The organism is Allobosea sp. TAF32, from assembly GCF_052113585.1.
GTDB lineage: Bacteria > Pseudomonadota > Alphaproteobacteria > Rhizobiales > Beijerinckiaceae > Allobosea.
The window spans coordinates 57,672-113,360 of record NZ_JBFRDM010000012.1 but is presented as its reverse complement, the minus strand read 5'-3'; the positions used below and the strand labels follow the sequence as shown (position 1 = coordinate 113,360).

Below are 55,689 nucleotides of genomic sequence, written 5' to 3'. Positions count from 1 at the left end.
GCGGGGCGCCCAGGCCGGGCGCCAGCTCCTGCGCGAGGCAGGCCAGGACCGGGTCGTAGATCCCCATCTTGCGCAGATGCTCATGCGTACGCAGCACATAGTCCGGGTTCTCGCCGGACTGGCCCTTTCCCTCCCGAACGAGCTTGAGCAACTGGGCGGGCGGCAGCTTGCCGGCATATTGCAGATGCTTGCGATCGGCCACATAGACCAGCCCGCGCGCCTGGCGGCCATCCTCCAGCCTGAGCGGAACATGGCGCTCGAGATAGACGGCCGTCGCCTGCTCGCGCGCCCTCAGATAGTCCACGGTCTCCTTCGCCTGCGCCGCAGCGACCCGGAAGGCGAGCCCCCGGCAGACACCGCCGCGATCGAGCCCCAGCACCAGGCCCGGCCGCTCGGGCGTGCCACGATGGACATGCGAGAAGACGCAGAGCGAACGGTGATAGCCGTGCAGCCGCGCCTGTACGCTTTCTTCGAAGGGAAAGCCCGGCCGCCAGATCAGCGAGCCGTAGCCGAAGACCCAGAGATCGGTCGCGCCGAATTCGGTCGTCATCGCCATCCCATAATTTAGCCGCGCCAGCCTGCTTGCTGGGCCCCGCAGTCCAGCAAGGCCCTCGCCGCTCTGGCGCCGGTTCCTGCGGCGAGCTAAGGCATCGGACAGAAAAGTGAAACTCGGTTTTCGGGCGAAAACGATGCCACATTGAAGAGCGATATCGCCAGGGCCGTCTTCGCCCTGGCGATATCGCGCGCCGCCCGCCTCCGCGCAAGGAACGCCTGCCGCATGACCGATCCCCTTCCGACGCGCCGTCACAGCCGCTTCTGGCTCTACGGTCCCACGCTTCTGCTCGTCATCCTGGCCGCCGCCTGGTCCGCCTTCTGGTTCTACGCGCGGGGCCGCGCCACGGCCGAGATCGATGCCGCCCTGGCGCGCGAGGCCGAGCGCGGCCGCACCTGGACCTGCACCGACCGCACGATCGGCGGCTATCCATTCAGAATCGAGCTGCGCTGCAATGCGCTCGCGCTGACCTCGACGCGCTGGGGAGACGCTGTCCGCGTCGAGACCGGTCCCGCCGTCGCCGTCGGCCAGATCTACTCGCCCAGCCTCGTGATTTTCGAGTTCACCAGCCCCGCCAAGGTCACCCTGCCGGAAGGCCGCTCGCTCGCGCTCACCTGGAGCAATCTCGATGCCAGCCTCGCCTGGCGCAATCCCGAGCGCTTCGCTCTCGTCGCCAGCGACCTGACGGCCGTTCAGACGGCGCCCGGCCTGAATCCGGAGACCTGGAGCAGCAAATCCCTGGAGACCCATCTGCGCCGCAATCCATCTCGGCCAGCTACCGACCAGGCCGTCGACATCGCCCTCACGGCCAAGGGGACGGTTCTGCCGCCGATCGACGCGCTGCTCGGCAACACCGATACGGGCGAGATCGCGCTGGATGCGACGCTGACCCAGGCCGAGGCCTTCCGCAAAGGCTTCAACCCCGATGCGCTGGAAAGCTGGCGCGGCGCCAACGGGGCCTTCGAGCTGACCCGCCTCGTCTCGACCAAGGGCAAGGCCCGCGTCGACGGCAGCGGCGTGTTGCAGCTCGACCCGATGCGTCGCGTCTCCGGCGACCTCCGGCTGGCCGCAGCAGGCATTGAGCAGATCGGCGGGATGCGCATCGGCAACCTGCTCGGAGGGCTCGGCGGCCTTCTCGGCGGCCGGGGCGCGGAGAAGTCGGCGGCACCCGGCCTCACCCCGCTGCCGCCGGTGTCGCTGCGCGAGGGCCGAGTCTTCATCGGGCCCTTCCGGCTGCCGCTCCAACCGCTGCCGCCGCTCTACTGAGCACAAAAAAAGGGGCGCCGCGGCGCCCCTTGCTCGTTCTGTGATGCGGCGCCGGCTCAGGCGGCCGGCAGGGCCGCGCGCGGCGCCTCGATGCGGGTGATGGCCTTCTTGACCGCCTCCTGCACCTTCTCGAAGGCGCGCACTTCGATCTGGCGGACGCGCTCGCGCGAAACGCCGAACTCCTCGGAGAGCTGCTCCAGCGTGATCGGATCCTCGGCGAGACGACGCGCCTCGAAGATCCGGCGCTCGCGCGGGTTCAGCACCGCGAGCGCCTCGTGCAGAGCCGTATGACGGTTGCTGCTCTCCTGCGAATCGGCGAGGCGGCGCTCCTGGCTCTCGGAATCATCGACCAGCCAGTCCTGCCATTCGCCCTCGCCATCCTCGCGCAATGGTGTGTTGAGCGAAGCGTCGCCGCCGAGGCGGCGGTTCATCTCGACCACATCCTGCTCGTTGACGCCGAGCTTGGTCGCGATCTGCTTGACCTGATCGGGGCGCAGATCGCCCTCGCCCAGCGCCGAGATCTTGCTCTTGGCCTTGCGCAGGTTGAAGAACAGCTTCTTCTGGTTGGCCGTGGTGCCCATCTTCACCAGCGACCAGGAGCGCAGGATGTACTCTTGAATCGAGGCTTTGATCCACCACATCGCATAGGTGGCGAGGCGGAACCCCTTATCAGGCTCGAAGCGCTTGACCGCCTGCATCAGGCCGACATTGCCTTCGGATACGACTTCGCCGATCGGCAGGCCGTAGCCGCGGTAGCCCATGGCGATCTTGGCGACGAGGCGAAGATGCGAGGTAACGAGCTTGTGCGCCGCGTCGCGGTCGCCATGCTCGCGCCAGCGCTTGGCCAGCATGTACTCCTCGCTCGGTTCCAGCATCGGGAACTTGCGGATTTCGTCGAGATAACGTGACAGCCCGCCTTCGGCGGACAGGACAGGCAGCGAAGCACTCGCCATGCGCGTGTCTCCTCATCAAGGCTCCCGCTGTGCGGCAGGCCCACCGCGCGATCAACCTTCGCGCAGGTTTCGGATGATGCGAGTAGATCCAACGCAGCAACTGCTGTGGAGTTCGGCTGGACTGATCGCGTGCGGCGCCCCCTTGGCCATCCGCATCCGACAACCCCAGTATATGCGAACTCAGTCTGGCGGAAAGGTGGCAGAGAAGCCAGATTGACTCACAGCGTCGCGAGCGCGGTTTGCAGATTCGCAAAATCCCTGGGCGGCTCGGACTCGAACAGCATTTCCTCGCCCGTGGCGGGATGCGCAAAGCCCAGGATGGCGGCATGCAGTGCCTGACGCCCCAGCGCGGCGAGCGCCGCCTGCGCGTCCGCGGGCAATCGCACCGCCTTGGTGACGAATCCCGAGCCGTAGAGCTGGTCGCCGAGCAGCGGGTGGCCGATATGGCTCATATGCACGCGGATCTGATGCGTGCGCCCGGTCTCCAGCCGGCACTCGATCAGGCTCGCCAGCGGCTCGGTCTCGTCGAGCCCCTTGAGCAGGGGCGGGTAGCGCTCAATCAATTCTATGTGCGTGATCGCCTCGCGGCCACGCCCCTCCTTGACCACCATCATCTTCTCGCGATTGCGGTTCGATCGCTCGATCGGCGCATTGATCGTGCCCTGGTGCAGCCGCGGCACGCCCCAGACGATGGCGAGATAGGCCCTCTGCAGAGGGCCGGTGCGGCCGTGATCGGCGAACTGCTTGGCGAGCTTCTGATGCGCCTGATCGTTCTTGGCGACGACGAGCAGTCCGCTGGTATCCTTGTCGAGCCGGTGCACGATGCCCGGCCGCCTGACGCCGCCGATGCCGGAGAGGCTCTCGCCGCAATGCGCGATCAGCGCGTTGACGAGCGTACCATCCTCATGGCCCCCCGCCGGATGGACGACCAGCCCCGCCGGCTTGTCGATGACGATGAGATGTTCGTCCTCATAGACGACATCGAGCGGGATATCCTGCCCGATGGGCTCGGCCGGCTTGGCCTCGGGCATGACGAGGGCGAGTTCGTCGCCTTCGACAACCTTGCGGCTCCCGTCGCTGACGACGGCGCCGTTGAGGCGGACGCCGCCCTCCTTGATGACGTGCTGCAGCCGCGCACGTGAAATCTCGCCCGCGAGCAGCGCGAGTGCCTTGTCGAGGCGTTGGCCGGCCTGTTCGGGGCCGACCTGCAGGGTCACGCTGGCATTCGGATCGAGAACGGATGTCATCGCGCCGCTATACGTTGCATGCGGCGGTACCGCACGCCTTTTCCGCGTCCGTGACAAAACCTCCGCAGTCATCCTGGGTCGACCTGGGGGCAACCGGGATGCTTGCGGAGGGTAGCGATACGAACTGGCTCAGCCGAACAGGCGGAAGCCGCTCTTCTTCGGCTCCGGCGGCGGCTCGTCGTCCGGCCCCGGATCATCAGGCGCATGCGAGACCGGGAAGATCACCGGCTTTGGCGGCGCGGCTTCGCGCGCAACCGCCGCAGGCTTGACGGTCTGGGCCGACGTGACTTCGGCGGCACGGGCTTCGGCTGGCTTCGCGGCCTCCACCACCACGTCGACCGGTTTCGCCGCGGCAGCCGGCTTCAGCTCCTCCTTTGGAGGGGGCTGCACCACCGCTGCGGCCGGCTCCGGCTTCGGTTCTTCCTTCGGCGCGGGCGCGGCCGGGGGAGCGACCGCCACCGGCTCGATCGTCGTCGCCGAGACCGGCTTGATCTCGATCAGCTTGGTCGAATCGTCGAGGTCGACCAGCACGTCATCGAGTGCCTGAGGCGGGCTCCCCAGCGTCGCCGGCGGCACGGTCCAGACGAAAGCGTCGAGGCGGCCGGTGATCGGTGAAACCGGCATCCAATGGTCGGAGACCAGCCCGTCCGCGACCCAGGCCGCATCATGCGGTGCCCGCGTCGCCCGCGCCAGCCATTCGCGAACCCGGCCAGCGGCGCCATGCTCGGCTTCCTCAAGCTCCGCCATCAGCAGGCAGGCGCGCACCGAGGCGCCGCCGGCTAGCAGCGGCTTCAGGGTCTCGCGCGCCTTCTGGAATTCGCGCGCCTGGATCGCGGCGCCGGCCAGCGCCAACACGCTCTCCGGATCGGCCGGCCGCAGCTTCGACAAGGTGGTCGCACGGTTGAGCCGGTCGAGCGCACTGTCACCCGGCCGCGCGTCGAGATAGGCGGCCGCGATATCGGGATGCGGAGCTTCGCGCCAGGCGGCCTCCAGCAGCCTGGACGCCTTGCGGACATCTCCGCGCTCCGACAGCATCCGTCCGGCAAGCGCGGCGGCCGGCGTCAGCGACGGCGCGAGCTTCACCGCCTCGAGAGCGGCAGCGAGCGCCTTCTCCGGCTCACGGTCCCGCTCCTGCAGAGCTTCGGCCGCGAGCAGCACGGCGCGCTGGCGTCGCGCCTCCGCCTTGTCGGCAAGCCGCAGCGCGGCGCGGCGCTCGACGGCCGTGCGCGCCGCCTGCCAGTCGCCGGCATTGGTATGAAAATCGAGCAGCGCATCATTGGCCCAGGCGAGCGAAGGAGAGCGGCGCACGGCGTCATCGGCGAAGGCGCGGGCGGCCGCCATGTCGCCGCGGCGCTTGGCCTCGACGAAAAGGCCGCGCAGGCCGAGCACGCGTGTCTCCGGCTTGTCGAGCATGGCCTTGAAGGCAGCCTCCGCCTGACCGCGATCGCCCGAGAGCTGCGCCGTCTGCGCTTCGAGCAGCAGCGTCAATGGCTCGTTCGGCACGAAGCGGCGCGCTTCGCTGGTATAGCGCCCGGCCGCGACGGGATCGCCCGCGCCGATCGCGACCATGCCGCGCGAGACGGCCTCGAAGCCGCGCGCCCGGCGCCTGGCGCGCGAGGACAGGCTGAAGGCCGAGGGCAGGCCGAAGACGAAGCGCAGCACCGCCCAGACCAGCAGCACGATGAACGCAAGCGCCACGACGCCGACCGCGGCAATCGCGACGCTGGTCTCGATCCGGTAGCCCTGCCAGAGCACCGAGACCTCGCCCGGACGATCCGCAAGCCACACCGCGCCGAAGGCAAGGCAGGCGAAGACGGCAAGATAGATGAGAACGCGAACCATGGACCCTCTATCCTCCGTCAGCCGGCGGCGCCGAGCGCCGCGACTGCATCCTGCGCGATCTTGGCGATCGCCGCATCCGCCGCAGCCCGTTTCTGTAGATCGGCGCCGAAATCCGCACTGGCACGGCGCGCCGGCTCGGGCAACTGTCCCCACAGTGCCGCAGCCTTCGGCATGTCGCCGGCCGCAATGGCAGCCTCGAGCCGGATGGGCAGCGTCGCCGGGTCTGTGGAGCCATTATCGCCGACCGGGCGGACCGTGACGATCCGGCTGGCGAGGCCGAGGAGCTTGTCCGACCAACTGCCGGATTGCGGCGTGACCTCGCGCTGGAACATCGCACCATGCTTGCGGAAGCCGCTGAGCAGCGCGTCGCGCGTCGTCGCGCCTGAAGACGCGACAGCGCCGAGAGCCGCCAGATCGGCCTGTGCGACGCCGCTCTTCGCCAGCGCCGCGACGTCGCCGACGAAAGGACGGCCGCCGGCGAGCGCACGCTGCACCCGCTCGGCCAAGACGACCCGCGCCGCGGCGGTCGCTTCGGGGCCGATCGCGGCCGCGCTCTTCGCCTGCGCCTCGACCGCGCCGACGCGACCCGTGATCTGGTCGAGTCGCTGCCCGAGCGCCGCTGTCGCCGCCTCTGCCCGCTGGGCCTGGGCCGCGAAGGCGCTCGTATCGGGCGCAGATGCGTTGCCGAGGGCCCCCAGCTTGCCGGCGAGCGCTTGCATCTCCGAGCCCGCTTTCGTCACCGCGTCCGACGCGGCGGTCGCCTTGCGGTCGGCCAGCGCGATGCTGGTCTGCACGGCATCGATCCGGTTGCGCAGCTCGGCGATCTGCTCGCCGGTCGCCGCCGGGCTGACCCGATTCAGCGCCAGGAACACGCCGCCCGCTCCGATGATTCCGCCGACAAGCCCGGCTGCGATCAAGTGCAGCCAGGGCGTTCCCGCCGGCGGCTGGCGCTCGCCGGCATCTCGCTGCGGCTCGACGGGCGGCGGCCTGAATTCCTGCGGCAGGGCCTCCGTCGGCGCAATCGCTTCCGAGGGATGGGCGTCTGCATGAGCGGTATCAGGCGCTGCTGCAGGCGCTTCCGCCTCGGCCTTGAGCTCGATGGTCGGCGGGGTGCGTTTGAGGCTGCCGCGCGGCTCCGGCCGGGCGGGGTCGGATGCGCCAGCCCGCGCGGAAACCTGTTCCAGCGCGGCCAGCATCCCCGCCTCCTCCGGGTGCTCGGCGACAAGCACCGTGCTGGCCCCCGCCGCGATCAGCGGTGCCGCGACATCAGCCGACATGACGACATGGGTGAGTTCGAGCGCCGCGTCCGAGACACCGGCGGCCTGTGCCAGTGCGATGAAGGTGCGGGCCCCGCGCGCCGAATAGTGGAGAGCCGCATCGCCCGGCTGGCCATGCCGCAGCGCGGCTTGCGTATCCTCGGGCAGGACGGTGACGGGCTCGGCCGCATAGGCGGTCCAGAGCGTCACCGCGTAGCCGGCTTCCTTGAGCCGGTCCGGCACATCCTCCTTGCGATCGCGCCCGACGATCATCAGCAGCTTCGCCGGAGCCGGAAGCGTCCGCTTGATCAATTCGATCAGGTCGTCGCGGTCGCCATCGGCACTGCGCGCATCGTCGAGTCCGGCTTCGCGGACCCTGGCCGCCGTTCGCGCACCGACGGTGAAGACCGGCAGGTCACGCCAGCCGGCCGGCCCTTCGGTGAGTGCCGGGATGGCGTTGCCGCTCGTCAGCACGATCGCGTCGAACGCAGCCTCCGGTGCTGCTCCGGGCAGCCGCACTACGTCGAAGAGCGGCGCGAGCACAGGCTCGAAACCATGATCGGCAATGGCGCGCGCGGTCCGTTCGGCATCGGGGCGGGGACGGAAGACGAAAACGCGCATTCACAGCTCCTGACAAGAAGGGCAACGACCACCGGACGATGCGCAAACGATGCAGCGAACCGCGTTCGATCCGCATTGAGGCGGAACAATGATGCCGTGCATGCCGTCTCCGTTTTTGTCTCTGCAGCAAAGGTCGTGGCCCACGCCCCTTGGCCTTGCACCGTACCGCGCACTATACGAAGGAATGGCCGGCGAGGAACTGCCGGACATGACCCCTCGTCCCGTTCTTCCGTTCCGTGAGGTTAATCGAACGATCATGCGTGTCCTTGGGATCGAGACGACCTGCGACGAAACAGCGGCCGCGATCGTCTCCGTCGAGCGCTCGGGCGAGAGCAAGATCCTGTCGAACGAGGTGCTGAGCCAGATCGCCGCCCATGCGGCCTATGGCGGCGTCGTCCCGGAGATCGCGGCGCGCGCCCATGTCGAGGCGATCGACCGCATCATCGCGCGCGCCTTCGCGACGGCAGGCATGAAACCCGGTGAGATCGACGCCGTTGCGGCGGCGGCCGGTCCCGGCCTGGTCGGCGGTGTCATGGTGGGCTTGACCGCCGGCAAGGCGATCGCGCTCGCGACCGGCAAGCCCTTCATCGCGATCAACCATCTCGAGGCGCATGCGCTGACCGCCCGCCTCACCGACAACCTCGCCTTCCCCTATCTCCTTCTGCTGGTTTCCGGCGGCCACACCCAGTTGCTGGCGGTGCGCGGCGTCGGCGACTATCTCAAGCTCGGCGGAACCATCGACGACGCGGTCGGCGAGGCTTTCGACAAGATCGCCAAGATGCTGGCCCTGCCCTACCCCGGAGGCCCCTCGGTCGAGCGCGAGGCGTTGAAAGGCGACCCCGAGCGCTTCGATTTCCCCCGCCCGATGCAAGGCCGCGCCAATCCGGATTTCTCGCTCTCCGGCCTCAAGACCGCCGTGCGCCTCGTCGCCGAGCGGATCGCACCGCTTTCCGACAATGATGTCGCGGACCTCTGCGCCTCCTTCCAGGCCGCCATCGTCGACGTCATGGTGGACCGCACCCGTGCCGGGCTGCGCGCCTGCCGCGAGGCCGGCATCACGCCCTCGACGCTCGTCGTTGCCGGCGGCGTCGCAGCCAATCAGGCGATTCGTAGCGGGCTGACGCGCCTTGCCACCGAAGCCGGCCTGCCGATGGTCGCCCCGCCGCAGGCGCTCTGCGGCGACAATGGCGCGATGATCGCATGGGCCGGGCTCGAGCGTCTCCGCCTCGGCCTCGTCGACGACATGACGGTTGCCGCCCGCCCGCGCTGGCCGCTCGACGAGCTCTCGGCCAAGCCTACGACCGCGGCATGAAACGCGCGGCGGCCTACGCGACCATCGGTGTCGTCGGCGCCGGCTCCTACGGCGCGGCGCTGGCGCTCGCCGCAGCCCGCGCCGGGCGCAAGGTCCGGCTTTGGGCGCGTGACCCGGAGACCGTCGCGGCCATCGAGCGCAGCGGCCAGGCGCCGCGCCTGCCCGATGTCGTGCTGCCCGAAACGATTCACGCCACGGCCTCTCTCGACGACCTCGCGGATTGCAGCGCGCTGATCATCGCCGTACCGACCCAGAATTTGCGTTCGGCCTGCCAGAATCTGGCTGGGCATCTGCCGGCGGGCGTACCGATCGTCTCCGCCGCCAAAGGCATCGAGCAGACGAGCGGCCTGTTTCCGACCGAGATCATCGAGAGCGTGCTACCCGGCGCCCGCACCGCGATCCTGTCCGGCCCGAGCTTTGCCGCCGATATCGGGCGCGGCCTGCCGACGGCGGTGACGCTCGCGGCGGCAGAACCGCAGCTGGCGCAGGCGCTGGCCGAGGCGCTCAGCTCGCCAGCCTTCCGCATCTACCATTCCGACGATCCGCTCGGCGTCGAGATCGGCGGCGCTGCCAAGAACGTGCTCGCCATCGCCGCCGGCATCACCATCGGCCTCGGCTACGGCGAGAGCGCACGCGCGGCGCTGGTCGCGCGCGGCTTCGCAGAACTGCGTCGCTTCGGCGAGGCCTATGGCGGCGAAGCGGAAACCCTGATGGGGCTGTCGGGCCTCGGCGACGTCGTGTTGAGCTGCGCCTCCCCGCAATCGCGCAATTTCGCCTATGGTCTGGCGCTCGGGCAGGGTCGCAGCCCGGCCGAGGCGGCAGGCGGCAAGCTCGCCGAAGGCGCCTTCACCGCCCCGGTTCTGGTCGAGATGGCGCGCTCCCGGAGCATCGAGACGCCGATCGCCGAAGCCGTGGCCGAGATCATCGCCGGACGCATCGGCGTGCGGGAGGCCGTGGCCGCCCTGCTCGCCCGCCCGATCCGGGCGGAACGATAGGGAGAGGGACATGGCAAACGACTGGTCCGACCTCACCAAGCGCGTCGCGCGCGGCATCGCCGAAGTCCGCAAGACCACGGGCTCGGAGCTCGTCGCGGAGGGACAGCCCGTGCCGCTGGCCGGGCGGATCGCCGGCCCGGTACTCCAGCATCGCCGGCGCAAGGCCGAGGGCACGCATCGCTTCGTGCTGATCCTGCCCTTGGGCGAGGGCGAGGTCCGGGTCGAGCTCGACCCCAAGGATTACGCCGCACTGACGCGCGAGATGGTGCGGTTCTGGAATGAACAGGGCGAGGCGGCGTCGCAGCCGCCGGTGCCGCTCAAGGAGGACGAGGCCTGATGGCTCACTGGCTGATCAAATCCGAACCCTCGGTCTGGTCCTGGGACGACCAGGTCAAGGCCGGCGCCAAGGGCACGCATTGGGACGGGGTGAAGAACCACACCGCCAAGCTCAACCTGATGGCGATGAAGAAGGGCGATCAGGTCTTCTTCTACCACTCCAACGAGGGGCTCGAGGTCGTCGGCATCGTCGAGGTCATCACGGAAGCCTATCCCTGGGAAGATGCCGGGCCGCCCTGGGTGCTCGTCGATTTCAAGGCGGTGAAGCCGCTGCCGAAGCCCGTTTCGCTCGCAGCGGTCAAAGCCGAGCCGAAGCTCGCCAAAATGTCGCTCGTCACCTCCTTCCGCCTCTCGGTCCAGCCCGTGACGGACGAGGAATGGGCCATCGTCTGCAAGATGGGCGGCCTCTGACCGCTCAGCCGCGATAATATCCGGCGAAGGGCGGATAGGTCGCCAGGGCCCGTGGCCTATAGGGCAGCTTCTCATCGAGGATCGGCACCGCCTGCGCCTGCAGGCGCGTCTCGACGGCCGGCGCCATCCGTGCCGGCTGCGGCTGGAACCCGTGCAGCACGAAACTCTCCCGCGTGCCCTCGCTCCAGGGCAGCCACGATGTCTTGCGCTCGTCATGCTGCAGGCCGAGCGCATCCGGTCTGAGCTCGGCGACCAACCCCGGCTCGACCATGAGCGGAGGCATGGCCGCCCGCGCTTCCGCGATCATCCAGCCGAGCGTCAGGTCCGACAGCCCCATCTGCAGGCCATAACCGCCGCCGATGTCGGTATGGACGCCGGCGAACCAGACCTGCCTGATTTGTCCCGGCGGCGCCTGCGTCTCGTCCCAGAGCTCGGGCGCGAAGACCTGCCGGTTCTCGTCGATGGCGAGCGCCTGGCGGCCATGGGCGACCTGCCGGTTGAGGATCGCGTCGTGGAATTTGTGGCGCCCCGGCAGGCTCCCGATAGCCGGCAGGCCGAGCGCGCGCACCGTATCCCAGACGCCGACGAAGAAGGGGGGCGCCGGCTGGGTGGCATGGCGTTGCCGGAACGCCGCCGCGGCCTCGATCCGCGCTGCGCGGTCGAGGATCATGTAGACATCCTTCACCGCGCTGGCCGCAAGCGCCCGCACCTCGCGCGCCTGAATCGCGTCGGTGAAGCCGTCCCAGCGCAGGACATTGAGAAAGCCACCCGGCACACCGCAGAGCGCAAGCACCCCGCCGAGGCTGCGCACCGTGTAGGCGCCGCGGCTGAAGCCGAACAGGAAGATGCGGTCGCCCGGCCTGTAGGCGCAGAGCAGCGCGGCGTAGCAGTCGATGATGTTGTCGGTGATGCCGTATCCGGTTGCCTGGGCGAGGAGGTCTTTGAAGCGCCGAAACGGCCCGCGAATCTCGCCCTCGTCGGGATTGGAGCCAAGGCCGGGGTCGTAGAAGCAGATCTGGCGGGCGGGATCGACCTCCCGCGTCGCTATGAACAGGCGATAGATGCTCGTCCAGTTGATCGGGTTCGCGCCTCCGGCCTGCCCCGTCCCATCCGAGAAGATGCAGACATTGCGCGCCATGGAGCCCCTCCTGCCCCCGCACCCTACCATGTGATGAGACGCTCCGGGGACAATTTGGGCCGGAACCATGCTTCCAGCGCCTGCCCCTGCCACGAAAGTGCGACGCACAATGGGTTGCCGCGCCGTGCTCGCATCCTATGATGCGCGGAATTCAAAGGAAGCGATGTCCCCGACAGCTCGCGAGAGCCGAGGGACCAACGCAACACAGACGGCCTAAGTCTGGGGAGACACCCGAATGTCCGAGACGATCTACGACGTGCCCGCCGGCTGGTCCGAGAAGGCCTGGGTCGACAACGCTCGCTATCAGGAGATGTATGCGGCCTCGGTCGCGGATCCCGAGAAATTCTGGGGCGAGCACGGCAAGCGGATCAACTGGTTCAAGCCCTACACCAAGGTCAAGAACACCAGCTACGAGCCGGGCAAGGTCTCGATCAAATGGTTCGAGGACGGCACCACCAATGTCGCCCATAACTGCGTCGACCGGCACCTCGCCACCCGCGCCGACCAGACCGCGATCATCTGGGAAGGCGACAACCCTGCCGAGTCGAAGACGATCACCTACGGCCAGCTCCATGCCGAGGTCTGCAAGTTCGCGAACGTGCTCAAGGCACATGGCGTCGCGAAGGGAGACCGCGTCACCATCTACCTGCCGATGATCCCCGAGGCGGCCTATGCCATGCTCGCCTGCGCGCGCATCGGCGCTGTCCATTCGGTGGTCTTCGGCGGCTTCTCGCCCGATTCGCTGGCGAGCCGCATCGAGGATTCCGATTCCAAGATCGTCATCACCGCCGATGAAGGCCTGCGCGGCGGCCGCTCGGTCCCGCTCAAGAAGAACGTGGACCTCGCCGACGACAAGGTGAAGGGCGGCATCGGGACCGTCATCGTCGTCAAGCGCACCGGCGGCAATGTCGCGATGAAGGACGGCCGCGACGTCTGGTATCACGACGAAGCCGCCAAGGTTTCCGGCGATTGCCCGGCGGCCGAGATGAATGCGGAGGACCCGCTCTTCCTGCTCTACACCTCGGGCTCGACCGGCAAGCCGAAGGGCGTTCTGCACACCACGGCCGGCTATCTGGTCTACGCCGCGATCACCCACCAATACGTCTTCGACTACCATGACGGCGACGTCTACTGGTGCACCGCCGACGTAGGCTGGGTGACCGGCCACAGCTACATCCTCTATGGCCCGCTCGCGAATGGAGCGACGACGCTGATGTTCGAGGGCATCCCGACCTATCCGTCGATCTCCCGCTTCTGGGAGGTGATCGACAAGCACAAGGTCAACACCTTCTACACCGCGCCGACCGCGATCCGCTCGCTCATGGGCGCCGGCGAGGAGCCGGTGAAGAAGACCAGCCGCGCCTCGCTGCGCCTGCTCGGCTCGGTCGGTGAGCCGATCAATCCGGAAGCCTGGGAGTGGTATCACCGTGTTGTCGGCGAGCGCCGCTGCCCGATCGTCGACACCTGGTGGCAGACCGAGACCGGCGGCATCCTGATCACGCCGCTGCCGGGCGCCACCAAGCTCAAGCCCGGCTCGGCCACCCGGCCCTTCTTCGGCGTCAAGCCCGAGATCGTCGATGCTGCCGGCCAGGTGCAGGAAGGTGCTTGCGAGGGCAACCTCGTCATCGCCGACAGTTGGCCCGGCCAGATGCGCACGGTCTATGGCGACCATCAGCGCTTCATGGATACCTATTTCGCGACCTACGCGAACAAGTATTTCACCGGCGACGGCTGCCGGCGCGACGCCGACGGCTATTACTGGATCACCGGCCGCGTCGACGACGTCATCAACGTCTCCGGCCATCGCATGGGCACGGCCGAGGTCGAATCGGCCCTAGTCGCGCATCCCTCGGTCTCGGAGGCCGCCGTCGTCGGCTATCCGCACGACATCAAGGGCCAGGGCATCTATGCCTATGTCACCCTGATGGCCGGCGAACAGCCCAGCGACACGCTGCGCAAGGAGCTCGTCGCCTATGTCCGCAACGAGATCGGCCCGATCGCCTCGCCGGACCTGATCCAGTTCGCGCCCGGCCTGCCCAAGACGCGCTCCGGCAAGATCATGCGCCGCATCCTGCGCAAGATCGCGGAGGACGAGTTCGGCGCGCTCGGCGACACCTCGACGCTGGCCGACCCGGCCGTCGTCGACGACCTCATCGAGAACCGCCAGAACAAGCGCAAAGCGGGCTGAGCCCTTGGTGGCGGCGCTCAGTGGGCAGCCGCCACCACTTCGATCTCGACCTTGAATTCCGGCCGGGTAAAGCCCGAGACGATCATCAGGGTCGAAGCCGGCGGCAGCGCGCCGACATGGGCGTCGCGGGATTCCATATAGCCATTCATGTAGGCGCGGTCGGTGACATAGGCATTGACCCGCACGATGTCGGCGAGCGTCATCCCGGCCTCGGCCAGAATCGCTGCGATATTGGCAAAGCACAGGTCGGCCTGCGCCCGGACATCCTCGGGCACGCTGCCATCGGCGGCGATCCCGAGCTGGCCGGAGCAGAAGACGAGCCGCTTGCCCACCGGCAATTCCATACCATGGCTGTAACGGGCGAAGGGCGGCGCAATCGCGGCGGGGTTGAGCGGCTTCATATCGCGAGGTCTCCGGGAATCGCCCGGACTATGCCTGCCCACATCTGTTGGAACCAGAGCATCTGTCACGGGTTCGCATTGCGCCCGGCCTGCGCTAGATCATGCTCATGCCGCGTTCATTGCGTTCCTGTGTTAATGACGCAAAGTTCGGCTGACCGAGATCGGAACCCGCGCCGCATGACGACGACGAAGATTGCCACGCCTGCCGCCTTCACCCGCGCGGCCGCCCTTCTGCCTCTGCTGGTTCTGACCGCCTGCGCAGGTTCTCAACGCTTCACCGGCCCGGTGATGAATTCGCCATCTTACGGTCAGCCGGTGCTGCCTTCCGCGCCTCCGGTCAGCTCGGCACCGATCACGTCGGAGCCGCTGCCGCCACCCCCCGGCTCTCCGATGGCCTCCGCTCCCCCGTCGGCAGGCGGTGGCCTGCCCGCGCCGCAGGACCCGTTCTTCAATCCCGGCGCCGGCGCGCCGCAGGGCCAGCCGCTGCCGCCCGGCGGCCAGCCCTTGCCGCCGACAGGCCAGCCGGAGCAGTCGCCCGGCCTGCGCGGCAGCAGCAACCAGGTCGCGGGGCTCGGCTCAAGCGCCACCGCGCCGCGCGCGGCCGGAAGCCGCGACGGCATGGTCGGCGGCTGGACGGCACGGGAGGCGACCGGCGGCTCCTGCCGGATTCAGCTGTCAAGCACGCCGACGCTCGATCTCTATCGCGCCAGCTCGTCGGGCTGCGCGAATCGGGATCTCCAGAAGATCACGGCGTGGGACTATCGCGACGGCGAGGTCTATCTCTACCAGCAGGGTGGCACCGTTGCGGCCCGTCTGCGCGGCGGCCCCAGCTCGCTCGATGGGGCAGTGACCAAGTCCGGTGCGGGGCTGTCGCTCAGCCGGTAATCGGCGGTCCGGCATCTGGATCGCAGGCGGAAGGATGCCAATCCGCCCTCGCCGCATTCGACCGACGAGGAATTAGGGTCTGAGCGCGCGTGCAAGCAGGGTCGTCGGCCAGAAATTCTTCTGGATCGACAGGGCGAGTGTCGCTAAGCCGGTCGCATTGTCGAGCGCTTCGTCGAGAATGGTGAAGGGTGTCGGCCCTCCCGTCATGATCACGCCTTCGACATCCGCGTAGCCGCCGACGAGATCCGCTTCGAACTTGGCGGCGAGCCGGCGCATCGCCGCATTCCCGGGCAGGCAGGTCATGTAGAGCGTGCGGATGCTGCGATTGCGCGCCGCGGTGATCAGTCGGTGAAAAAGATCCGAGCCGATACCGCGTCGGCGCCAGCCGCTCTCGACGCTGAAAGCCGCCTCGCCGGTCTGCGCGACGATGTCGTCGAGACCGCGCAGCTCGGCCGCACCGCGCACGATCCCGTCTTCGACATAGGCATAGACGAGTCCGCCCACGCCGAAGGTCGTCGCCGCGTAGTTCTCGAGAAAGGCATCATTGACCGCGGTGCCGAACCGCTGATGGCGCGTCACGGGATCGAGCCGTAGCAGATGCTCCCGCAACAGATCGCGTTCCGTCGGCCACAGCCGCCGGATCATGCCGGTGCCGGCCTTCACGCCGGCGAGTTTCGAACGAGCCAATTATCATCTCCTGAACAGCGCGAAGCGCGCACTGCCGACCAGGAGCGTATCTTCCCTAAAGCGTTCTCCAGATTGTGCGGGATTCGGGCGAATGCAAGGCGCCGACCTGCGGCATTTTTGCCGGGTCTGACCAAGATTTAAGCCAGAAACGCAAAACATCATGCAGAAAAGGCATGATGACAGGCTCTCCACAGCCTGGGGATGCCACGAAAAAAAGCACTACAACCGCGGATATCATCGTGCGATAATTTCGCACGTACCCCGATGACGGCGCGTCCGGCATGAGCTAAGTTGCGTGCTCCCGGTCACTCATACTTGAAGCTCCATGTTCGATCGTCGCAAGCCTCCTGCTGCCCAGCCTTTCGTCACGCACGAAAATATCGAAGCCAAGGTTAAGTGGTTCGACCCCGAGAAGGGGTTCGGTTTCGCATCGCCCTCCGATGGTTCGGGCGATGTCTTCCTGCACGTCTCGGCAATCGGCCCGCTCGATCAGCAGGACCTGCTGCCCGGCGCCACCATCGTCGCCGATCTCGGCGAGGGACGCCGCGGTCTCCAGGTCGTTGCGATCCACGAGATCGATGCCTCCACCGCGACCCAGACCGCGCCGGCTCCGCGCGCCTTCTCGCCGCGCCCGCCGCGCGATGATTTCGGTGGCGGCTACGGCGATCGGGATCGGGGCGGATTCGGCGGCGATCGTGATCGCGGCTTCGGCGGCGGCGACCGCGGTGGCTTCGGTGGCGGCGGCTTCGGCGGCGGCGATCGCGGCCCTCGCGGCGGCGGCTTCCAGGATCGCGACAGCGGCCCGGTCGAAGGCCCCTTCGACGGCGCCGTGAAGTTCTTCAACTCGGATCGCGGCTTCGGCTTCATCGCCCCCGACAAGGGCGGCCCGGACGTGTTCCTGCATGTCTCGTCGCTGAGCCGCAGCGGCCTCCAGCCGCCGGTCGACGGGCAGCGCGTGCGCTTCTCGATCCGCGCCGGCCGCAAGGGCCCGGAAGCTGCGAACGTCAGCTTCATCTGATCCGAATCAGATCGCTTCAAACGTCAAAGGCCCGCCGATGGCGGGCCTTTTCTTTTTCTCGCTTTAGCAGCAGCCAAACGGCAGCATGAAACCGGGAAACGCGCCAACGGCGCGCTCCCCGCCCCATTCTCAATGGTCGTGATCGCCTTCGAGACCGCCGATGTGCTTCTGGGTGTAGAGTTCGAGGCCGACGCGCTCAATCAGGTCGAGCTGCGTTTCGAGGAAGTCGATATGGCCCTCCTCATCCTTCATCAGCGCCTTGAACAGGTCTTCGGACGGGTAGTCGCCGACGTCACGGCAATACTTCGCCGCTTCCTGATAGAGGGCGCGCGCCTCGACCTCGGCCTTGAGATCGCACTCGATGACTTCCTTGACGTTCTCGCCGATGCGCAGCTGGTCGAGCGTCTGCAGGTTCGGGAAACCTTCGAGGAAGAGGATACGGTCGACGAAACGGTCGGCATGGACCATCTCCTCGATCGATTCCTTCTTCCAGGTCTTGGCCATCTCCTTCAGCCCCCAATTGTCGAGCATCCGGTAATGCAGCCAGTACTGGTTGATGGCTGTGAGCTCCGAGCGCAGCCCCTTGTTGAGATATTCGATGACCTTCTTATCGCCCTTCATGGCGGAGCACCTCAATGAATTACATTAGAATGATACTAATGTAGACAGGGTGGCCTCAGAAGGGAAGAGGGAAAACCGTCTTCGCTGCGCGCCCGATGCGAGCGGGCAAAACGAAAAAACCGCAGCGGCTCAGGCCGCGGCGGCATCCTCGGCGATGGCGATGCCTTCAAGCATGCGCTCGACGGTGACATGCACCGCGCATTCGATCTCGCGGCTGGCGCAGCTATGGCACTGCGTTGCGCAAGCGGCACGCGCCTCGGCCAGGAGGGTCCGCACCTCGCGGGCGCAGCGCCCGCAATCCGGGCTGCAGCCGAGGCAGTCATAGGCCTCGCCCGCCGTCCGCGGACCGCTGCCGTCAGCAGCGACGGTGCCCTTGATCTGACGGCAGGAGATAACGTTGCAGGAGCAAACAATCACGCGTGATGGCCCACCACGCGCTTGGTCTCGATCTCTTCGCCATCGGCGCGGCGCAGGCGCACGATCACCTCAACCGAGGAGATCAGCATCCCTTCCGGTGCGTCCGGCAGGCCGGCGACATGGATCGTCGAGCCCGGGATATCCGTGACCGTCTCGTCGTCCTCGTTATAGAAGTGGTGGTGCTCCGACACGTTGGTGTCGAAGAACGTCTTGGGCCCGGAGACCGAAACCTGGCGCAGCAGGCCGGCTTCCGAGAACTGGCGCAGCGTGTTGTAGACGGTCGCCAGCGACAAGGGCTCGCGGGCGCGGATCGCCTCCTCATAGAGCATCTCGGCGCTGACATGGCGGTCGCCCTTGGCGAAGAGCAGCCAGCCCAGCGCCATGCGCTGGCGCGTCGGCCGCAGGCCGGCGGAGCGCAGACGGGCCTTCACCGAGCTGATCGGGCAGGAGGCAGGGTTCTTCTGCGGCCACGGAATATGGTCGCCTGCCACCGGCTTATGATCCTGATCCTTGTTCGTCAGAACGCCCATCGATAACGCCTTCCACCACGCCGGTTGCCCGGCCGCGCAGTTTAGAAATCCTCTAAACTACTGATATTACTAACATATTTGCCAAGGTCGGCGTCGGTTGTCAATCTTCGCGGCTGCGACATCCGGCAGCGACCACAGTTTGCCGATCACGAAATCGTACGCTCGGAGACGTCTGCGAGACCTGGCGCGGGGCAGCGGGGCCCGGCCGGCGGCCGCGCTCGCAATCGGCCAGGGGGTCAGTGACCGCCGCCGCCCCCGGCAGCCGCCTTGGGCGGCTTGCGCAGGAAGAGCGACAGCACGACCAGGCTCGCGAAGATCAAGGTCAGGGCAAGGAAGACGTCGCTGAAGGCCATGACCAGCGCCTGCTTGTGGACGCGCTGGTTGATCAAGGCCAGCGCCATCTTCTGCGCTGCGTCGCCATAGTCGCCGAAGCGCTGCACCGTATTGGCGAGCGCCTCCTCCGCCACGCCGCGGCCGGCCACTACCATCTCGTGCAGCCTGGTGATGTGCAGGTCCGTGCGAGTGTTCAGCATCGTGTTGATCACCGCGAGCCCGACGGCGCCGCCGAGATTCCGGGTCAGATTGTAGAGGCCGGAAGCGTTCTTGAGCTGCTGCGGCGGCAGCGTCCCCAACGCGATATTGTTGATCGGCACCATGCACAGCATCAGCGAGCAGCCGCGCAGGATCTGCGGGACGAGAAGCTCGTAGAAGTCCCAGTCCGCGGTGATGAAGGAGGCCCACCAGGTTCCGAGCGCGAACCCTGCGAAGCCGATCATCATCATCACGCGCGGATCGAGCTTGGCCGAGAGCCGCCCCGCGATCGGCGCCGTCAGGAACATGGCAAGGCCGGTAACGAACATGGTCTCGCCGATCATCAGTGCATCGTATCCGCGGATGCGCCCGAGATAGACCGGGTAGAGATAGGTCAACCCGTACAGGCCGATGCCCATGCAGAAGGAGAACAGCGAGCCGAAGGCGAAGTTGCGGTCCTTGAAGGCGTAGAGATCGACCAGCGGGTCGTCGCGCGTTAGTGCCCGCCAGAAGAACAACACGGCGCCGAACACCATCACGACCGAGAAGAGCACGATCTCATGACTCTGGAACCAGTCGAGCCGCGTCCCTTCCTCGAGCACATATTCGAGGCTGCCGAGGAAAGCGGCCATGCCGGCCAGGCCCAGCCAGTCGAAGCGCTTGATCAGGCTGTGGTCGGGCTTGTCGAAATCGATCAGCGTCCAGGCCGCGATCGTCACGCCGATGCCCGGCACGACGTTGACGAGGAAGAGCCAGTGCCAGGAGAAGGCGTGGCTGAGATAGCCGCCGACCGTCGGGCCGATCGTCGGCGCCAGCGTCGCGACGAGGCCGATCAGCGGCGAGACCACCGGGCGCTTCGACGGCGGAAAAATGGTGAAGGCCGCGGCGAAGACGCCGGGGATCATGCCGCCGCCGATAAAGCCCTGCACGGCGCGCCACAGGATCATCTCGTTGATCGAGGAGGCCTGGGCACAGAGCACGCTGGATATGGTGAAGCCCGCTGCGGCGATCGAGAAGAAGACGCGCGTCGACAGCGCCCGGCTGAGATAGCCGGAAAGCGGGATCATGATCACTTCCGCGATCAGATAGGCCGTCTGCACCCAGGCGATCTCGTCGGCCGAGGCGGACAGGCCGGCCTGGATCTCCGCCAGCGAGGCCGAGACGATCTGGATGTCGAGGATCGCCATGAACATGCCGAAGACCATCGCCAGGAAGGCGAATATCCGGCGTAGGGGGATGGCGTCCGTTGCCGGCCGCGCTCCCGCCGGCGCATTCAGGGTCGCGGTGGCCATGGCGGCCTCCTCGATAGGGGGTCAGCGCTGGCTGGCGGGACGGGGATCGATCGAGACCACGACGGACATGCCCGGCCGCAGCACGTGCTGGCCGGCCGATTCCTTGTCCAGCGCGATGCGCACCGGAACGCGCTGCACGATCTTGGTGAAGTTGCCGGTCGCGTTGTCGGGCGGCAGCAGCGTGAACACCGAGCCCGTGCCGCCGGCGATGCCGCTGACCGTGCCATGGAAGACCTTGCCCGGCAGGGCATCGACGGTGATGCTCGCCTTGTCGCCGACCTTCAGCGGTCCGACCTGTGTCTCCTTGAAATTCGCATCGACATAGACCTGATCGAGCGGAACGATCGACATCAGGCGCTTGCCGGCGCTGACGAGATCGCCGAGCTGCAGATTGGTGTTGGCGACGACGCCGTCGATCGGCGCGGCGATCTTCGTGAAGGTGAGGTCGCGCTCGGCCTTCTGCTCGGCGACCTTGAGCTCGTCGATCTGGCGGGCGGCCTCGACGCGCTGCGCCTCCAGCACCTTGATATTGGCCTGCGCCTGCACGACGCCGGCCTTGGCACTCGCGACCGAAGCCACCGCCTGGTCGCGCGCAGCCGTCGCCGCATCGAGCGTTGCCTGCGAGCCGTAGGACTTGGCCGCGAGGCTGTTGGCGCGCTCGAAATCGGCGACCGTGCGGGTCACCGCCGCCTCGGCGGAGTTCTGCTGGGCCTGGGCCTGGGCAAGTGCGGCGCGCGCCGCCTCGACCTGGCTGTCGATGCGCGCCAGCGTGGCTCGCGCCGTGGCGGTCTTGGCCCGGGCACTGTCGAGCGCGATCCGCCAGTCGCCATCATCGAGCGCGACCAGCGGCTGGCCGGCCTTGACTTCCTGGTTCTGCGTCACCGAGACCGCTGCGATATTCGCCGCGAGCTTGGCCGAGATCGTCGCCATCTCGGCGCCGACATAGGCGTCGTCGGTCGAGACGATGAAGCGGCCATTCCGCCACCAGTCGATGCCGTACCACAGGCCGGCGCCGACGACGGCAGTCGCCGCGACCATCATGAGGCCACGCTTCAGCGGGCTCTTGCCGCCCTTGGCCTTCGCAGGCTCGGCGGCAGGCGGGGCGTCCCTGACCGGCGCTTCACGCGCCTCGCGGGCGATGGCGGGCTCGGCCGGCTGGGCGGTCTCGGCCTTGGCATCGACCAGCTTCAGCCGGTCGCGGCGGGGTTCTGATGCGGTTTCAGCAGACATCGTGCGTCCTGCATGTCAATTCGAACCATCCGGTTCGATTGCGCTTGAAATAGCGCGAGAGATATTGCATATCAAGTCAAATCGAACCGATTGGTTCGATTCTTTTTCGCAGCTGCCATGCAGAGCCCGCAGGTCGGGCCAGAGTATGATGACGGAAACCTCTGAAGTCCCGGTAAAGACGGGCCCGCGCAACCGCCGGATCGCCGGCACGGATCCGGACAAGCGCCGCCAGATCCTCGATGGCGCCTTGCAAATCTTCACCTCGCGCGGCTTCGACGCAGCCAGCATGAGCGACATCGCCGCGGCAGCGAACGTCTCGAAGGGTACGCTCTACGTCTATTTCCAGGACAAGGAGCATCTCTTCGTGGCCCTGATCCAGCGCGAGCGCGAGACGCAGAAGCGCGGCGCCATCGAGGCCCTAAACGAGGATTCCGATCCGGTACGGGCGCTGGGCAATTTCGGCCGCTGCATCGTGCGAATGATCAATGGCGATCTGGCCGTCAGCGCGCATCGCGTCGTCATCGGCGTTGCCGAGCGCATGCCGGATCTCGGCCGGGAATTCTACGAGAACGGGCCGATGCTCGGCTCACGGCTGATTGCGGGTTATCTCGACCGCATGGTCGCCGAGGGCAAGCTCGCGATCGACGATACCTATCTGGCCGCCGTCCAGTTCCTCGATCTCTGCCAGGCGACGCTGACGCGCCCACGCCTGTTCAATGCCGTGCGCATGCCGCCGAGCGACGAGGAGGTCCAGCGCGTCGTCGGCGAGGCGATCGCGATGTTCATGGCGCGCTATGGGCGCGGGACCGGCGCCGAGCCGGTCCCACGCTGATCGCGACGTCTTATTTCAGCGCCTTCAGGCTGTCGATGATCGACGCCAAATCCTTGAGGTTCTCCTTCTCGCCCTCGGGCGAGGCCCAGTAGGTCACCACGAGGCCCTTGGTGTCGGTGGCCTGCAGCAAGGTCAGGCTGACATGGGTAGGGCCGTCCTCGTCCTTGCCGGTCCACTGCACCTGGACGCCTTCCATGCCATTGTTGGAGAATGGCTTCTTCTCCTGTGTCGCGGGATCGACGACGACGCCCTTGCTCTTCAGCCAGGTGACCGCTTCGGCGATGGCCTGTGCGGCGTCCTTCAGCTCCGTCACCTCGACCGAGATGTAGACGGCCTCGTCGTCGGACGTCGATTCGACACCTTTGGCGATCTCGGTGGATTCCCAATCGTCCGGCATCGTGATCACCGCAACGGGGTTGGGATCGGGAATCGAATAGGTCTTGGCGCTTGCGAGCCCGGGCAGCAGGAAAAGGCTGGCGGCGAGAACCGCGCGTGCGAGATGGATCGGCATAGGTCGTTCCTGGGAAGAAGACGCCGGATGGCGTAACGTCATCCTATAGCAACATTGCCGCACTGCCGCGCATCCTAAGGCGAAGCTGCGTCTCTATCGCGATCCTTGGTTACCGACCGTCAGCCGGCGACCTGCCTGGCGCGGATGCGCTCGCGATGGGCCGTGTATAGTCCTGACGCCGCGATGATGCTGGCGCCGACATAGGTCCAGATATCCGGGATCGCTGCAAAAACCAGAGAGCCGAAGATCGAGGACCAGAGCAGTTGCGAATAGGCAAAGGGCGCTAGCAGCGAGGCATCCGCATACCGGAAAGCCTGGATCAGGAAGATATGCCCGATCGTCGAGATGCCGCCGATGAAGCCGCCGATCAGGATCGCCTTGAGGTCGAGCGCCTGCCAGCTGAACGGCACCGCCAACGAAAGCAGGATGAAGCCGATCGTGGCGGAATAGGCCAGCGTCACCACCGGGATCTCGGTGCGGCTCATCATCCGGGTCATGATCAGCGAAAACGCCCAGAAGAACGACGAGCCGAGAACGAAGAACGACGCGCCATGAAAGCCGGCGCCACCGGGGCGCACCACAACCATCACGCCGATCAGCCCCACGATCGTGGCCAGCCAACGCCGCCAGCCGACGACCTCGCCCAGAATGGGAATGGAGAGCGCCGTCACGAACAGCGGCGAGACGAAGGAGGTGGCGGTGGCGTCCGCCATCGGCAGGTCGTGCAGCCCCGCCACGAACAGGATCGAGGAAATCGTCACGCCCAGCGCCCGCAGCACCTGCAGGCCCGGCCGCCGCGTGCTCATCCTGCGAAAGCCGCCGGTGAAACAGACGGTGGCGAGCATGATCGCGGCAAACGTGCCGTAGCGCATCCAGGTGATCTGGAGCGCGGGCAAGGTGGTCGCGAGATATTTGGAGGCGATATCGCCGCTGCACATGAAAATCGACGAGAGCAGCAAGAGCGCGATGCCGCGCGCGGAATTGTCGATGCGAAGCGATCTGCCTTCCTGCGGAGGGGCGACCGGTTGCTCAGGAAGGGGAGCGTTGGGCAAGGGCTCGGTTCACGCGCAGGGATGCCCAAGCCTTAGCCGTTTTGCCCTGCATATTCACACGCAAAGACGGTCACCCGCCCATGCGCGTGGACATTGCCCGTGACCCTGCCCGGTTTCCGGACAGGGTGGGCTGCGCGGTCTGTTTTAGGCTGCCTGCTTGCGCGGCTGGATCAGCTTGCGGTTGACCAGCACCTCGGCGATCTGGATCGCGTTCAGCGCCGCGCCCTTGCGCAGGTTGTCGGAGACGCACCAGAAGGCCAGGCCGTTCTCGACCGTCGCATCTTCGCGGATGCGCGAGATATAGGTCGCGTCCTCGCCCGCCGCCTCATGCGGGGTGATGTAGCCGCCGGGCTCATGCTTGTCGATGACGAGGATGCCGGGCGCGGTGCGCAGCACCTCGCGCGCCTCGTCGGCGGTAACAGGCTTCTCGCACTCGATATTGACGCTCTCGGAATGGCCGATGAAGACCGGCACGCGCACGCAGGTCGCGGTCAGCTTGATGTTCCTGTCGAGGATCTTCTTGGTCTCGACCATCATCTTCCACTCTTCCTTGGTGAAGCCGTCCTCCATGAAGACGTCGATCTGCGGGATGAGGTTGAAGGAGATGCGCTTCGGAAACTTCTTGGTGGTGACCTCGCCGGCCGAGAACACGGCGCGGGTCTGGTTGAAGAGCTCGTCCATGCCTTCCTTGCCGGCGCCGGAAACCGACTGATAGGTCGAGACGACGACGCGCTTGACGCCGAACTTGTCATGCAGCGGCTTCAGCGCCACGACGAGCTGCGCTGTCGAGCAGTTCGGATTGGCGATGATGTTCATCTTGGAGAACCCGGCGGCGGCGGCGGCGTTCACCTCCGGCACGATCAGCGGCACGTCGGGATGCATGCGCCAGGCCGAGGAGTTGTCGATGACGACGGCACCCTGCGCGCCGATCTTCGGCGACCAGATCTTCGAGATCTCGCCGCCAGCCGACATCAGGCAGATGTCGGTGTCGGAGAAATCGTAATGCTCGAGCGCCTTCACCTTCAGCGTCCTGTCGCCGAAGGAAACCTCTGTGCCGACCGAGCGGGACGAGGCCAGCGCCACGACCTCACCGACGGGGAAGGCGCGCTCGGCGAGAATGTCCAGCATCTCGCGGCCTACATTGCCGGTTGCACCGACCACTGCGACCTTGAAGCTCATGATGTGATCCTTTGCGGATAGGGCGGTTCGGATCTCCCTTTGGGGGCCGCCCCGCGCCGGGCTCGGGCGGGTTCGGCGATCTGCCCCCGCCGGGGGGAGATGGACCCGGAACCGAGGCGAAGCGTCAGCGCGACGTACCGGCTTTCCCGGTCGTCGTTTTGGTCGTGAGTTTCGTCGTCGTCAGACGGACAGTCACAGAGCCAATCCCGAAGGGCTGCAAAACTTCGCAAGCAGCGCATCGCTGCACCGCGCCATGTCAGAACACCCGCGGCGCGAAAAAGTCAATTCCCCCCGACGGCCAACCTGAATCTCCGCCATTAACCCTGCTCGTTGACCGGTCGTTCACGCTGCCGAGCGATCGGCCCCAGGCGGTAACCTGCCAGCGACTCTTCGCGGCCAGCCTGCCCCGTTGAAGGTTCAGGCGCCAAGGCCAGCGGCGCGGGAGTTGCGTGTTGCGTTTGCGTTCGGTCGATGTGGTCCTGACAGTGCAGGCCGGGCTTCGACGGCTCAGGCCGTGGCTTCTGCGCGCCGTCGCCTTCTGCCGCAGCATGGCCGCGCGTCTTGCCGGCATCGACATCATCCCGGTCATCATCGCTTGCGCCGACCGCGTCGAGGCGGCCTTCCGCCGGGGCGAGCGTGTCGCTCGCCGCCTTGTGCCGCAGCGCGGGATCGGGCTGACCGGGGCGCTTGCCTGGCGCAGCGCAGCCGCGCTGAGCGGCATCGGTCTGACAGCGGCGCTGATCACCGGCCTTTCCGCCAAGGATGAAGCTCCGCCCCAACTGGCCGGCCTCGCGCCGGCTGCGGCAAGCTTATCGGCTCAGGCCGGGACATCTCCGCCTCGACCGCGCAGCCCGGTTACGGCTGAAGATTGGGTCGCGATCGCCCGCCCCGCCGCGAGGTTCAGTTTGGAGACGTCCGAGCTAGGCCGGGAAGCGCCCGCCCTGGAAGCACGGCGCAGTCAGGACGGCAGCCGTCGCGAGGATCTGTTGAGTTTCGGCAGCTTCGCCGAGCCGAAACCGCATCTCGTGCTGCGCCTGGCAACTGGAGACGGCGCAGCCCCCGGAGCCCGCTCCTTCATGGTCGCCCTGGTGCATGAGGCCGCGCAGCGCAGCCTGGCGGTGGAGCGCAGCAGCACGCCGGCCCCGACCGAGACCCGTTTCGGCCCGCTGGAGACAGCCGATGTCGTGCTCGGGGAAGGCACGCAGAGCCGCAGCTGCATCGCCTTTCGTTCGCCGCCCGGCGGGGCAACCTTCGCCATGAGCGGGTGGTGGTGCGCAGGATCGAAGCCGAGCGACCGCCGGCAGTTGGCTTGCCTGATCGACCGGCTCGATCTCGCCGGCCCGGTCGATCCGGAATTGCGTGGCATCTTCGCCCGCAGCGAGCTCAATCGCGAGCCGGCCTGCGCACCTCCGCGTCTCTCCGCGACCGGCCGCAAGGCGTCCTGGCTCGATGTCGACGGCAACCTGCCGGCCCTGCGGGTGAAGACGGCCAGCGCCGAACCGGTGCGCGCCGTTGCCGAGCCCGGCAAGCGTCGCGACAAGCCGAATCGCCGCCAGCCCTGACACTCTCCCGAAACGCCGCCGTTCTAACAAAATTGTTAACGACGGCGTGCTACTCTTTGCGTCGGATTTCTGATGCCTACATGGAGTGGGTGCATCCACTACCGGAGATTGCCGCCATGATGCCGTTCAAGCGTGTTGCCACTGTTCTCGCCATCACCCTGGCGGCGTCGACCGTCTTCGCGGCGATGGCCGAAGCGCAGAACCGCCGCGCACCGCTGCGGATCACGATCCAGAAGCGCAGCTATTTCGATGCCGGCAACGTCGTGCCGGTCGGTTCGCTGAACCGCTACGCTACCCAACAGGTTTACGCCTCGCCGGTCTATTCCAACACGGGCGAGTTCTATGGCGAAGGCGCCCTGCCCCCACGCATCGGCGCCGGCGTCAACCCCTTCGCCAATACCTTCTCAACGCCGGGCTACTGACGAGACGCGTCATGGTCGGGTCGAGCCCGACCATGACGGATCGCTTTAAGGCAAAGCCTTGAGATAGCGCACCGGACGCCCGGGCGACGCGGCATTCGCGGCATGGACGATCGCATTCGCGTCGATACCGAAATGCCGGTAGAGGTCGGCGACCGTCCCGGTCTGGCCGAAATGCTCGACGCCGAGCGCCTTCTGCTTGTGGCCATGGACGCTGCCAAGCCAGGCGAGCGTTGCCGGATGCCCGTCCAGCACTGACACGATACCGCAATTACGGGAGAGATCCCCGAGCAGCCGCTCGATATGGCTCGTCGCCGCATGGTTGCCGCGCTGGCGCGCCCGCTCGGCCGCCTGCCAGCCGGCATTGAGCCGATCAGCCGAGGTGATCGCGAGCAAACCGACATCGCGCCGGTCCTCGCCGAGCAACCCGACAGCCTCGATCGCCTCCGGCGCGACCGCGCCGGTATAGGCGATGACGACCGAGACGTTCGGCCCCGGCTTCCTGAGCCAATAGGCGCCGTCGATGATCTCGCGCTCCAGCTCCGGCGTCATGGTGCGGCTCGGCTGCTCGACCTGCCGGGTCGAGAGACGCAGATAGACCGAGCCGCCGGTCTCGTCGCGCAGCCAGGTCCGCTCGTCGGGATCGCCCTCGCCATCGCGCTGCATGTAGTCGAAGGACCAGCGCATCATCACCGCGAGCTCGTCGACGAAAGCCGGCTCGAAGGCGCAGAGCCCGTCCTGGCTCATGCCGATCAACGGCGTCGCGATCGACTGGTGCGCCCCGCCCTCCGGCGCCAGCGTCACGCCCGACGGCGTCGCCACCACCATGAAGCGCGCATCCTGGTAACAGGCATAGTTCAGCGCATCGAGCCCGCGCGAGATGAAGGGGTCGTAGAGCGTGCCGATCGGGATCAGCCGCTCGCCGAAGATCGAATGCGACAGGCCGAGCGCCGAGAGGTTGATGAACAGGTTCATCTCGGCGATGCCCAGCTCGATATGCTGGCCCTTCGGCGAGAACTCCCATTTCTGCATCGAGGGAATGCGCTCGTCCTTGAAGGTGTCGGCCATCGACGCCCTGGCGAAGAGCCCGCGCCGATTCACCCACGGACCGAGATTGGTCGAAACCGTCACGTCCGGCGCCGTGGTGACGATGCGGTCGGCGAGCGGGCCTCCCGTCTTGGCGAGATCGTCGAGCACCTTGCCGAAGCCCATTTGCGTCGACATCGAGGGCTGGATGCCGGCCTCCAGCCTGTCCGGAACTGGCAGCTTGGCGGCCGAGAAGCGCCGCCGCCCCTGCGAGAAGAACGGCACCTTGTCGAGAAAGGCCCTCATCTCGCTTTCGGGCAAGCCGAGGCCCTCGAACAGGTCCCATTCATGGCCGGGACGGACGCCGTTCGCCTTGCGGAAGCCGTCGAGCTGCTCTTTGGTCATCAGCCCGGCATGGTTGTCCTTGTGCCCGGCGATCGGCAGGCCGAAGCCCTTCACCGTATAGGCGAGGAAACAGACCGGCCGGTCATGGTCGATGCCCTCGAAGGCTTCGAGGATTGACGGCAGATCGTGGCCACCGAGATTGCACATCAACTTTGAGAGCTCGGCGTCGGAACGGCTCTCGATCAGCTTCGTCACAGGCCCCTGATCGCCGAGATCGTCCATCAGGCGCTTGCGCCAGGCCGCGCCGCCCTGGAAGGTCAGGGCCGAATAGAGCTGGTTCGGGCAGGAATCGATCCAGGCTTTCAGCCGCTCGCCGCCCTTCTCCTTGAACGCCGCCTGCTGCAGCGAGCCGTATTTCAGCGTCACGACATCCCAGCCGAAATTGCGGAACATCGTCTCGAAGCGGTCGTAGAGGCCCTCGCGGATGACGGCATCGAGCGACTGGCGGTTGTAGTCGATGATCCACCAGGTATTGCGCAGGCCGTGCTTCCAGCCCTCCATCAGGGCCTCGAAGATGTTGCCCTCGTCGAGCTCGGCGTCGCCGATCAGCGAGACCATGCGGCCTTCGGGGCGATCCTTCGCCCAGCCATGCGCCTTCACATAGTCCTGCGTCAGCGAGGAGAAGAGCGTCTGCGCGACGCCGAGTCCGACGGAGCCGGTCGAGAAATCGACGTCGTCAATGTCCTTGGTGCGCGAGGGGTAGCTCTGCGCGCCCTTGTAGCCGCGGAAATTCTCAAGCTTCTCGCGCGTCTGCAGGCCCATCAGATAGTTGATGGCATGGAAGATCGGCGAGGCATGCGGCTTCACCGCGACGCGGTCCTGCGGGCGCAGCGCGGCCATATAGAGAGCCGTCATGATGGTGGCGAGAGAGGCCGACGAGGCCTGATGCCCGCCCACCTTCATGCCGTCGTCGTTCTGGCGGATGTGATTGGCGTTATGGATCGTCCACGATGCCAGCCAGAGGATCTTCTTCTCCAGCTCGGCGAGGTACGGCAGGCGCTGATCTGTTGTCATGAATTTGGCCCGAACTCCCAGTGCTTCCGATCATGCACGGAAGCACTGGCAGAACGAGCCAAATTTCTGTGTCCAGCCGCCCGGCTTTGGCGGCTTTCGCCAATCACCAGCGAAAACCTGCAGGAAATCGCCAAACCGTCCCGCCGGGGCGTGGGTCGGATTGCCGGCTACTTGTCGATCTGCGCGATGCGGTCGAAGGCCGCGGCGAAACCGGTCAGGGATATGTTGAAGGGAACCGGCTCGTTATTCGACAGGTTGAGCGCCGCAACCGTCAACGCCTTGCCGGCCTTCATCGCATCGGTCGCGACCGTCGGGAACGAGATCGGCAGCAGGCAGCCCTGCGCCATGCAGGTCGAGAAGCGCAGCCCCTGCCCCAGATCCTTGTCGTCGAGCCGCAGCACCGCGCCGTTCTCGAGCTTCATGCCGAACGGGAAGAGGATCGTGCCCTCCGCCCGCCCGTCCTTCGGCGTGCGCAGCTCGATGGCGAAGACGCGCTGCCCGGTCTGGCTGTTGCCCTGCGACTGAAGGAGGACGCAGAGCCGCTGGCCATTGGCGATGCGGCAATCGACCGTCCAGTCGCCATAGGTCTCGTTGATCGCGCTCGCGCCGTTCGGCAGCGTCGCATTCTGAGCCGCGGGCTGGCCCACGGCCGGAGCAGCCTGGTTCTGCGCGAGTGGCTGGGCGGGCTTCGGCGCGGGACGGGCCACAGGAGCCGGTGCTCCCTGCGCCATGACCATGGGCGCGACGGCAAGAGCAGCGATCGCAAAGACGAGAGCGGCGACGGGGGCGTTGCGGAAACGATGACGGGGCATGGCGCTACAATCTAGTGACTATATCGCCAGCGATATTGCAGAAACCTGTAGCCAGAGGAAGAGCAAATCGGCCTGAAAAATCCAATAAAACGGCAAAATATCCATGCATTCAAATCGAAATCAACAATAGAATGATTTCAATCTGAAAGACTCGCACCGCATCCGCGACCGGCTGCTACGGTCGCTTCATCTCAGCTTTTGCAGAGCGCGGCATGAATTTCTTGCGGGCGGCGGCCCCGGCGGATCGCTTCGCGAACCTCCGGCCGCTGCAGGCGCCGGGCTACGCAGGCGAGCGCGTTGAGGTGCTGCCCTTGCCCGGCTTCCGGCGTCAGAATCAGGCAGAGGATGTCAACCGGCGCGCCATCGACCGCTTCGAAATCCACCGGCTTGGCCAGGTTGGCCAGCAGAACGAAGGGCGTGGCGAGGCCGGCAAGCGGCGCATGCGGCAGGGCGACGCCGCCGCCGATGCCCGTCGAGCCCAGCGCTTCCCGCCGCTTGAGGACGGTAGCGATGACATCGGCCGGTATCCCCGTGCATCCCGCCGCATGGCGGGAGAGCAGATCAAGGCACTGCTCCTTCGACGTCGGCTTGAGCCCGGTCAGCACGGAGCCGGGGTTGATCAGCTCGGAAATGTCCATTGGATCAGTCGCTTTCGCGCAGCCGGTAGCCGACGCCGGGCTCGGTCGTGATGTAGCGGGGCTGCTCGGGGATCGGCTCGATCTTCTGGCGCAGCTGCCGAATATAGACGCGCAGATACTGCACATCCTCGTTGCCGCCCCAGACTTCCTTCAGCAGATGGCGATGCGTCAGCACCTTGCCGGCATGCTGCACGAGCGCGCGCAGGATGTCGTACTCCTTCGGCGAGAGCTTCACCTCGGCGCCGCCGACCTGGACGATGCGGCGGACGAGATCGACCGAAAGCTCGCCGGTCCGGAAGATCGGCTTCTCACCCTGCTGGTGCAGCTTGTGGCGTAGCGCGACGCGCAGCCGCGCAGCCAGTTCGCGCATCCCGAACGGCTTGGTGAGGTAATCGTCCGCGCCTGCCTCCAGCGCCTGGACGATGCCGGCCTCGTCAGTGCGGCTCGACAGGATGACGATGGGCAGGGTGCGCCCCTCGCTGCGCCAGAGACGCAGCAGCTCCTGCCCGGTCATGTCGGGCAGGCCGAGATCGAGCAGCACCAAGTCGGGCTCTTCCGCGTCGATCCGTGCAATGGCGTCCTTCGCGTTGCCGGCCTCGCTGATCGTGTATCCCTCGGTGCCGAGCCCGACCCGCAGCAGCTTGCGGATCGGCGGTTCGTCGTCGACGACGAGTACCCGGACGGCCATCGTTGTCATGGCAATACCCTCATCTGCTGGGTCTCGGGCGGGATCGGCATGCGGATCGTGAACACCGCTCCCTGCCGATCGCGGCGGTTGGCGGCGGTGATCGTCCCGCCCATCGCCTCGACAAAGCCGCGGCAGATCGCAAGGCCGAGGCCGGTTCCGGCGCGGACCTGATCTCCCTTCCCCACCCGGTAGAAACTGTCGAAAATCCGTTCGAGGTCGTCCGGCGGCAGGCCCGGCCCTTCGTCGAGAATGTCCAGAACCACCGCATCACCATCGGCGCGGGCATGGACGCCGAGCGTGGTGCCCGTCGGCGCGTATTTCGCGGCGTTGTCGACGAGGTTGAACAGCACCTGATCGAACAATACGGGGTCCAGTCGCAGCATCGGCAGGCCGGCGGCCAGCGACAGATCGATCATGTGGCCGCGCGTGATGCTTTCTGCGCGTCGCAACGCTGCGCCAACAACGTCACCGACGTCGAGCAGGGCATAGTTCGGCTCCATCGCACCGGCCTCGATCCGCGTCATATCCAGCAGGTTGGCGATGAAGCGGTTGAGGCGTTCCGATTCCTCTACGACCGTCCCCAGAAGCTCGGATCGATCCGCTTCGGGGATAGCCTTCCCATAGTCGCGTAACGTGCCGGCCGCGCCCATGATGCTGGCGAGCGGCGTCTTGAGATCATGCGAGATCGAGGTCAGCAGCGCCGAGCGCAGCCGGTCCGCCTCCGCCGCGAGCTTCGCCTTGTCGACATCTGCCGCGAGCTGAACGCGCTCGATCGCGATCGCGGCCTGGTCCGCCAGCGCATCGAACAGGCGCTGCTGCTCGGGCGTCAGAAGCGCGCCCGGCCGGTCGGAATCGAGCCCGATCACGCCGATGGCGCCGCGCCCGGTCCGCAGCGGGAGATAAAGCCGCTTCGCGCCCGGCAGCGTGTCGGCGCCGCGCCCAGCCGGACGGTCATGCTCCCAGGCCCAATGCGCCGCGGCGATATCGGCATCGTCGAGCGTATCATCGGGCGGATAGCCGGCCCGGACCGCGATGCTGGTTTCCTCCGGCAGCAGGATCACAACGCGCACGCGCAACATCGCGGCAATCTGGTAGGCGCTCGCCCAAAGCACGTCGTCGAGCGTGCCCGTGCCGGCGAGCTTGCGCGAGAACAGATAGAGGTCTTCCGTCGTTCGCGCGCGCTGGCGCGCCGCCGTGGCTTGGCGCTGGACGCGGGCCGTGAGATTGCTGGCGATCAGCGCGACCAGAAGAAAGAAAAAGAAGGCGAGCACGCTTTCGGGGTCGCCGATGACCAAAGTGTAGAGCGGCGGCAGGAAAAAGAAGTTGAAGGCCAGCGCCCCGATCACGGAGGTGAACAGCGCCGGCCAGAGCCCGGCCGTCACCGCCGAGGCCAGCACCGCCATCAGGAAGACGAGCGCAATGTTGCGCACGTCGAGCACGAGATGCAGCAACATGCCGAGCCCTACGGCCACAGCCACGAAGGCCACGCCCGCCAGATAAGCGCCTGGCTCGAAACGCTGCTCGCCTGAAGAGCCGGCAGCGCGAACCTCCCCGGCGCCGGCTTCCTGCCCGGGAATCACATGGATACTGATGTCGCCGGCCTCGCGGATCAGCGTCTGCGCCACCGATCCGAAGAGCAGCTCGCGCCAGCGCGTAGCGCTCGACGAGCCGATCACGATGTGGCTGACATTCTTGGAGGCGGCATAGCGCAGCACCTCGTCCGGCACGGTCTCGCCCGGCAGGATCACCGCCTCGCCGCCGAGCTGTTCAGCGAGCCGCATCGCCGCCGAAAGCCGGTCCTTCTCTGCCTCCGACGGCCCCGCGCGGCCCGGCGCCTCGATATGCAGCGCCGTCCAGGAGGCCTTCAGCTTTTCGGCGAGGCGCCGCGCATGGCGCACCAGCGAGGCGGCGCGCGGGCTGCCGTCGATGCAGACGATCAGCCGGTCGCTGGCACCCCAGGGCCCCTGAATTGCATGAGCCTGCATATGGCTGAGCAGTTGCTCGTCGACGCGCTGCGCGGTGCGCCGCAGCGCCAGCTCGCGCAGCGCCGTCAGGTTGCCGGGCGAGAAGTAGTTGGAGACGGCGCGCTTGGCCGTCTCCGGCAGATAGACCTTGCCCTCGTTCAGCCGCTGGATCAGGTCCTCAGGCGTGAGGTCGATGATCTCGATGGCATCGGCCCGGTCGATGATGGAATCGGGCACTGTTTCGCGGACGCGGATGCGGGTGATTTGCGCGACGACGTCGTTGAGGCTCTCGATATGCTGGATGTTGAGCGTGGTGTAGACGTCGATGCCGCGCTCGATCAGCTCGAGCACGTCGAGATAGCGCTTGGGATGGCGGCTGCCGGGCGCGTTGGTGTGGGCGAGTTCGTCGACGAGGACGAGTTCCGGCCGCCGCGCCAGCACCGCGTCGAGATCCATCTCATCGACGCTCTGGCCGCGATAGGCGACATGCGCCCGCGGCACCACCTCGTAGCCCTCCATCAGTGCCTGCGTCTCGCGCCTTCCATGCGTCTCGACGACGCCGATGACCACGTCGACGCCTTCGGCACGGCGCGCCCGGCCCGCGAGCAGCATCTCATAGGTCTTGCCGACGCCGGGGGCGGCGCCGAGGAATATCTTTAGCCGGCCGCGCGTCTCGCTGCGCACCTTTTCCAGCAGCGCATCCGGCGACGGCCTTGGCGGCTCGGTACGAAGCTCGTCGGGCATGGCTGGAATTCGGTCCCCAAACGGCGCGACGGCAGGATCGCTCCAGCCGCCGCGCTCTTCTTAGCGTTATTTCGTGGTCGCCGCATCGAGAGCGAGGTTGAGTTTCAGCACGTTGACGACGGGCTCGCCGAGGATGCCGAGCTGGCGTCCCTCGACATGGCCCGCGATCAGATTGCGCAAATCGGCCTCGCTCAGGCCGCGCGCCTTAGCGATGCGCGGCACCTGGAAATAGGCCGCCTCCGGCGAGACATGCGGATCGAGCCCGCTGGCCGAGGTCGTCACCAGATCCATCGGCACGGCGGCCTGCGGGTTCTCGTGCTTCAGCGCCACGACATCGCCCTTGATGCGCTCGATCAGCTTGGGATTGGTCGGGCCGAGGTTCGACCCCCCGGAGCCGGCGGCATTGTAGGGCGCGTCAAGGGTCTTGCTGCTGTCGTTCGGGTCTGCGCCGACCGTCGCCGAGGGCCGGCCATGGAAATAGCGCTCGCCGGTGAAGGACTGGCCGATCAGCTCGGAGCCGATCACCTTGCCCTCCTTTTCGATCAGGCTGCCATTGGCCTGGCGCGGGAACACCGCCTGGGCGAGGCCGGTCATAGCCAGCGGATAGGCCAGGCCGGTGATGGCGGTGAGCGCGACGATCATCACGATCGCGGGGCGGAGTTGCTTCAGCATGGTTCAGATCCTTCAGATCAGGCCGACGGCCGTGACGGCCATGTCGATCGCCTTGATGCCGATGAACGGGACGATGATGCCCCCGACGCCGTAGACCAGCAGGTTGCGCGAGAGCAGCGCCCCTGCGCCGACCGCCCTGTACTTCACGCCGCGTAGCGCGAGCGGGATCAGCGCGACGATGATCAGCGCGTTGAAGATGATCGCGGAGAGGATCGCGCTCTGCGGCGTGGCGAGCTGCATGAAGTTCAGCGCGCCGAGCTGCGGATAGAAGGCGATGAACATCGCCGGGATGATGGCGAAGTATTTCGCGATGTCGTTGGCGATCGAGAAGGTCGTCAGCGCGCCGCGCGTCATCAGGAGCTGCTTGCCGATCTCCACGATCTCGATGAGCTTGGTCGGGTCGCTGTCGAGGTCGACCATGTTGCCGGCCTCGCGCGCCGCCACGGTGCCGGTGTTCATGGCCACGCCGACATCCGCCTGCGCCAAGGCCGGCGCATCGTTGGTGCCGTCGCCGCACATCGCGACGAGCTTGCCCTTGCCCTGCTCCTCGCGGATGAGCGCGAGCTTGTTCTCAGGGGTCGCCTGGGCGAGGAAGTCGTCGACGCCCGCTTCGGCTGCGATGGCGGCAGCGGTCATCGGGTTGTCGCCGGTGATCATCACCGTGCGGATGCCCATGCGGCGCAGCTCCGCGAAGCGCTCGCGAATGCCGCCCTTGACGATGTCCTTGAGCTGGATGACGCCGAGCAGCCTGCCGTCGCGCGCCACCGCCAGCGGGGTGCCGCCGGTCTTGGCGATCTCCTCGGCGATGGACTGAACCTCGCGCGCCGCCTCCCCGTCCCCGCCGGTCGCACGCACATGGGCGAGCACCGCATCGACCGCGCCCTTGCGGATGCTGGAGCCGTCATGGTCGACGCCGCTCATCCGGCTCTGCGCAGTGAAGGGCACGAAATGGGCGTTGAGCCCGACGAGATCGCGCGCCCGGATGCCGTGCTGCTCCTTGGCAAGCACGACGATGGAGCGACCTTCCGGCGTCTCGTCGGCGAGCGAAGCGAGCTGCGCCGCATCCGCCAGATCAAGCTCGTTCACGCCTTTGACCGGCCTGAAGGCCGTCGCCTGGCGGTTGCCGAGCGTGATCGTCCCGGTCTTGTCGAGCAGAAGCGTGTCGACGTCGCCAGCCGCCTCGACGGCGCGGCCGGACATGGCGAGAACGTTGAAGCGCACCAGCCGGTCCATGCCGGCGATGCCGATGGCCGAGAGCAGCGCGCCGATGGTGGTCGGGATCAGCGTCACGAACAGCGCGACAAGGACGATGACGGGAATGGCGCCGCCGGCATAGCCGGCGAAGCTCGGGATCGTCGCCGTCGCCAGCACGAAGATCAGCGTCATGCCGGCGAGCAGGATGTTGAGCGCGATCTCGTTGGGCGTCTTCTGCCGCTCGGCGCCTTCGACCAGCGCGATCATGCGATCGATGAAGGTCGAGCCCGCGGTCGCGGTGATGCGCACGCGGATCCAGTCCGACAGAACCTGCGTGCCGCCGGTGACGGCTGAGCGGTCACCGCCGGATTCGCGGATCACCGGCGCCGATTCGCCGGTGATCGCAGCTTCGTTGACCGAGGCGATGCCCTCGATCACCTCGCCATCGGAGGGGATGATGTCACCGGCCTCGACCAGCACGACGTCATTGAGCTTCAGGCTCGGCCCCGGCACCAGCGTGTATTTGCTGCGGTCCGCGCCGCTGAGCAGCTTGGCCTGCGTTTCCGCCCGCGTCCGGCGCAGCGAATCCGCCTGCGCCTTGCCGCGCCCTTCGGCGACGGCTTCGGCGAAATTGGCGAACAGCACCGTGAACCAGAGCCAGAGCACGATCTGGAAGGAGAAGCCGAGATGGGCAGCGCCAGCTAGCCAGTCGCGCAGCAGCAGGACCGTGGTCAGCGCCGAGACGACGGCGACGACGAACATCACCGGGTTTCTGGCAAGGCTGCGCGGATCGAGCTTGCGGAAGGCGCCGCCGAGCGCCGGGACGAGAATACGGGCATCGAGGATGCTGCCGGACCTGGGATGACTCATGACGAAAGCTCCGTCGTGGCCTGCGAGCGGGACCCTTTCGGGTCAGACCGCGGCAAGCAGGAAAGAAAGGGCCTGGAAGACGATGGCGAACAGGAGAACCGCGATAGTCGCTCCGCAGATGAGGGTGGAAGGACGAGGTCCCGTTTCGGTGCGCATGACACCTCCTCAGAAGCTCTGGCCGGCGAGCATCGCCAGATGCTCGACGATCGGGCCGAGCGCGAGCGCCGGGAAGAAGGTCAGGCCACCGACGATGACGATCACGCCAGTGAGCAGCCCGATGAAGAGCGGCCCATGGGTCGGGAAGGTGCCCGCCGATTCCGGCACGGTCTTCTTGGCCGCGACCGAGCCGGCCAGCGCCAGCGCCGGGATGATGACGAGGAAGCGCCCCATCAGCATGGCCACGCCGATCGTCAGATTGTACCAGACCGTGTTGCCGGAGAGCCCGGCGAAGGCCGAGCCGTTGTTCGCAGCCGCCGAGGTATAGGCATAGAGCACCTCGGAGAAGCCGTGCGGGCCGGCATTGGCGATCGAGCCGACCGCGTCCGGCAGCGCGATGGCGACGGCGGTGAAGCCGAGCATGGCGAGCGGCAGGCAGAGCACGGCGAGCATCGCCATCTTGACCTCCTTCGCCTCGATCTTCTTGCCGAGATATTCCGGCGTGCGCCCGACCATCAGCCCGGCGACGAAGACGGCGATGACGACGAAGAGGATAATGCCGTAGAAGCCGGCGCCGACGCCGCCCACGATGATCTCGCCGAGCATCATGTTGATCAGCGGGATCATCCCGCCGAGCGGCATCAGGCTGTCATGCATCGCATTGACCGCGCCGCAGGAGGCGGCCGTGGTGATCACCGCGAACAGCGCCGAGAGGCTGATGCCGAAGCGCGCCTCCTTGCCTTCCATATTGCCGCCGTCGAGTCCGAGCGCCTGGACGAGCGGATTGCCGGCCGCCTCCGCCCAATAGCAGACGACCACGCCCGCCACGAACAGCAGGCCCATCACCGCCAGGATCGCCCAGCCCTGCTTCTCGTTGCCGACCATGCGGCCAAAGACATTGGTCAGGGCCGCCCCGATCGCGAAGATCGCGACCATATGGATCAGGTTGGTGAAGGCTGTCGGGTTCTCGAAGGGATGCGCCGCATTGGCGTTGAAGAAGCCGCCGCCATTGGTGCCGAGATGCTTGATCATCATCTGCGAGGCGACCGGCCCCTGCGCGATGGTCTGCTGCGCGCCTTCCAGCGTCGTGGCGACCGTATAGGGGTTGAGGTTTTGCGGCACGCCCTGCCAGACGAGGGCGAGCGTTCCGATCACACAGATCGGCAGCAGGACATAGAGCGTCGCGCGCACGAGATCGGCCCAGAAATTGCCGACTGTCCGGACCGAGCGGCGCGCGAAGCCGCGGATTACGGCGACCGCGATCGCGATGCCGGTCGCGGCCGAGACGAAGTTCTGCACCGCCAGCCCCGCCATCTGGGTGAAGTAGGACATCGTGCTTTCGCCGGCATAGTTCTGCCAGTTGGTGTTGGTCACGAAGCTCGCTGCCGTGTTGAAGGCGAGATCGGCCGGCACCGCGCCCATCCCTGCCGGGTTCAAGGGCAACGCGCCCTGCAGCCGCTGCATCCCGTAGAGCACGAGGAAGCCGGCGAGGTTGAACAGCAGCATCGCCGCGACGTAAGTCGTCCAGTGCTGCTCCTCCTTCTCATGCGTGCCGGCGGCGCCGTAGAGCAGCCGCTCGACCGGGTGCAGGACAGGCGAGAGCAACGTGCGCTCGCCTGCGAAGACGCGCGCCATGTAGCCGCCGAGCGGCCTGACGAGGGCAAGGACGATCCCGCAGTAGAGCAGGATCTGGATCCATCCGTTGAGGGTCATGGATGAGGTTCCGAATCTGAGGGGCCGCCGCCGTCAGAACCGCTCGGGGCGGATCAGCGCGTAGGTGAGGTAGGCGAACAGGAACAGCGTCACCGCTCCGCCCAGGGCGTAATCCAGAAGCATCCCGGCCTCCCCTAGAGCGCGTCGCAGGCGGCGACATAGGCGAAGGAGAGCCCGAAGAAGACGAGCCCGATGGCGAGTACGATGGTGTCCATCATCGAATAACCCCGACGGTCTGGGCTGCCGGACCGACCGCCCGGCAGCAAGCACCGGTTCCATTGGGGCGGGACCGGCCGTTCGGGGCGAATATCGCGCCGAGGCCATAGCCGTTCGAGAGAAGGAGGCAGGCGCGGAAATAAAGATTTTATAGGAATTTTCCGGCGCGACGCCGCGCGAATATCAAACGCCGGAGCCGCGAAAAGCAGTCTGCCCTGCCGCGAACGCAGGGAAACCCTCTCGCCGGACCGCTTGTGAGCCACATGCAGGCCGTGCCAGAAGCTGGCGCGAATTCGGGCAGAACGGCCCGTGCAGGAGGAAGCCTTCCATGAGCAACAGCAAGGACGTTTGGCGTCTGGTCGACGACAAGGCCCCGGCCTATTTCGAGCTCTCCGACCGCATCTGGCACACGCCCGAGCTGAATTATCAGGAGGTTCGCTCGGCCGCCGAGCATCAGACCATGCTGGAGCGCGAGGGTTTCCGCGTCACCACCGGCGTCGCCGGCCTGCCCACGGCCGTGGTCGGCGAGGCTGGCGAAGACGGCCCGGTCATCGCGATCATGGGCGAGTTCGACGCGCTGCCCGGGCTGAGCCAGGAAGCCGGAATCGCCAGCGAGACACCGGTCGAGAAGGGCGGCAACGGCCATGGCTGCGGCCACAACATGCTGGGCTCGGCCTCCCTCCTCGCCGCCACGGCGGTGAAGGACTACCTCGCCGCCAACGGCATCAAGGGTCGCGTGCGCTATTATGGCTGCCCGGCGGAGGAAGGCGGCTCGGCCAAGGGCTTCATGGTGCGCGCCGGCGCCTTCGACGACGTCGATATCGCGCTGTGCTGGCACCCGGCCTCGTTCAACGGCGTCAACCGGCCCTTCTCGCTCGCCTGCGTCGAGATCGAGTTCACCTTCAGCGGCCGCGCCTCGCATGCCGCCGCGGCGCCGCATCTCGGCCGCTCGGCGCTCGACGCGGTCGAGCTGATGCATATCGGCGTCAACTACATGCGCGAACACATGCCTTCGACGGCGCGCGTCCACTACGCCATCATCAATGCTGGCGGCATCGCCCCCAACGTCGTCCAGGCCACGGCGACCACGCGCCAGTTGATCCGCGCAGCGACGCTCGCCGAGATGTGGGAGCTCGTCGCCCGCGTGAAGAAGATCGCCGAGGGCGCCGCGCTGATGAGCGAGACCACCGTGGCGATCAAGCAGCTGTCGGGCGATGCCAACCTCGTCGGCAACCGCCCGCTTGAGGAAGCGATGCAGGCCAATCTCGAGGCGCTCGGCGGTCCCGGCTTCGATGCCGCCGACCACGCCTTCGCCGCCAACTTCCAGAAGACGTTGAGCGCGCAGGACATCGCCGCCGCCTATGGCCGCTTCGACCTTGAGCCGAAGGACGGTGAGGCTCTGAGCGACGAGATCTACCCGCTCGGCGCCGGCAACGACACTTCGGTCGGCTCTACCGATGTCGGCACGGTGAGCTGGGTCGTTCCGACCGTGCAGTGCCGTACCGCCTGCTATGCGGTCGGCACGCCCGGCCATTCCTGGCAGCTCGTCGCGCAGGGCCTCGCGCCCGCCGCGCATAAGGGCCTGGCGCTCGCCGCCAAGGCCATGGCTGGCGTCGCCGCCGACGTGCTGAACGACCCCGCTTTGCTCAAGGCGGCGAAGGACGATTTCGCCGCGTTCCGCGCCAAGAACCCCTTCGCCAACCCGATCACCGACGATGTCGAGCCGCCGCTCGACATGGCGGCACATTGACGCTGTTCCCAACGGAAATGCGCGATGCATGTGAGCAAACCCGCTCGATGACTTGCGCATTCGCTCCGCCGCGGGAAACAAGCGCCTCGTCACACCGCTCGGATGGGCGGGGCTTCCTGCCCCTCCCATCCGGCGGCTTTCTTTTTGTCGAAAGCAGGGGCCGATGAACCAGCCTGGCTTCTTCGAGATCATCGGCTTCGGCGCCAATGGCTGGGGCCCCGCCCTGCTGGCCGCCACCGGCATGACGATCGCCGTCGCGATCTGCGGCTTTGCGCTCGGCGCCATCATCGGTGCGCTCGGCGCCTGGGCCAAGCTCTCCGGCGGCCCGGTCACGCGCCGCCTCGCCGACGGCTACACCACCGTGCTGCGCGGCATCCCCGACCTGCTGGTGATCTACCTGTTCTATTTCGGATCGAGCGCGGTGCTGACCCCGCTCGGCCGTCTCTTCGGCGCGACCGGCTTCATCAGCCTGCCCGGCTTCCTGGCCGGCGCACTCGCCATCGGCTTCGTCTCCGGCGCCTATCACACCGAGGCCTTCCGGGGCGCGTACCGCGCCGTCTCGCGCGGCGAGATCGAGGCCGCCATCGCCTGCGGCATGAGCCCGTTTCTGAGGCTCAGGCGCATCATCGCCCCGCTGGTGCTGCGCTATGCCCTGCCCGGCCTCGGCAATGTCTGGCAGCTCGTGCTGAAGGAAACGGCGCTGATCTCGGTCACCGGCCTGGTCGAGATCCTCCGCCAGGCCCAGATCGGCGCGGGCTCGACCCGCCAGCCCTTCACCTTCTTCTTCATCGCCGCGATCCTCTATCTCGTCATCTCCTCGGTGTCGGGCTGGGGGCTGCGCGCGGCCGAAACGCGCTTCACGCGTGGCCTCAGGAGGGCGTGATGGATTTCGCCTTCATGTATGAGACGCTGCTGACGCTGATCGGCGGCATCCCGCTGACGCTGAAGCTCGCGCTCTCCTCGGTCGCCTGCGGCTCGGTGCTCGCGCTGCTGCTCGCCCTGCTGCGAATGTCCGGCATCGCGCCATTGGAATGGTTCGCGCGCTTCTACGTCTTCATCTTCCGCTCGACGCCGCTGCTCGTGCAGATCTTCATCATCTATTACGGCCTGAGCCAGTTCCGCGAGGTGCGCGCCAGCTTCGCGTGGCCCTTGCTGCGCGATCCCTATTGGTGCGCGCTGCTGGCGCTCTCGCTCAACACCGCCGCCTATGCCAGCGAGATCTTCCGCGGCGGGCTCCAGGCGGTGCCAGCCGGGCAGATCGAGGCGGCCCGTGCCGCCGGCATGACGCGCTTCCTGATGTTCCGCCGCATCGTGCTGCCGCTCGCCATCCGCCAGGCCCTGCCGGGCTACGGCAACGAACTCATCCTGATGATCAAGGCGACCTCGCTCGCCTCGATCATCACGCTGATGGAGATCACTGGCCTTGCCGCCAAGCTGATCTCGGAAACCTACCGCGCCATCGAGGTCTTCATCGTCGCCGGCGCGATCTACCTCGTCATCAACTTCGTCGTGACGCGGCTCGTCCAATACGCCGAATACCGGCTGACGCCGCATCTGCGCCCCGCCCCCGGCGCCGCCCCGACCATCGAATCCGGAGCTTCCGCATGAGCGCCGCCTCAGAACGCCCGCTGGAACGCCCCCTGGCGGTCTCCGTCACCAATCTGCGCAAGACTTTCGGCTCGCTCGAAGTGCTGAAGGGCATCTCGCTGGAGGCGCACGAGGGCGACGTCGTCTCGATCCTCGGCTCGTCGGGCTCGGGCAAATCGACCATGCTCCGCTGCATCAACATGCTGGAGGTGCCCGATAGCGGCGACGTCACCGTCGCCGGCGAGACGATCCGCCTGCAGCAGACGGCGAACGGTACGAGACCGGCCGATCCGCGCCAGGTCGACCGAATCCGGACCGAGCTCGGCATGGTCTTCCAGAACTTCAATCTCTGGTCGCACATGACGGTACTGGAGAACGTCATCGAGGCGCCCATCCATGTGCAGGGCCGTCCGCGCACCGAATGCATCGAGGAAGCCGAGGCGCTGCTCGCCCGCGTCGGCATCGCCGACAAGCGCAACCACTATCCGGCGCATCTCTCCGGCGGCCAGCAGCAGCGCGCGGCCATCGCCCGCGCGCTCGCCCAGCGCCCGAAGGTCATGCTCTTCGACGAGCCGACTTCGGCGCTCGACCCCGAACTCGTCGGCGAAGTCCTGCGCGTGATGCGCTCGCTCGCCGAGGAAGGCCGCACTATGCTGGTCGTGACGCATGAGATGGGCTTCGCCCGCGACGTCTCCAGCAAGGTCGTGTTCCTGCACAAGGGGGTGATCGAGGAGGAAGGCCCGCCGCAGCAGGTCTTCACCGCCAGCCGTTCCGAACGCTTCCGCCAGTTCCTGGCGGGCTGAACTTCAGCCGCGCGCCGCTCGTGGCCGCATCATCAGGGAAGAGACCATGAAGACCATCGCAAAGCTGTTCGCGCTCGCCGCGCTCGGCGCCGCCGCATTCGCCGCGCCCGTCCTCGCCCAGGCGCCGCAGAAGGTGCGCATCGCCACCGAAGGCGCCTTCCGTCCGTGGAACTGGACCGAGGCCAACGGCACTCTCGCCGGCTTCGAGATCGACCTCTACAAGGACCTCTGCAAGCGCGCGAACCTCGACTGCTCGATCGAGGCCCAGGCCTTCGACGGCATGATCCCGGCCCTCAATGCCGGCAAGTTCGACGCGATCATGGCCGGCATGTCGGTCACCCCGAAGCGCGAGGAGGCAATCCTCTTCTCGACCCCCTACGGCTCGACCGGCCAGACCTTCGCCGTCATCAAGGGCAGCCCGCTCGCCGACCTGCCGGACACCGGCAAGGTCTTCCATCTGGGCAATGACGAGGCCGGCGCGCTCGCCGAGATCGAGAAGCTGAAGCCCCTGCTCAAGGGCAAGATCATCGGCGTGCAGACCTCGACGATCAACGGCGCCTTCCTCGAGAAGTACTTCAAGGGGCTCGTCGAGATCCGGGAGTACAAGACCACCGAGCAGCACGATCTCGACCTCGCCGCCGGCCGCGTCGACCTGATCATGGCCTCGATGGCCTATCTCTCCACCGTCTCGAAAAAGGCCGGCAACGAGGACATGGTCGTGGTCGGCCCGCGCTTCCAGGGCGGCATCGTCGGCAAGGGCAGCGCCATCGGCCTGCGCAAGAGCGACACCGAGCTGAAGGCCAAGTTCGACAAGGCGATCGCCGAAGCCAATGCTGACGGCACCATCAAGACGCTGGGCGAGAAGTATTTCGGCTTCGACGTCTCGGTCCGCTGAAGCGCCTTATCCTGCGCGATCGTCCGATGCGGCGATCGCGCAGTTCTTTTTGAATGAGCCTCAGCCGTCCTGCCGCCCGGCGATCTCGATGCGCATCGCCGGCTTGGTCGCCTTGAACTCGGCGACGGCTGCGGCCGAAAGATCGGAAATCGAACCAGGCCCGCGCGACATCGCCTGCAGGATGATGCGCCCGAGACGATCGCGCGCTTCCGCTTCAAGCTCCGCATCCGTGCGCGCGTCATAGTCCAGCGCGGCCCAGGCTCTGGCGAGCACGGCTTCTGCGACGAGAAGCTCCTGGGAATTCAGGACACCGGGAAAGCGGAAGTTCTGGGCGGGCATCATCGATTCGAGCATGGCGGCGCAACGGATATGGGGGCGGCGAGGTTCCCCACAAGGCGGGCGGAATTGCGGCCATGCCCTGAACACCCGCCGCAAGAACGGCATCACCCACAAAAACAACGAGCCGTGCATAGGCGAGGATATCGAACCCGGCTTCGGCGCTGCTGCGGGCCGTGGCGGTGCGGGCCGGTCGCTAACCGACGCCGCAACACGGAGTAAATAAACAGTAAGTCCAAATTGGACTGATTGTCCAAATTTGACTTGACCCCTCGACCGCCCGGCCTCACAGATCAGGCAAACGCGCTGCCCTACGATAGCGGGGCTCGGTGCGGCATTGCCGGAGGCTCCCGTGAAGTTCGACATTTTCCAGATGGAGCGGAATCAGACGCTCTTCGAGAACGACGTCGAGATCAATCTGACCGAAAGCGGCGTCCATCCCTGGGCGATCGAGGATATTCTGGGCGAACAGGCGGCGCGCGACCTGCTCAAGCAGCCTCTCGGCTATGGCTGGACCGACGGCCGGCCGGACCTGCGCAGCAACATCGCCTCCTGGTATCCGGGCGCCACCGCCGCCAACGTGCTGGTGACCAACGGCTCCTCCGAGGCGACGATGATCGCGTTGATGGCGCTGTTCGAGCCCGGCGACGCGCTGGTCTTCGCCCTGCCTAACTTCATGCAGATCGACGGCCTCGGCCGCGCGCTCGGCTTCGACATTCGCCGGCTCGAACTCTCCGGCGAGAGCGACTGGCAGATCGACGCAGAGCAGCTCGCCGCCGTCGCTGCCGGCGCCAAGGCCATCGCCGTGACCAACCCGGCCAACCCGACCGGCAGCGTGCTCTCCGCCGCAAGCCGCGCCGTTCTCATCGAGGCCGCCGAGCGTAACGACGCCTGGCTCATCGTCGACGAGATCTACCGCGGCGGCGAGATCGACGGCGCGGAGACGCAGACGCTCTGGGGCAGCTACCCCAAGGTGCTCGTCACCTCGAGCCTGTCGAAATCCTTCGCCTGCCCGGGCCTCCGTCTGGGCTGGATCGTCGCTCCCGCGGAGGTCGTCTCCGCCGCGGCCGAGCGACAGGACTACACCACCATCGGCAGCGGCATCCTCAGCCAGATCCTCGCGGAAGAGGTGATGCGGCCGGAAACGCGCGGCCGCCTGCTCGCGCGCGGTCGCGATTTGCTGCGCAGCAATGCCGATCTCGTTGCGCAATGGATGGCGCAGCATAACGACTGGTCATGGCGGCGTCCTCAGGCCGGCGGCATGGCCTTCCTGCGCTATTCGCTCAACATGTCCTCGGAGGCCTTCTCGCAGAAGCTGCGCGAGGAAGAGAGCGTCTTCGTCGTCGCCGGAAGCTGGTTCGGCATCGAGAACCACATCCGCATCGGCATCGGCGTGCCGACCGAGGTGCTGCGGGACGGGTTGGCGCGGATGGATCGCTTTCTGGCGCGTCACAAGGGCTGACTAGCCTTTCCGCCTCGCCATCATGCTCGGGCTTGACCCGAGCATCTCCTGCCGACGAAGGCTCCCGTGCCTCACTGTCCAGAGAATCTCGGGTCAAGCCCGAGAATGACGGCCGGAACGAGTCTTCAGCGCCCGATCCCCTCCAGCACCACCCGCGTGATCGCGATGTCCTGAACTGCAACACCCGTTAGGTCGGCGATGGTGATATCGCTGTCCGAACGCCGGGCTGGAACATCACCGGCCAGCACGGCCCCCAACTCAACGCAATCGCCCGCATCGATCAGCCCGACGGCCGCGGCGGCAGCGAACTCGCCATGGTCGAGGCTCTGCTCCAGCGAATCCGCGATCCGGGTATCGGCAAGCGCGACAAGCGCTGTGTCTAGCTCCTGCTTGCCCGGCGCATCGGCCCCGAGCGCGGTGATATGCATGCCCGGCCTGATCCAGTCGTCGCGGATGATCGGCGCAGCAGCCGGCGTTACCGTGATCAGCGCATCCGACTGCGCGCAGAGCGCTTCCAGCTCCGCCGCCGTCTCGACGACGATCCCCTCCCCGTCAAGATCGCGCCGCAACGCCTCCAGCTTTTCAGGCGAGCGCCCCCACACCGCAAAGCGCGGCTCGCGCTCCCGCAGCAGATGCGCAGCAGCGCGGATCTGGAAACGCGCCTGCGTGCCCGCGCCCACGATCCCGATCCGGCGCGCATCGGCCCGCATCCCCGCCCGCGTCGCGATGGCCCCGGCCAGCGCCGTCCTGAGATCGGTCAGCCAGCCCTCGTCCCGCAGGATGGCGACGACAGCGCCGGTCTCGGCCGAGAGCGCGATCATCATCCCGCTCGTCGTCGGCAGCCCCTTGGCCGGGTTGTCGTAGAACCCCGTCGCAATCTTCACGACGAAGATGGAATCGCCGGCGATATGGCCAAACTTGATATGGCAATCGCCATGATGCGCGGGGAAGCCGAGATAACCGACCGGCGGCATCTGCACCTGGCCGGCAGCAGCCGCCTTGAACCCCTCCTCCAGCGCGATGAAGGCCCGGTCGAGATCGACGGCGGCCTCGATCTCAGCGCGCGACAGGTCAAGCATCCGGGGCCTCGTTGGCCTGGTTGAGGTAGTTGTAGACGGTCGCGCGGGCGAGCCCGAGGATGCGCGAGATATAGGCGGCCGCATTGCGCCCACCGAAGGCGCCGTTGGCGGCGAGATCCGCCACCAGTTCGCGCTTCTCGGCCCGGCTAAGGCTGGTCACGGCAAGGCCACGGCTTTGCGTCCATTGCTGCACGAACTCGTTGATGCGCTCGTGCCAATCTTCCTTGAACAGCGCCTGCGGCTTCTCCGCGCCGGCCGGTACAGTCGCCAGTGCGGACAGCGTCTGCATCAGCGCGTGGAACTGCGAGACATCGACATTGATGCAGAGCACGCCGATGGCCTTGCTCCCGGCCGAGAGCACGATGCTGATCGATTTCAGTCGCCGCCCGTCCCAGTTCACCTTCTCGTAGGGGCCGATGATCGTTTCGTCGGGATCGAAGCCGATCTCGTCGAGCAGGGACGGCTCGCCCAGCACGCGCTGCGAGAAATTGCCTGCAATATGCACGACGCTCTGCGAGGCGAGGTCGTGCAGCACGACTTCGGCATGCGGCCGGAACAGCAGCGCCACCGCATCGCAGACCGGCAGATAGGGAGCGAGTTCCGGCGTCATGCGCGCAGGTTCAGCGTGGCTGCGACTTGAGATAGTCGCTCAGTCGCTCCAGCCCGGCGGAGAGGTGGTCCCCCGGCGCGCCGATGCCGATGCGGATATAGCCGTCCATCCCGTAGACATCGCCCGGCAGCAGCATGATGCCGCGCTCCTCGCGCAAGCGATGCACCAACTCGGTCGAGTTCATCGAGTGGCTGTACTTGATGAAGGCCATGCCGCCGGCCTTGGGCGACACGAAGGAGAAGAACTCGTCATTCGCCTTCACCCAGTTCGAGAGCAACGCGAGATTCTCCCGCAGGATGGTCTTGCTTCGCTGCAGAATCTCGGCGCGCTTCGCCGGCTGGATGACGATGCGGGCGATATGCTCGCTCAGCGCGCTCGTGGTGATCGAAGTGTAGTCCTTGTTCTGCCAGGCCGTGTAGATGTCCTTGGCCGGCCCGACCAGCCAGCCGATGCGCAGGCCCGGCAGCGCCATCGCCTTGGAGAGCCCGCTGGTGATGATCGCCTTGTCGTAGAGATCGGCGAAGCTGGGCGGCTCGTCGGTTTCGAGCTCGGCGCCCTTGTAGACCTCGTCGGCATGGAGGTAGCAGCCCTGCGCCCGGGCAATCTCGACGAGCGCATCCATCGTCTCGCGCGAAAGCAGGCTGCCGGTCGGATTGTTCGGGTTGCAGATCGTCATCAACTTGGTGCGCGGCGTGATCGCCTGGCGGACCTCGTCGAGATCGGGCGTCCAGCCCAGCTCCTCGCGCAGCTTCACTTCCTTGACCGTGGCGCCGATCGCCCGCGCCCAGCCCCAGATCTGCAGGTAGTTCGGCACGAAGACGACGATCTCATCGCCCGGCTCGATCAGCGACATCACCATCAGGAAATTGGCTTCAGCCGAGCCGTTGGTGACGATCACCTCGTCCGAGGTGCGGTTGCGATAGAGCTTGGCGATGTCCTCGCGCAGTTCGACCGCGCCATTGGTCCAGCCATAGCCGAGCTCGACCTCCATCAGTTTGGCGCGCTGCTCGGCGCTCAGCAATTCGTTCAGCGAATAGGGATGGACGCCGCTATCCGAGAGATTGAACTCGACGGTGTTCTCGTAGAGCGACTGAATGCGCTCCAGGCTAAATTCTTCGATCTTCATGCTGCCCATCCCGCGCCGGCCGACCCGTCGCATCTCCCGCGAGTATGATGGGCATCATTTGGACGTCAAGGTCGATTTTGGAATTTACAGTCCAAATCGTGGTTGCTATCCCTTGGCGACCACGTCGCAGCCGCTCCCGGAGAGCCCATCATGTCCGACCAGAAACCCGGTGCCAACAAGATGTGGGGCGGTCGCTTTACCATGGCTCCGGCCGATGTGATGCGCCGGATCAATCCCTCGATCGGCTTCGACTACCGGCTTTACCGGCAGGACATCGCGGCGTCCAAGACCCATGCCGCGATGCTCTCCCGCCAGGGCATCATCGCGAGCGCGGACAACGAGCGCATCCAGGCCGGGCTCGACCAGATCCGAGGAGAGATCGACCGCGGCGAACTCCAGTTCAGCATCGACCTCGAGGACATCCACATGAACGTGGAAGCGCGCCTCAAGGAGATCATCGGCGAGCCGGCCGGGCGGCTGCACACCGCCCGCAGCCGCAACGACCAGGCCGTCACCGATGTCCGCCTCTGGATGCGCGACGCCATCGACGGGCTCGACAGCGTGATCCAGGATTTGCAGCGCGCCCTGATCGAGCGTGCCAGCGAGCATGCCGAGACGATCATGCCCGGCTTCACCCATATGCAGGTCGCGCAGCCCGTGACCTTCGGCCACCACCTGATGGCCTATGTCGAGATGTTCGGGCGCGACCGCGAGCGCCTCGCCGGCGCACGCCAGCGCACCAATATCTCGCCGCTCGGCGCCGCCGCGCTCGCCGGCACCGCCTTCCCGATCGACCGAGAGTTCACGGCTGCCGAACTCGGCTTCGCTCGGCCGACCGAGAACTCGATGGATTCGGTCGGCTCGCGCGATCATATCTGCGAGCTTCTGTTCTGCTGCTCGATGCTCGCCGTGCATCTCTCCCGTATCAACGAGGAGATCACGCTCTGGTGCAGCGACGGCTTCCGCTTCATCGCGCTGTCGGACGCCTTCACGACGGGATCCTCGATCATGCCGCAGAAACGCAACCCTGACGCCGCCGAGCTGGTGCGCGGCAAGACCGGCCGCGTCGTCGGCTCGCTCACCGCCCTGCTGATGACGGTCAAGGGCCTGCCGATGACCTTCATGAAGGACATGCAGGAGGACAAGGAGCCGATGTTCGACGCGCTCGAAACCGTCGAGCTCTGCGTTGCCGCCACTACCGGAATGGTCCGCGACCTGACGGTACGTCCGGAAAACATGCGCGCCTTCCTCGATCGCGGCTTCCCGACGGCCACCGACCTCGCCGACTGGCTGGTGCGCGAGGCCGGAATCCCCTTCCGCGACGCACATCACATCACCGCCCGCGTCGTCGCGCTGGCCGAGGCCAAGGGCTGCACCTTGCAGGCGCTAGACCTCGACGCCATGCACTCGGTCGATCCCCGCATCAGCGCCGCGGTCTTCGAGGTGCTGGCGCCAGAGCATTCCGTCCGCAGCCGCCGCAGCTATGGCGGCACCGCCCCCGACACGGTGCGCGAGGCGATCGAGCGGGCGAAAGGGCATTGGTTATCCAGCAAGCCGATCCAGGCTTAGTTGTCATTCCGCGGCTTCGCGCAGCGAAGAACCCGGAATCCACGACTGGGTGAGCGGCCAGCAACCGAACACAGGATGTCTCACTCGGTCGTGGGTTCCGGGTTCGCGCCTTCGGCGCGCCCCGGAGTGACAATCGCCCTCGCCCCACGCATCCCGGCAGCCGCCGTCACGCAAACTTTGCGGGATCAAACCGGCTGCCTTTCTGGCTATGGATGACGGGGCCGGTCGATTCGACCGGGCCTGAAGGAATGAGCGCGGAGCCCGTGTAGCTCTGCCGCGGGGAGGCGAGATGGAACACGTCTGGTTGCGTGGGGTGGCCGAGCGGTTCGGCATCGATGGCGGGCTGCGCCAACTCGGCGGCGAATACGATCTCAACTTCCGCGGCAGGACCGCCGAACGCGACGTCATCGTCAAGGCGATGCGTCCGCAAGGCGAGCCGGCTCTGGTCGACCAGCAATGTGCCGCGATCAGCCATGCCCTCGCCGCCGATCCCACGCTGCCCCTGCCCCGCCTGATCCCCGCCGAGAGCAACCGCTTCTGGCAGAATGTGGCTGACCCTCAGGGCCATCAGCGCATGGTCTGGGTCCAGCGCGCCTTCGAGGGCATCCCGATGGGCGAAGCCGGGCCGCAGCCGCCCGCCGTCCTCACCGAGCTCGGCGCGCTGACCGCGCGTCTCGATCTCGCCCTGCGCGATTTCAAGGTCACGGCGGCGCCAGACGCGGCGAAGTGGGACCTGACCAAGGCCAGCTGGATCAAACCGCATCTCGATGTGCTGGAAGGATCGCGCCGGAAGCTCGTCGCGGAGATCGTCGCCAGCTTTGAGGCTCTGCAGCCCGTCCTCGACCGACTGCCGCGGCAGACCATCCACAACGACCTCAACGACTTCAACATCCTCGTCGAGCCGCGCCTCGGTGAGCCTGCCCTGATCAGCGGCCTGATCGATTTCGGCGACATGACCAATGGTCCACGGGTCTGCGAGATCGCCATCGCCGCCGCCTATGCCATTCTCGACCACGAGACTCCCGAAGCGGCGCTCGCGGCCTTCGTTGCCGGCTATCATGGCGTCTCGGCGCTCAGCGCCGAGGAGATCGGCCTGATCTGGCCGCTCGTCCGCATGCGGCTCGCGGTCAGTGTCGTGAACTCGACCATCGAGGCCAAGGGCCGCCCGAACGACCCCTATGTGACGATCTCGCAAGCCCCCGCCTGGCGCCTGCTGGAGAACCCCGCCATCGACGGCAAATTGATGGGCGCGCGCCTGCGCAATGCCTGCGGCCTGCCCGTCACCGACGCTGCCGGTCGCATTGCGAGCTGGATCGCCGGACAGCGCGGCAGCTTCGCGCCCGTGCTTGGCCGCCCGCTCGACGGTCTCCCGGTCGGCTCGCTCGGCGTCGCCGAGGCGACGATCCCGCAGAACCCATTCGAACTGCGTGCCGACGAGGCCCGCAATCTCGGCACCGGGCTCGGTATCACATCCGAGTGGTGGCTCGGCCAGTACGGTGAGCCGCGGCTGGTCTATACCGACAAGGCCTTCCGCAAGGGCCGCTGGCTGGCCTCGAACCGCCGCACCATCCACATGGCGATCGATGTGTTCGGCCCGGCAGGCGAGCCGGTTCGTGCGCCCCTCGCCGGCAAGGTCGCGCTGGCGGAGAACCGCGAGGGCCATCTCGACTACGGTGGCGTCGTCATCCTCGAGCATCGCACGCCCGCAGGCGATGTCTTCCACACCCTCTATGGCCACCTCGCCGCCGACGGCGCAGCCAAGCTCAAAGCCGGCCAGGAGATCGCGGCGGGTGAGGCCTTCGCCAGGCTCGGCCCGGCCGAGGAGAACGGCGGCTGGGAGCCGCATCTGCATTTCCAGCTGGCGCTGACGCTGGACGGCATGGGACATGATTGGCCGGGCGTCGCCGATCCCGACGACTGGGCGCTCTGGCAGGCGATCTGCCCGAACCCCGCCGCCCTGCTCAACCTGCCCGACGAGGTCGTCGCCTATCAGGCGATCGACGAGGCCGCGCTGCTGGCCGAGCGCAAGGCTCGCTTCGGCGCCAATCTCAAGCTCAGCTACAAGAAGCCGGTCACCTTCCTGCGCGGCTGGCGCCATCATCTCTTCGACGCGATGGGCCGGCCCTATCTCGACGCCTATAACAACGTGCCCCATGTCGGCCACGCCCATCCGCGCATCCGCAAGGTAGCGATGGACCAGCTCGCGCGGATGAACTCCAATACGCGCTATCTGCACCCAGCGCCGATGGCGCTGGCCGAGCGCCTCACCGCCAAGCTCCCCCAGGAGCTGGAGGTCTGTTTCTTCGTCAATTCCGGCTCGGAAGCGAACGAACTGGCGCTGCGCCTCGCGCGGGCCGCCAGCGGCGGTTACGACATCGTCACGCCCGATCACGGCTATCACGGCAACACCACCGGCGCGATCGACATCTCCGCCTACAAGTTCAACAAGCCGAACATGGGCGGCCGCAAGCCCTGGGTGCAACTCATCGACGTCGCCGACGATTATCGCGGCCGCTTCCGCCGTGACGATGCCGACCGGGCGCTGCATTACGCTGAGCAGGTCGACGGCGCGCTGACGGCCATCGCGGAGCGCGGCGGCAAGGTCGCGGGCTTCATCGCCGAGACCTTCCCGAGCGTCGGCGGCCAGATCATCCCGCCGCCCGGCTATCTCGCCGCGGTCTATGAGCGCATCCGCACCGCAGGCGGCATCTGCATCGCCGACGAAGTCCAGACCGGGCTCGGCCGCCTCGGCGACTATTATTTCGGCTTCGAGCAGCAGGCCGTGCAGCCGGACATCGTCGTGCTCGGCAAGCCGCTGGGCAACGGCCACCCGATCGGCGCGGTCATTACCACCCGCGCCATCGCCGAGCGTTTCGCCGAGGGACCGGAGTATTTCTCGACCTTCGGCGGCTCGAACCTGTCCTGCCGCATCGCCTCCGAAGTGCTCGACATCGTCGAGGAGGAAGGGCTCTCGGCCAATGCCAAGGCGATGGGCGACAAGCTGCTCGCAGGCATGCGCGCGCTGATGGCGGACTATCCCAGCGTCGGCGACGTGCGCGGCATCGGCCTCTTCCTCGGCCTGGAGCTGGTCACGGACCGCGAGACGCTGGAGCCCGCGACGGACGCGGCGGCGCATGTCATGAACCGCCTGCGCGACATGCGCATCCTCGTCGGGCGCGAAGGCCCGGCCGACAATATCCTCAAGATTCGCCCCCCGCTAACGGTCGGTGCGGATGATGTCGAGATGATCCTCGACCGGCTGAGGATCTGCCTGCGCGAGGTCGAGGCGGCGCGCTGAGCCGCCTCAGCCGGCCTTCGGCTCCTGCTGCAGCGTGTAGCGAAAGTTGCAGTGGGTCGCGCCGCCCATGATCGTCTGCGTGCGTTCGAGCGTGATGCGCGGGTCGTAGCCCGTGCAGAACACGCCGTCGCGGTTGCAGGAGAGCAGGTGGCCGATCTTGCCGAGCCCCATCTCGCGATAGGTCTCGGCATAACGGCAGCGATGGACGTTGTAGTCGAACTCGGTGTCGGTCGCCTTGACCACCTCGATGACGAGCGCGTCGTCCTGCGTCCACAGCGCCTGCAATTCCTGGAAGCTGCGCAGGCTGGTGCCGCCCGGCGTCTTGGCCGCGAAGGATTGTCCGGCTGCGATCGCCGCCTTGCGGATCGCCTGATCGAGGATCGACTGCGCCATCTCCTCGCCCAGGCGCTCGCGCATCTCCTCATAGATCGGCGCGATGATGCCGGCCTCGATCCGCCTGCGGGCGAGGATACCGATCTCGCCGTCGAAGACCGGGTTATCGCCTGGCTCGGCCGGTTGCTCCGTCTCGCTCATCGCGTTCCTCCGTCTGTCTGCATGCGGCGGCGCAAGTTTAGAACATGCGGGGCGTCGCGGAAAACCGGTGGTCAGCTCGGCCGAAGCACGCGGCGCGGTGGCGACGGCAGGAAGTTGAACTTCTCCTCGATCACGGTGCCGTCGTCGGAGACGATCGCGAACCAGCGCCGGTTGCCGCAATGAACGGAGAGCCGCCAGCGGCCCAGATCCTCGCCTTCGCCGCGTTCGACGCGGCTGGTCACGAGGCCGCGGCGCTGCATCTCCAGCCATTCCGCCGACGACCAGCCGAAGCGGGCCGCGATACGCTCCGCATCCAGCACGAAGGCTCCGCTGGCATCGCGGATGATCGGAGCCCAGGCCGGCTCAGCGCGCTCCTGTTCCATCGCTCACTTCCGGAGACGTGGCCGATGGCGGCGGCATGATCCGCAGCGTTTCGGCCAGACACAGGAAGAGATGATAGAGGACGCGGGACGGCAGCGATACCGGCAGGGGCCCACCTGCACGGTCGAGCTGGTTGTGCCAGAGCCCGGTCCGCGCATCGACGAAATGGCGGAACATCAGGTCGAGGTGCTGCGGCAGCCGCGAGCCGGCATCTTTATCCCCGGCGAATTCGAAACGCGCGCCGAGCGCCTTGATGAACTCGGTCTGCGGCCAGAGCAGCTTCGTCGAGGCGACGACAGCGCCCTCGGGGTCAACGCCATCGAGCACCAGCGCCGGGAGCCCCCGCGCGCGGTCGAGCCCGTGCACGAGACCGAAGCTGTAAAGCCCGTCGGCAAGCGCACGCGCCTTCTCCCAGCCGGTCAGCCGATGATGGTGATGCAGCAGCCAGACCCATTCGAACTGATGCCCGGGCTCGCGCAACCGGCCCGCATCGCCCGCGACGGGTTGCCAGTCCGGCGTGAAGAACTCGCCGAGCGTACCCATGGCGTCGATGAAGTGTTCCGCCGCCAGCCGGACGATGCGGCCGGCAGCGTCAAGCCAGCGCTGCTCGCCGGTCGCTTCCGCAAGCGCATGGAAGGCCTCGAGCAGATGCATATGCGGGTTCTGGCGGCGCGGCAGCGTGGCGAGATCGTCCTCGGCATAGCCGCCAAGCGGAGCAGAAAGCTCCATCTCGATCAGATCCATCGTCGCCCCGGCGAGGCGAATTGCGGCTGTGTCGCCGGTCGCGCGGTGATAATGCGCGCAGCCGAACAGCACGAAGGCGAGATCGTAGAGGTCGCGACGCGGCACGCTCGCCGCTCCA

At 66.8% G+C, this 55,689-nt stretch carries 52 protein-coding genes (2 of these 52 running past the window's edge); 19 read left to right on the top strand and 33 right to left on the bottom strand.

From position 1 onward, the window contains the following. Nucleotides 1–550: the 5' portion of a gamma-glutamylcyclotransferase gene (locus AB4Z16_RS24650; RefSeq protein ID WP_441513968.1), read on the bottom strand. It extends 23 nt beyond the left edge of the window; only the first 550 of its 573 coding nucleotides appear in the window; the start codon lies at nt 548–550; its stop codon lies off the left edge, out of view. Between the two features lie 228 nt (nt 551–778). Between AB4Z16_RS24650 and AB4Z16_RS24645 the strand changes: the two genes are divergently transcribed. Further along, a complete protein-coding gene (locus tag AB4Z16_RS24645; RefSeq protein ID WP_441513967.1) occupies nt 779–1,819 on the top strand; it encodes a DUF2125 domain-containing protein in 1,041 nt (346 codons plus the stop codon). A 56-nt stretch (nt 1,820–1,875) separates the two neighbouring features. Here the strand turns inward: AB4Z16_RS24645 and rpoH are convergent, their stop codons facing one another. The 4 genes from rpoH to AB4Z16_RS24625 form a co-directional block, all read right to left on the bottom strand. Beyond that, nucleotides 1,876–2,772 carry an RNA polymerase sigma factor RpoH gene (rpoH, locus tag AB4Z16_RS24640; protein ID WP_441513966.1) on the bottom strand — a complete coding sequence of 299 codons (897 nt, stop codon included), beginning with the start codon at nt 2,770–2,772 and terminating at the stop codon, nt 1,876–1,878. 218 nt (nt 2,773–2,990) lie between these two features. Beyond that, complete coding sequence (locus AB4Z16_RS24635; RefSeq protein WP_441513965.1) at nt 2,991–4,019, bottom strand: RluA family pseudouridine synthase; 1,029 nt, start codon at nt 4,017–4,019, stop codon at nt 2,991–2,993. 129 nt (nt 4,020–4,148) lie between these two features. Continuing rightward, nucleotides 4,149–5,861: a heme biosynthesis protein HemY gene (locus tag AB4Z16_RS24630; protein ID WP_441513964.1), complete on the bottom strand. Its 1,713-nt coding sequence runs from the start codon at nt 5,859–5,861 to the stop codon at nt 4,149–4,151. Between the two features lie 17 nt (nt 5,862–5,878). Then, nucleotides 5,879–7,738 (bottom strand): uroporphyrinogen-III synthase, encoded by a 1,860-nt coding sequence (locus AB4Z16_RS24625; RefSeq protein WP_441513963.1) that lies wholly within the window; start codon nt 7,736–7,738, stop codon nt 5,879–5,881. Nucleotides 7,739–7,994: 256 nt separating this feature from the next. Between AB4Z16_RS24625 and tsaD the strand changes: the two genes are divergently transcribed. The 4 genes from tsaD to AB4Z16_RS24605 are packed head-to-tail and all read left to right on the top strand — an operon-like array spanning nt 7,995 to nt 10,792. Next, nucleotides 7,995–9,050 (top strand): tRNA (adenosine(37)-N6)-threonylcarbamoyltransferase complex transferase subunit TsaD, encoded by a 1,056-nt coding sequence (gene tsaD / locus AB4Z16_RS24620; protein WP_441513962.1) that lies wholly within the window; start codon nt 7,995–7,997, stop codon nt 9,048–9,050. After that, nucleotides 9,047–10,045, top strand: a complete 999-nt coding sequence (locus AB4Z16_RS24615) for an NAD(P)H-dependent glycerol-3-phosphate dehydrogenase (protein ID WP_441513961.1) — start codon at nt 9,047–9,049, stop codon at nt 10,043–10,045. The genes tsaD and AB4Z16_RS24615 overlap by 4 nt, the downstream gene beginning before the upstream one ends. A gap of 10 nt (nt 10,046–10,055) precedes the next feature. Further along, a complete protein-coding gene (locus AB4Z16_RS24610; RefSeq protein ID WP_441513960.1) occupies nt 10,056–10,382 on the top strand; it encodes a hypothetical protein in 327 nt (108 codons plus the stop codon). Continuing rightward, complete coding sequence (locus AB4Z16_RS24605; RefSeq protein WP_441513959.1) at nt 10,382–10,792, top strand: EVE domain-containing protein; 411 nt, start codon at nt 10,382–10,384, stop codon at nt 10,790–10,792. The genes AB4Z16_RS24610 and AB4Z16_RS24605 overlap by 1 nt, the downstream gene beginning before the upstream one ends. A gap of 4 nt (nt 10,793–10,796) precedes the next feature. Here AB4Z16_RS24605 and AB4Z16_RS24600 read toward each other — a convergent pair whose 3' ends face one another. Further along, on the bottom strand, nt 10,797–11,930 hold the full coding sequence (locus AB4Z16_RS24600) for a DUF2235 domain-containing protein (RefSeq protein WP_441513958.1): 1,134 nt from the start codon (nt 11,928–11,930) through the stop codon (nt 10,797–10,799). A 235-nt stretch (nt 11,931–12,165) separates the two neighbouring features. On the opposite strand from AB4Z16_RS24600, the gene acs reads away from it, so the two are divergent. Next, a complete protein-coding gene (gene acs / locus AB4Z16_RS24595) occupies nt 12,166–14,118 on the top strand; it encodes an acetate--CoA ligase (protein ID WP_441513957.1) in 1,953 nt (650 codons plus the stop codon). 17 nt (nt 14,119–14,135) lie between these two features. Here the strand turns inward: acs and AB4Z16_RS24590 are convergent, their stop codons facing one another. Continuing rightward, nucleotides 14,136–14,519 carry a RidA family protein gene (locus tag AB4Z16_RS24590; RefSeq protein WP_441513956.1) on the bottom strand — a complete coding sequence of 128 codons (384 nt, stop codon included), beginning with the start codon at nt 14,517–14,519 and terminating at the stop codon, nt 14,136–14,138. Nucleotides 14,520–14,696: 177 nt separating this feature from the next. Between AB4Z16_RS24590 and AB4Z16_RS24585 the strand changes: the two genes are divergently transcribed. Beyond that, nucleotides 14,697–15,404, top strand: coding sequence for an AprI/Inh family metalloprotease inhibitor (locus AB4Z16_RS24585; protein ID WP_441513955.1), 708 nt, complete (start codon nt 14,697–14,699; stop codon nt 15,402–15,404). A gap of 72 nt (nt 15,405–15,476) precedes the next feature. Here the strand turns inward: AB4Z16_RS24585 and AB4Z16_RS24580 are convergent, their stop codons facing one another. After that, nucleotides 15,477–16,091, bottom strand: a complete 615-nt coding sequence (locus tag AB4Z16_RS24580; protein ID WP_441513954.1) for a GNAT family N-acetyltransferase — start codon at nt 16,089–16,091, stop codon at nt 15,477–15,479. 325 nt (nt 16,092–16,416) lie between these two features. On the opposite strand from AB4Z16_RS24580, the gene AB4Z16_RS24575 reads away from it, so the two are divergent. After that, nucleotides 16,417–17,109 carry a cold-shock protein gene (locus AB4Z16_RS24575; RefSeq protein ID WP_441513953.1) on the top strand — a complete coding sequence of 231 codons (693 nt, stop codon included), beginning with the start codon at nt 16,417–16,419 and terminating at the stop codon, nt 17,107–17,109. Nucleotides 17,110–17,238: 129 nt separating this feature from the next. On the opposite strand, the gene bfr is transcribed toward AB4Z16_RS24575, so the two are convergent. From bfr to AB4Z16_RS24550, 5 genes are all read right to left on the bottom strand, one after another. Then, complete coding sequence (gene bfr, locus AB4Z16_RS24570) at nt 17,239–17,730, bottom strand: bacterioferritin (RefSeq protein ID WP_441513952.1); 492 nt, start codon at nt 17,728–17,730, stop codon at nt 17,239–17,241. A 129-nt stretch (nt 17,731–17,859) separates the two neighbouring features. Continuing rightward, on the bottom strand, nt 17,860–18,147 hold the full coding sequence (locus AB4Z16_RS24565) for a (2Fe-2S)-binding protein (RefSeq protein WP_441513951.1): 288 nt from the start codon (nt 18,145–18,147) through the stop codon (nt 17,860–17,862). Beyond that, the gene (gene irrA / locus AB4Z16_RS24560) at nt 18,144–18,677 is read right to left on the bottom strand and encodes an iron response transcriptional regulator IrrA (protein WP_441513950.1); all 534 of its coding nucleotides are present in this window, start codon (nt 18,675–18,677) and stop codon (nt 18,144–18,146) included. The genes AB4Z16_RS24565 and irrA overlap by 4 nt, the downstream gene beginning before the upstream one ends. Nucleotides 18,678–18,913: 236 nt before the next feature. Next, nucleotides 18,914–20,500 carry a DHA2 family efflux MFS transporter permease subunit gene (locus AB4Z16_RS24555; RefSeq protein ID WP_441513949.1) on the bottom strand — a complete coding sequence of 529 codons (1,587 nt, stop codon included), beginning with the start codon at nt 20,498–20,500 and terminating at the stop codon, nt 18,914–18,916. Between the two features lie 21 nt (nt 20,501–20,521). After that, nucleotides 20,522–21,730, bottom strand: coding sequence for an HlyD family secretion protein (locus tag AB4Z16_RS24550; RefSeq protein WP_441513948.1), 1,209 nt, complete (start codon nt 21,728–21,730; stop codon nt 20,522–20,524). Nucleotides 21,731–21,878: 148 nt separating this feature from the next. On the opposite strand from AB4Z16_RS24550, the gene AB4Z16_RS24545 reads away from it, so the two are divergent. Continuing rightward, on the top strand, nt 21,879–22,562 hold the full coding sequence (locus AB4Z16_RS24545) for a TetR/AcrR family transcriptional regulator (protein ID WP_441513947.1): 684 nt from the start codon (nt 21,879–21,881) through the stop codon (nt 22,560–22,562). Between the two features lie 10 nt (nt 22,563–22,572). Here AB4Z16_RS24545 and AB4Z16_RS24540 read toward each other — a convergent pair whose 3' ends face one another. From AB4Z16_RS24540 to AB4Z16_RS24530, 3 genes are all read right to left on the bottom strand, one after another. Continuing rightward, nucleotides 22,573–23,073, bottom strand: a complete 501-nt coding sequence (locus tag AB4Z16_RS24540) for a histidine kinase (protein ID WP_441513946.1) — start codon at nt 23,071–23,073, stop codon at nt 22,573–22,575. Between the two features lie 119 nt (nt 23,074–23,192). Then, on the bottom strand, nt 23,193–24,125 hold the full coding sequence (locus AB4Z16_RS24535; protein WP_441513945.1) for a DMT family transporter: 933 nt from the start codon (nt 24,123–24,125) through the stop codon (nt 23,193–23,195). Between the two features lie 144 nt (nt 24,126–24,269). Next, nucleotides 24,270–25,304, bottom strand: coding sequence for an aspartate-semialdehyde dehydrogenase (locus AB4Z16_RS24530; protein WP_441513944.1), 1,035 nt, complete (start codon nt 25,302–25,304; stop codon nt 24,270–24,272). Nucleotides 25,305–25,756: 452 nt separating this feature from the next. Here AB4Z16_RS24530 and AB4Z16_RS24525 point away from each other — a divergent pair, with 452 nt between their 5' ends. Beyond that, nucleotides 25,757–26,866, top strand: a complete 1,110-nt coding sequence (locus AB4Z16_RS24525) for a hypothetical protein (RefSeq protein ID WP_441513943.1) — start codon at nt 25,757–25,759, stop codon at nt 26,864–26,866. Between the two features lie 116 nt (nt 26,867–26,982). Next, nucleotides 26,983–27,288 carry a hypothetical protein gene (locus AB4Z16_RS24520; protein WP_441513942.1) on the top strand — a complete coding sequence of 102 codons (306 nt, stop codon included), beginning with the start codon at nt 26,983–26,985 and terminating at the stop codon, nt 27,286–27,288. Between the two features lie 45 nt (nt 27,289–27,333). Here the strand turns inward: AB4Z16_RS24520 and AB4Z16_RS24515 are convergent, their stop codons facing one another. The 10 genes from AB4Z16_RS24515 to AB4Z16_RS24470 all read right to left on the bottom strand — a co-directional run bounded on the left by AB4Z16_RS24515 (nt 27,334) and on the right by AB4Z16_RS24470 (nt 39,447). Then, the gene (locus AB4Z16_RS24515; RefSeq protein ID WP_441513941.1) at nt 27,334–29,730 is read right to left on the bottom strand and encodes a transketolase-like TK C-terminal-containing protein; all 2,397 of its coding nucleotides are present in this window, start codon (nt 29,728–29,730) and stop codon (nt 27,334–27,336) included. A 167-nt stretch (nt 29,731–29,897) separates the two neighbouring features. Next, a complete protein-coding gene (locus AB4Z16_RS24510) occupies nt 29,898–30,542 on the bottom strand; it encodes an invasion associated locus B family protein (RefSeq protein WP_441513940.1) in 645 nt (214 codons plus the stop codon). A 191-nt stretch (nt 30,543–30,733) separates the two neighbouring features. Beyond that, on the bottom strand, nt 30,734–31,180 hold the full coding sequence (locus tag AB4Z16_RS24505; protein ID WP_441513939.1) for a PTS sugar transporter subunit IIA: 447 nt from the start codon (nt 31,178–31,180) through the stop codon (nt 30,734–30,736). Between the two features lie 4 nt (nt 31,181–31,184). Further along, a complete protein-coding gene (locus tag AB4Z16_RS24500; protein ID WP_441513938.1) occupies nt 31,185–31,877 on the bottom strand; it encodes a response regulator transcription factor in 693 nt (230 codons plus the stop codon). Beyond that, the gene (locus AB4Z16_RS24495; protein WP_441513937.1) at nt 31,874–34,576 is read right to left on the bottom strand and encodes a DUF4118 domain-containing protein; all 2,703 of its coding nucleotides are present in this window, start codon (nt 34,574–34,576) and stop codon (nt 31,874–31,876) included. The genes AB4Z16_RS24500 and AB4Z16_RS24495 overlap by 4 nt, the downstream gene beginning before the upstream one ends. A gap of 66 nt (nt 34,577–34,642) precedes the next feature. Next, nucleotides 34,643–35,248: a K(+)-transporting ATPase subunit C gene (locus AB4Z16_RS24490; RefSeq protein WP_441513936.1), complete on the bottom strand. Its 606-nt coding sequence runs from the start codon at nt 35,246–35,248 to the stop codon at nt 34,643–34,645. A 12-nt stretch (nt 35,249–35,260) separates the two neighbouring features. Further along, complete coding sequence (gene kdpB / locus AB4Z16_RS24485) at nt 35,261–37,312, bottom strand: potassium-transporting ATPase subunit KdpB (RefSeq protein WP_441513935.1); 2,052 nt, start codon at nt 37,310–37,312, stop codon at nt 35,261–35,263. A gap of 165 nt (nt 37,313–37,477) precedes the next feature. Beyond that, nucleotides 37,478–39,181, bottom strand: coding sequence for a potassium-transporting ATPase subunit KdpA (kdpA, locus tag AB4Z16_RS24480; RefSeq protein ID WP_441513934.1), 1,704 nt, complete (start codon nt 39,179–39,181; stop codon nt 37,478–37,480). A 33-nt stretch (nt 39,182–39,214) separates the two neighbouring features. Further along, a complete protein-coding gene (locus AB4Z16_RS24475; RefSeq protein WP_441513933.1) occupies nt 39,215–39,304 on the bottom strand; it encodes a K(+)-transporting ATPase subunit F in 90 nt (29 codons plus the stop codon). Between the two features lie 11 nt (nt 39,305–39,315). Further along, entirely contained in the window at nt 39,316–39,447 is a 132-nt protein-coding gene (locus AB4Z16_RS24470) for a hypothetical protein (RefSeq protein WP_441513932.1), read from the bottom strand. A gap of 278 nt (nt 39,448–39,725) precedes the next feature. Between AB4Z16_RS24470 and AB4Z16_RS24465 the strand changes: the two genes are divergently transcribed. The 5 genes from AB4Z16_RS24465 (at nt 39,726) to AB4Z16_RS24445 (ending at nt 44,432) form a co-directional block, all read left to right on the top strand. Further along, complete coding sequence (locus tag AB4Z16_RS24465; protein WP_441513931.1) at nt 39,726–41,147, top strand: amidohydrolase; 1,422 nt, start codon at nt 39,726–39,728, stop codon at nt 41,145–41,147. A gap of 163 nt (nt 41,148–41,310) precedes the next feature. Continuing rightward, nucleotides 41,311–42,030: an ABC transporter permease gene (locus AB4Z16_RS24460; protein ID WP_441513930.1), complete on the top strand. Its 720-nt coding sequence runs from the start codon at nt 41,311–41,313 to the stop codon at nt 42,028–42,030. Continuing rightward, nucleotides 42,030–42,755: an ABC transporter permease gene (locus AB4Z16_RS24455; RefSeq protein WP_441513929.1), complete on the top strand. Its 726-nt coding sequence runs from the start codon at nt 42,030–42,032 to the stop codon at nt 42,753–42,755. The genes AB4Z16_RS24460 and AB4Z16_RS24455 overlap by 1 nt, the downstream gene beginning before the upstream one ends. Beyond that, nucleotides 42,752–43,537 (top strand): ABC transporter ATP-binding protein, encoded by a 786-nt coding sequence (locus tag AB4Z16_RS24450; RefSeq protein WP_441513928.1) that lies wholly within the window; start codon nt 42,752–42,754, stop codon nt 43,535–43,537. Before AB4Z16_RS24455 ends, AB4Z16_RS24450 begins: the two co-directional genes overlap by 4 nt. A 46-nt stretch (nt 43,538–43,583) precedes the next feature. Further along, on the top strand, nt 43,584–44,432 hold the full coding sequence (locus AB4Z16_RS24445) for a transporter substrate-binding domain-containing protein (protein ID WP_441513927.1): 849 nt from the start codon (nt 43,584–43,586) through the stop codon (nt 44,430–44,432). Between the two features lie 60 nt (nt 44,433–44,492). On the opposite strand, the gene AB4Z16_RS24440 is transcribed toward AB4Z16_RS24445, so the two are convergent. Then, a complete protein-coding gene (locus tag AB4Z16_RS24440) occupies nt 44,493–44,786 on the bottom strand; it encodes a hypothetical protein (RefSeq protein ID WP_441513926.1) in 294 nt (97 codons plus the stop codon). A 334-nt stretch (nt 44,787–45,120) separates the two neighbouring features. Between AB4Z16_RS24440 and AB4Z16_RS24435 the strand changes: the two genes are divergently transcribed. Then, complete coding sequence (locus AB4Z16_RS24435) at nt 45,121–46,230, top strand: aminotransferase class I/II-fold pyridoxal phosphate-dependent enzyme (RefSeq protein ID WP_441513925.1); 1,110 nt, start codon at nt 45,121–45,123, stop codon at nt 46,228–46,230. A gap of 125 nt (nt 46,231–46,355) precedes the next feature. Here AB4Z16_RS24435 and AB4Z16_RS24430 read toward each other — a convergent pair whose 3' ends face one another. The 3 genes from AB4Z16_RS24430 to AB4Z16_RS24420 are packed head-to-tail and all read right to left on the bottom strand — an operon-like array spanning nt 46,356 to nt 49,045. Beyond that, nucleotides 46,356–47,309, bottom strand: coding sequence for a Rossmann-fold NAD(P)-binding domain-containing protein (locus AB4Z16_RS24430; protein WP_441513924.1), 954 nt, complete (start codon nt 47,307–47,309; stop codon nt 46,356–46,358). Then, entirely contained in the window at nt 47,302–47,919 is a 618-nt protein-coding gene (locus AB4Z16_RS24425) for a helix-turn-helix transcriptional regulator (protein WP_441513923.1), read from the bottom strand. The genes AB4Z16_RS24430 and AB4Z16_RS24425 overlap by 8 nt, the downstream gene beginning before the upstream one ends. Nucleotides 47,920–47,929: 10 nt before the next feature. Next, complete coding sequence (locus tag AB4Z16_RS24420) at nt 47,930–49,045, bottom strand: aminotransferase class I/II-fold pyridoxal phosphate-dependent enzyme (RefSeq protein WP_441513922.1); 1,116 nt, start codon at nt 49,043–49,045, stop codon at nt 47,930–47,932. 150 nt (nt 49,046–49,195) lie between these two features. On the opposite strand from AB4Z16_RS24420, the gene argH reads away from it, so the two are divergent. Then, complete coding sequence (argH, locus tag AB4Z16_RS24415) at nt 49,196–50,614, top strand: argininosuccinate lyase (RefSeq protein WP_441513921.1); 1,419 nt, start codon at nt 49,196–49,198, stop codon at nt 50,612–50,614. Nucleotides 50,615–50,903: 289 nt separating this feature from the next. Beyond that, nucleotides 50,904–53,912, top strand: a complete 3,009-nt coding sequence (locus AB4Z16_RS24410; protein ID WP_441513920.1) for an aminotransferase class III-fold pyridoxal phosphate-dependent enzyme — start codon at nt 50,904–50,906, stop codon at nt 53,910–53,912. 6 nt (nt 53,913–53,918) lie between these two features. Here the strand turns inward: AB4Z16_RS24410 and AB4Z16_RS24405 are convergent, their stop codons facing one another. From AB4Z16_RS24405 to AB4Z16_RS24395, 3 genes are all read right to left on the bottom strand, one after another. After that, entirely contained in the window at nt 53,919–54,446 is a 528-nt protein-coding gene (locus AB4Z16_RS24405; protein WP_441513919.1) for an L-2-amino-thiazoline-4-carboxylic acid hydrolase, read from the bottom strand. A gap of 71 nt (nt 54,447–54,517) precedes the next feature. Then, nucleotides 54,518–54,829 (bottom strand): DUF6522 family protein, encoded by a 312-nt coding sequence (locus tag AB4Z16_RS24400; RefSeq protein WP_441513918.1) that lies wholly within the window; start codon nt 54,827–54,829, stop codon nt 54,518–54,520. Next, nucleotides 54,810–55,689, bottom strand: the 3' portion of a protein-coding gene (locus AB4Z16_RS24395) for an AGE family epimerase/isomerase (protein WP_441513917.1). It continues 302 nt past the right edge of the window; only the last 880 of its 1,182 coding nucleotides appear in the window; its start codon lies off the right edge, out of view; its stop codon occupies nt 54,810–54,812. The genes AB4Z16_RS24400 and AB4Z16_RS24395 overlap by 20 nt, the downstream gene beginning before the upstream one ends.

What these genes read in the sequence shown, in the direction of transcription:
- AB4Z16_RS24610 (WP_441513960.1), top strand. Translation starts at nt 10,056, where the DNA reads ATGGCAAACGACTGGTCCGACCTCACCAAGCGCGTCGCGCGCGGCATC.
- AB4Z16_RS24505 (WP_441513939.1), bottom strand. Translation starts at nt 31,180, where the DNA reads ATGGACATTTCCGAGCTGATCAACCCCGGCTCCGTGCTGACCGGGCTC.
- AB4Z16_RS24490 (WP_441513936.1), bottom strand. Translation starts at nt 35,248, where the DNA reads ATGCTGAAGCAACTCCGCCCCGCGATCGTGATGATCGTCGCGCTCACC.
- AB4Z16_RS24445 (WP_441513927.1), top strand. Translation starts at nt 43,584, where the DNA reads ATGAAGACCATCGCAAAGCTGTTCGCGCTCGCCGCGCTCGGCGCCGCC.
- irrA (WP_441513950.1), bottom strand. Translation starts at nt 18,677, where the DNA reads ATGGGCGTTCTGACGAACAAGGATCAGGATCATAAGCCGGTGGCAGGC.
- AB4Z16_RS24630 (WP_441513964.1), bottom strand. Translation starts at nt 5,861, where the DNA reads ATGGTTCGCGTTCTCATCTATCTTGCCGTCTTCGCCTGCCTTGCCTTC.
- acs (WP_441513957.1), top strand. Translation starts at nt 12,166, where the DNA reads ATGTCCGAGACGATCTACGACGTGCCCGCCGGCTGGTCCGAGAAGGCC.
- AB4Z16_RS24600 (WP_441513958.1), bottom strand. Translation starts at nt 11,930, where the DNA reads ATGGCGCGCAATGTCTGCATCTTCTCGGATGGGACGGGGCAGGCCGGA.
- AB4Z16_RS24410 (WP_441513920.1), top strand. Translation starts at nt 50,904, where the DNA reads ATGGAACACGTCTGGTTGCGTGGGGTGGCCGAGCGGTTCGGCATCGAT.
- AB4Z16_RS24440 (WP_441513926.1), bottom strand. Translation starts at nt 44,786, where the DNA reads ATGCTCGAATCGATGATGCCCGCCCAGAACTTCCGCTTTCCCGGTGTC.
- AB4Z16_RS24545 (WP_441513947.1), top strand. Translation starts at nt 21,879, where the DNA reads ATGACGGAAACCTCTGAAGTCCCGGTAAAGACGGGCCCGCGCAACCGC.
- AB4Z16_RS24590 (WP_441513956.1), bottom strand. Translation starts at nt 14,519, where the DNA reads ATGAAGCCGCTCAACCCCGCCGCGATTGCGCCGCCCTTCGCCCGTTAC.
- AB4Z16_RS24585 (WP_441513955.1), top strand. Translation starts at nt 14,697, where the DNA reads ATGACGACGACGAAGATTGCCACGCCTGCCGCCTTCACCCGCGCGGCC.
- AB4Z16_RS24430 (WP_441513924.1), bottom strand. Translation starts at nt 47,309, where the DNA reads ATGCTTGACCTGTCGCGCGCTGAGATCGAGGCCGCCGTCGATCTCGAC.
- AB4Z16_RS24520 (WP_441513942.1), top strand. Translation starts at nt 26,983, where the DNA reads ATGATGCCGTTCAAGCGTGTTGCCACTGTTCTCGCCATCACCCTGGCG.
- AB4Z16_RS24425 (WP_441513923.1), bottom strand. Translation starts at nt 47,919, where the DNA reads ATGACGCCGGAACTCGCTCCCTATCTGCCGGTCTGCGATGCGGTGGCG.
- AB4Z16_RS24635 (WP_441513965.1), bottom strand. Translation starts at nt 4,019, where the DNA reads ATGACATCCGTTCTCGATCCGAATGCCAGCGTGACCCTGCAGGTCGGC.
- AB4Z16_RS24550 (WP_441513948.1), bottom strand. Translation starts at nt 21,730, where the DNA reads ATGTCTGCTGAAACCGCATCAGAACCCCGCCGCGACCGGCTGAAGCTG.
- AB4Z16_RS24405 (WP_441513919.1), bottom strand. Translation starts at nt 54,446, where the DNA reads ATGAGCGAGACGGAGCAACCGGCCGAGCCAGGCGATAACCCGGTCTTC.
- AB4Z16_RS24420 (WP_441513922.1), bottom strand. Translation starts at nt 49,045, where the DNA reads ATGAAGATCGAAGAATTTAGCCTGGAGCGCATTCAGTCGCTCTACGAG.
- AB4Z16_RS24495 (WP_441513937.1), bottom strand. Translation starts at nt 34,576, where the DNA reads ATGCCCGACGAGCTTCGTACCGAGCCGCCAAGGCCGTCGCCGGATGCG.
- kdpB (WP_441513935.1), bottom strand. Translation starts at nt 37,312, where the DNA reads ATGAGTCATCCCAGGTCCGGCAGCATCCTCGATGCCCGTATTCTCGTC.
- tsaD (WP_441513962.1), top strand. Translation starts at nt 7,995, where the DNA reads ATGCGTGTCCTTGGGATCGAGACGACCTGCGACGAAACAGCGGCCGCG.
- AB4Z16_RS24575 (WP_441513953.1), top strand. Translation starts at nt 16,417, where the DNA reads ATGTTCGATCGTCGCAAGCCTCCTGCTGCCCAGCCTTTCGTCACGCAC.
- AB4Z16_RS24400 (WP_441513918.1), bottom strand. Translation starts at nt 54,829, where the DNA reads ATGGAACAGGAGCGCGCTGAGCCGGCCTGGGCTCCGATCATCCGCGAT.
- kdpA (WP_441513934.1), bottom strand. Translation starts at nt 39,181, where the DNA reads ATGACCCTCAACGGATGGATCCAGATCCTGCTCTACTGCGGGATCGTC.
- AB4Z16_RS24530 (WP_441513944.1), bottom strand. Translation starts at nt 25,304, where the DNA reads ATGAGCTTCAAGGTCGCAGTGGTCGGTGCAACCGGCAATGTAGGCCGC.
- AB4Z16_RS24455 (WP_441513929.1), top strand. Translation starts at nt 42,030, where the DNA reads ATGGATTTCGCCTTCATGTATGAGACGCTGCTGACGCTGATCGGCGGC.
- AB4Z16_RS24475 (WP_441513933.1), bottom strand. Translation starts at nt 39,304, where the DNA reads ATGCTTCTGGATTACGCCCTGGGCGGAGCGGTGACGCTGTTCCTGTTC.
- AB4Z16_RS24645 (WP_441513967.1), top strand. Translation starts at nt 779, where the DNA reads ATGACCGATCCCCTTCCGACGCGCCGTCACAGCCGCTTCTGGCTCTAC.
- AB4Z16_RS24605 (WP_441513959.1), top strand. Translation starts at nt 10,382, where the DNA reads ATGGCTCACTGGCTGATCAAATCCGAACCCTCGGTCTGGTCCTGGGAC.
- AB4Z16_RS24510 (WP_441513940.1), bottom strand. Translation starts at nt 30,542, where the DNA reads ATGCCCCGTCATCGTTTCCGCAACGCCCCCGTCGCCGCTCTCGTCTTT.
- AB4Z16_RS24540 (WP_441513946.1), bottom strand. Translation starts at nt 23,073, where the DNA reads ATGCCGATCCATCTCGCACGCGCGGTTCTCGCCGCCAGCCTTTTCCTG.
- argH (WP_441513921.1), top strand. Translation starts at nt 49,196, where the DNA reads ATGTCCGACCAGAAACCCGGTGCCAACAAGATGTGGGGCGGTCGCTTT.
- bfr (WP_441513952.1), bottom strand. Translation starts at nt 17,730, where the DNA reads ATGAAGGGCGATAAGAAGGTCATCGAATATCTCAACAAGGGGCTGCGC.
- AB4Z16_RS24465 (WP_441513931.1), top strand. Translation starts at nt 39,726, where the DNA reads ATGAGCAACAGCAAGGACGTTTGGCGTCTGGTCGACGACAAGGCCCCG.
- AB4Z16_RS24500 (WP_441513938.1), bottom strand. Translation starts at nt 31,877, where the DNA reads ATGACAACGATGGCCGTCCGGGTACTCGTCGTCGACGACGAACCGCCG.
- AB4Z16_RS24450 (WP_441513928.1), top strand. Translation starts at nt 42,752, where the DNA reads ATGAGCGCCGCCTCAGAACGCCCGCTGGAACGCCCCCTGGCGGTCTCC.
- AB4Z16_RS24625 (WP_441513963.1), bottom strand. Translation starts at nt 7,738, where the DNA reads ATGCGCGTTTTCGTCTTCCGTCCCCGCCCCGATGCCGAACGGACCGCG.
- rpoH (WP_441513966.1), bottom strand. Translation starts at nt 2,772, where the DNA reads ATGGCGAGTGCTTCGCTGCCTGTCCTGTCCGCCGAAGGCGGGCTGTCA.
- AB4Z16_RS24555 (WP_441513949.1), bottom strand. Translation starts at nt 20,500, where the DNA reads ATGGCCACCGCGACCCTGAATGCGCCGGCGGGAGCGCGGCCGGCAACG.
- AB4Z16_RS24515 (WP_441513941.1), bottom strand. Translation starts at nt 29,730, where the DNA reads ATGACAACAGATCAGCGCCTGCCGTACCTCGCCGAGCTGGAGAAGAAG.
- AB4Z16_RS24460 (WP_441513930.1), top strand. Translation starts at nt 41,311, where the DNA reads ATGAACCAGCCTGGCTTCTTCGAGATCATCGGCTTCGGCGCCAATGGC.
- AB4Z16_RS24615 (WP_441513961.1), top strand. Translation starts at nt 9,047, where the DNA reads ATGAAACGCGCGGCGGCCTACGCGACCATCGGTGTCGTCGGCGCCGGC.